General features: G+C 57.4%; 49 protein-coding genes and 1 pseudogene (1 of these 50 running past the window's edge). 27 read left to right on the top strand and 23 right to left on the bottom strand.

The window, feature by feature from the left end; all coding sequences use genetic code 11:
- The 5 genes from HMPREF1628_RS06880 to HMPREF1628_RS06865 form a co-directional block, all read left to right on the top strand.
- A protein-coding gene (locus HMPREF1628_RS06880) for a sensor histidine kinase (protein ID WP_156956933.1) crosses the window boundary here: on the top strand, positions 1-496 show its end. The gene continues 1,394 nt to the left of window position 1, outside the view; the window shows 496 of its 1,890 coding nt (coding positions 1,395-1,890); its start codon lies off the left edge, out of view; it ends in the stop codon at positions 494-496.
- A complete protein-coding gene (locus HMPREF1628_RS09025; protein ID WP_156956931.1) occupies positions 497-670 on the top strand; it encodes an ATP-binding protein in 174 nt (57 codons plus the stop codon).
- Positions 670-1,140 (top strand): response regulator, encoded by a 471-nt coding sequence (locus tag HMPREF1628_RS06875; protein WP_034509978.1) that lies wholly within the window; start codon positions 670-672, stop codon positions 1,138-1,140. The genes HMPREF1628_RS09025 and HMPREF1628_RS06875 overlap by 1 nt, the downstream gene beginning before the upstream one ends.
- Positions 1,127-2,194 (top strand): pseudouridine synthase, encoded by a 1,068-nt coding sequence (locus tag HMPREF1628_RS06870; RefSeq protein WP_084703305.1) that lies wholly within the window; start codon positions 1,127-1,129, stop codon positions 2,192-2,194. Before HMPREF1628_RS06875 ends, HMPREF1628_RS06870 begins: the two co-directional genes overlap by 14 nt.
- A 168-nt stretch (positions 2,195-2,362) precedes the next feature.
- On the top strand, positions 2,363-3,094 hold the full coding sequence (locus HMPREF1628_RS06865) for an aldo/keto reductase (protein WP_034509833.1): 732 nt from the start codon (positions 2,363-2,365) through the stop codon (positions 3,092-3,094).
- Positions 3,095-3,232: 138 nt separating this feature from the next.
- Here HMPREF1628_RS06865 and HMPREF1628_RS06860 read toward each other — a convergent pair whose 3' ends face one another.
- Positions 3,233-4,723 (bottom strand): amino acid permease, encoded by a 1,491-nt coding sequence (locus HMPREF1628_RS06860; RefSeq protein WP_034509831.1) that lies wholly within the window; start codon positions 4,721-4,723, stop codon positions 3,233-3,235.
- A gap of 220 nt (positions 4,724-4,943) precedes the next feature.
- Here HMPREF1628_RS06860 and HMPREF1628_RS06855 point away from each other — a divergent pair, with 220 nt between their 5' ends.
- Positions 4,944-5,402 carry a RidA family protein gene (locus HMPREF1628_RS06855; protein WP_034509829.1) on the top strand — a complete coding sequence of 153 codons (459 nt, stop codon included), beginning with the start codon at positions 4,944-4,946 and terminating at the stop codon, positions 5,400-5,402.
- Positions 5,403-5,443: 41 nt separating this feature from the next.
- On the opposite strand, the gene HMPREF1628_RS06850 is transcribed toward HMPREF1628_RS06855, so the two are convergent.
- Positions 5,444-6,142: an N-acetylmannosamine-6-phosphate 2-epimerase gene (locus HMPREF1628_RS06850; RefSeq protein ID WP_034509827.1), complete on the bottom strand. Its 699-nt coding sequence runs from the start codon at positions 6,140-6,142 to the stop codon at positions 5,444-5,446.
- Positions 6,132-7,112 (bottom strand): ROK family protein, encoded by a 981-nt coding sequence (locus tag HMPREF1628_RS06845; RefSeq protein ID WP_052038966.1) that lies wholly within the window; start codon positions 7,110-7,112, stop codon positions 6,132-6,134. The genes HMPREF1628_RS06850 and HMPREF1628_RS06845 overlap by 11 nt, the downstream gene beginning before the upstream one ends.
- 120 nt (positions 7,113-7,232) lie before the next feature.
- Between HMPREF1628_RS06845 and HMPREF1628_RS06840 the strand changes: the two genes are divergently transcribed.
- Positions 7,233-8,216: an acetylxylan esterase gene (locus HMPREF1628_RS06840; RefSeq protein WP_084703301.1), complete on the top strand. Its 984-nt coding sequence runs from the start codon at positions 7,233-7,235 to the stop codon at positions 8,214-8,216.
- 79 nt (positions 8,217-8,295) lie between these two features.
- On the opposite strand, the gene HMPREF1628_RS06835 is transcribed toward HMPREF1628_RS06840, so the two are convergent.
- The 5 genes from HMPREF1628_RS06835 to HMPREF1628_RS06815 form a co-directional block, all read right to left on the bottom strand.
- A complete protein-coding gene (locus HMPREF1628_RS06835; protein ID WP_034509825.1) occupies positions 8,296-9,675 on the bottom strand; it encodes an ABC transporter permease in 1,380 nt (459 codons plus the stop codon).
- A complete protein-coding gene (locus tag HMPREF1628_RS06830; RefSeq protein ID WP_034509824.1) occupies positions 9,672-10,406 on the bottom strand; it encodes an ABC transporter ATP-binding protein in 735 nt (244 codons plus the stop codon). The genes HMPREF1628_RS06835 and HMPREF1628_RS06830 overlap by 4 nt, the downstream gene beginning before the upstream one ends.
- A 3-nt stretch (positions 10,407-10,409) precedes the next feature.
- Positions 10,410-11,384, bottom strand: a complete 975-nt coding sequence (locus HMPREF1628_RS06825) for a hypothetical protein (RefSeq protein ID WP_052038965.1) — start codon at positions 11,382-11,384, stop codon at positions 10,410-10,412.
- A gap of 143 nt (positions 11,385-11,527) precedes the next feature.
- On the bottom strand, positions 11,528-13,654 hold the full coding sequence (locus HMPREF1628_RS06820) for a sialidase family protein (RefSeq protein ID WP_034509820.1): 2,127 nt from the start codon (positions 13,652-13,654) through the stop codon (positions 11,528-11,530).
- A 24-nt stretch (positions 13,655-13,678) separates the two neighbouring features.
- Positions 13,679-14,428: a FadR/GntR family transcriptional regulator gene (locus HMPREF1628_RS06815; protein WP_269493624.1), complete on the bottom strand. Its 750-nt coding sequence runs from the start codon at positions 14,426-14,428 to the stop codon at positions 13,679-13,681.
- A gap of 111 nt (positions 14,429-14,539) precedes the next feature.
- On the opposite strand from HMPREF1628_RS06815, the gene HMPREF1628_RS06810 reads away from it, so the two are divergent.
- From HMPREF1628_RS06810 to HMPREF1628_RS06790, 5 genes are all read left to right on the top strand, one after another.
- Entirely contained in the window at positions 14,540-16,108 is a 1,569-nt protein-coding gene (locus HMPREF1628_RS06810) for an ABC transporter substrate-binding protein (protein ID WP_034509816.1), read from the top strand.
- A 116-nt stretch (positions 16,109-16,224) separates the two neighbouring features.
- Positions 16,225-17,178, top strand: coding sequence for an ABC transporter permease (locus tag HMPREF1628_RS06805; RefSeq protein ID WP_034509814.1), 954 nt, complete (start codon positions 16,225-16,227; stop codon positions 17,176-17,178).
- Positions 17,179-17,184: 6 nt separating this feature from the next.
- Positions 17,185-19,260: a dipeptide/oligopeptide/nickel ABC transporter permease/ATP-binding protein gene (locus tag HMPREF1628_RS06800; RefSeq protein ID WP_034509811.1), complete on the top strand. Its 2,076-nt coding sequence runs from the start codon at positions 17,185-17,187 to the stop codon at positions 19,258-19,260.
- Positions 19,260-20,111, top strand: coding sequence for an ABC transporter ATP-binding protein (locus HMPREF1628_RS06795; RefSeq protein WP_084703299.1), 852 nt, complete (start codon positions 19,260-19,262; stop codon positions 20,109-20,111). The genes HMPREF1628_RS06800 and HMPREF1628_RS06795 overlap by 1 nt, the downstream gene beginning before the upstream one ends.
- A gap of 8 nt (positions 20,112-20,119) precedes the next feature.
- Complete coding sequence (locus tag HMPREF1628_RS06790) at positions 20,120-21,031, top strand: dihydrodipicolinate synthase family protein (protein ID WP_034509809.1); 912 nt, start codon at positions 20,120-20,122, stop codon at positions 21,029-21,031.
- 312 nt (positions 21,032-21,343) lie between these two features.
- Here the strand turns inward: HMPREF1628_RS06790 and HMPREF1628_RS06785 are convergent, their stop codons facing one another.
- The 4 genes from HMPREF1628_RS06785 to HMPREF1628_RS06770 all read right to left on the bottom strand — a co-directional run bounded on the left by HMPREF1628_RS06785 (position 21,344) and on the right by HMPREF1628_RS06770 (position 26,356).
- The gene (locus tag HMPREF1628_RS06785; RefSeq protein ID WP_148130880.1) at positions 21,344-21,532 is read right to left on the bottom strand and encodes a hypothetical protein; all 189 of its coding nucleotides are present in this window, start codon (positions 21,530-21,532) and stop codon (positions 21,344-21,346) included.
- A 5-nt stretch (positions 21,533-21,537) separates the two neighbouring features.
- Positions 21,538-22,998, bottom strand: a complete 1,461-nt coding sequence (locus tag HMPREF1628_RS06780; protein ID WP_034509806.1) for an NAD(P)/FAD-dependent oxidoreductase — start codon at positions 22,996-22,998, stop codon at positions 21,538-21,540.
- A gap of 323 nt (positions 22,999-23,321) precedes the next feature.
- Positions 23,322-24,800, bottom strand: a complete 1,479-nt coding sequence (gene pntB / locus HMPREF1628_RS06775) for a Re/Si-specific NAD(P)(+) transhydrogenase subunit beta (protein ID WP_034509804.1) — start codon at positions 24,798-24,800, stop codon at positions 23,322-23,324.
- A gap of 5 nt (positions 24,801-24,805) precedes the next feature.
- Positions 24,806-26,356 carry a Re/Si-specific NAD(P)(+) transhydrogenase subunit alpha gene (locus HMPREF1628_RS06770; protein WP_034509802.1) on the bottom strand — a complete coding sequence of 517 codons (1,551 nt, stop codon included), beginning with the start codon at positions 26,354-26,356 and terminating at the stop codon, positions 24,806-24,808.
- Between the two features lie 218 nt (positions 26,357-26,574).
- Here HMPREF1628_RS06770 and HMPREF1628_RS06765 point away from each other — a divergent pair, with 218 nt between their 5' ends.
- The 5 genes from HMPREF1628_RS06765 (at position 26,575) to HMPREF1628_RS08705 (ending at position 31,901) form a co-directional block, all read left to right on the top strand.
- Positions 26,575-27,360, top strand: a complete 786-nt coding sequence (locus tag HMPREF1628_RS06765; RefSeq protein WP_034509800.1) for a class I SAM-dependent methyltransferase — start codon at positions 26,575-26,577, stop codon at positions 27,358-27,360.
- Positions 27,361-27,470: 110 nt separating this feature from the next.
- A complete protein-coding gene (brnQ, locus tag HMPREF1628_RS06760; protein ID WP_034509965.1) occupies positions 27,471-28,823 on the top strand; it encodes a branched-chain amino acid transport system II carrier protein in 1,353 nt (450 codons plus the stop codon).
- 28 nt (positions 28,824-28,851) lie between these two features.
- The gene (locus HMPREF1628_RS06755) at positions 28,852-30,651 is read left to right on the top strand and encodes an alpha/beta hydrolase (RefSeq protein WP_156956929.1); all 1,800 of its coding nucleotides are present in this window, start codon (positions 28,852-28,854) and stop codon (positions 30,649-30,651) included.
- 26 nt (positions 30,652-30,677) lie between these two features.
- Entirely contained in the window at positions 30,678-31,526 is an 849-nt protein-coding gene (locus HMPREF1628_RS06750) for a CapA family protein (protein ID WP_156956927.1), read from the top strand.
- Between the two features lie 30 nt (positions 31,527-31,556).
- A complete protein-coding gene (locus tag HMPREF1628_RS08705; RefSeq protein WP_052038962.1) occupies positions 31,557-31,901 on the top strand; it encodes a hypothetical protein in 345 nt (114 codons plus the stop codon).
- Here the strand turns inward: HMPREF1628_RS08705 and HMPREF1628_RS06745 are convergent, their stop codons facing one another.
- The 4 genes from HMPREF1628_RS06745 to HMPREF1628_RS06730 all read right to left on the bottom strand — a co-directional run bounded on the left by HMPREF1628_RS06745 (position 31,902) and on the right by HMPREF1628_RS06730 (position 36,990).
- Positions 31,902-32,708 carry a hypothetical protein gene (locus HMPREF1628_RS06745; protein ID WP_034509798.1) on the bottom strand — a complete coding sequence of 269 codons (807 nt, stop codon included), beginning with the start codon at positions 32,706-32,708 and terminating at the stop codon, positions 31,902-31,904.
- Entirely contained in the window at positions 32,698-33,552 is an 855-nt protein-coding gene (locus HMPREF1628_RS06740) for a cytochrome c biogenesis CcdA family protein (RefSeq protein WP_034509796.1), read from the bottom strand. The genes HMPREF1628_RS06745 and HMPREF1628_RS06740 overlap by 11 nt, the downstream gene beginning before the upstream one ends.
- 3 nt (positions 33,553-33,555) lie before the next feature.
- Complete coding sequence (locus HMPREF1628_RS06735; RefSeq protein WP_034509794.1) at positions 33,556-34,341, bottom strand: DsbA family protein; 786 nt, start codon at positions 34,339-34,341, stop codon at positions 33,556-33,558.
- A gap of 96 nt (positions 34,342-34,437) precedes the next feature.
- On the bottom strand, positions 34,438-36,990 hold the full coding sequence (locus HMPREF1628_RS06730; RefSeq protein WP_052038961.1) for a lysylphosphatidylglycerol synthase transmembrane domain-containing protein: 2,553 nt from the start codon (positions 36,988-36,990) through the stop codon (positions 34,438-34,440).
- A 127-nt stretch (positions 36,991-37,117) separates the two neighbouring features.
- On the opposite strand from HMPREF1628_RS06730, the gene HMPREF1628_RS06725 reads away from it, so the two are divergent.
- The 3 genes from HMPREF1628_RS06725 (at position 37,118) to HMPREF1628_RS06715 (ending at position 41,263) form a co-directional block, all read left to right on the top strand.
- A complete protein-coding gene (locus HMPREF1628_RS06725; RefSeq protein ID WP_070665019.1) occupies positions 37,118-37,906 on the top strand; it encodes a DedA family protein in 789 nt (262 codons plus the stop codon).
- Positions 37,907-37,926: 20 nt separating this feature from the next.
- Positions 37,927-39,891 (top strand): DUF6541 family protein, encoded by a 1,965-nt coding sequence (locus HMPREF1628_RS06720; RefSeq protein ID WP_034509792.1) that lies wholly within the window; start codon positions 37,927-37,929, stop codon positions 39,889-39,891.
- A 109-nt stretch (positions 39,892-40,000) separates the two neighbouring features.
- Positions 40,001-41,263 (top strand): ATP-binding protein, encoded by a 1,263-nt coding sequence (locus tag HMPREF1628_RS06715; RefSeq protein WP_034509791.1) that lies wholly within the window; start codon positions 40,001-40,003, stop codon positions 41,261-41,263.
- 1 nt (position 41,264) lies between these two features.
- On the opposite strand, the gene HMPREF1628_RS06710 is transcribed toward HMPREF1628_RS06715, so the two are convergent.
- Together HMPREF1628_RS06710 and HMPREF1628_RS06705 are read right to left on the bottom strand one after the other, a co-directional pair.
- Positions 41,265-43,634 carry a heavy metal translocating P-type ATPase gene (locus tag HMPREF1628_RS06710; protein ID WP_034509789.1) on the bottom strand — a complete coding sequence of 790 codons (2,370 nt, stop codon included), beginning with the start codon at positions 43,632-43,634 and terminating at the stop codon, positions 41,265-41,267.
- Positions 43,631-43,861 carry a heavy-metal-associated domain-containing protein gene (locus HMPREF1628_RS06705; protein ID WP_034509787.1) on the bottom strand — a complete coding sequence of 77 codons (231 nt, stop codon included), beginning with the start codon at positions 43,859-43,861 and terminating at the stop codon, positions 43,631-43,633. Before HMPREF1628_RS06705 ends, HMPREF1628_RS06710 begins: the two co-directional genes overlap by 4 nt.
- 154 nt (positions 43,862-44,015) lie before the next feature.
- On the opposite strand from HMPREF1628_RS06705, the gene HMPREF1628_RS06700 reads away from it, so the two are divergent.
- Together HMPREF1628_RS06700 and HMPREF1628_RS06695 are read left to right on the top strand one after the other, a co-directional pair.
- Entirely contained in the window at positions 44,016-45,575 is a 1,560-nt protein-coding gene (locus HMPREF1628_RS06700) for an alpha/beta fold hydrolase (RefSeq protein ID WP_052038960.1), read from the top strand.
- A complete protein-coding gene (locus HMPREF1628_RS06695) occupies positions 45,568-46,128 on the top strand; it encodes a hypothetical protein (protein WP_034509785.1) in 561 nt (186 codons plus the stop codon). Before HMPREF1628_RS06700 ends, HMPREF1628_RS06695 begins: the two co-directional genes overlap by 8 nt.
- Positions 46,129-46,225: 97 nt before the next feature.
- Here the strand turns inward: HMPREF1628_RS06695 and purB are convergent, their stop codons facing one another.
- Complete coding sequence (gene purB / locus HMPREF1628_RS06690; protein WP_034509948.1) at positions 46,226-47,647, bottom strand: adenylosuccinate lyase; 1,422 nt, start codon at positions 47,645-47,647, stop codon at positions 46,226-46,228.
- 167 nt (positions 47,648-47,814) lie between these two features.
- On the opposite strand from purB, the gene HMPREF1628_RS06685 reads away from it, so the two are divergent.
- Both HMPREF1628_RS06685 and HMPREF1628_RS06680 read left to right on the top strand, forming a co-directional pair.
- Complete coding sequence (locus HMPREF1628_RS06685; protein WP_034499716.1) at positions 47,815-48,057, top strand: hypothetical protein; 243 nt, start codon at positions 47,815-47,817, stop codon at positions 48,055-48,057.
- Positions 48,054-49,625 (top strand): hypothetical protein, encoded by a 1,572-nt coding sequence (locus HMPREF1628_RS06680; RefSeq protein WP_156956925.1) that lies wholly within the window; start codon positions 48,054-48,056, stop codon positions 49,623-49,625. Before HMPREF1628_RS06685 ends, HMPREF1628_RS06680 begins: the two co-directional genes overlap by 4 nt.
- A gap of 22 nt (positions 49,626-49,647) precedes the next feature.
- Here HMPREF1628_RS06680 and HMPREF1628_RS06675 read toward each other — a convergent pair whose 3' ends face one another.
- The 3 genes from HMPREF1628_RS06675 to HMPREF1628_RS06665 form a co-directional block, all read right to left on the bottom strand.
- Positions 49,648-50,037: a phage holin family protein gene (locus tag HMPREF1628_RS06675; RefSeq protein WP_034500340.1), complete on the bottom strand. Its 390-nt coding sequence runs from the start codon at positions 50,035-50,037 to the stop codon at positions 49,648-49,650.
- A 56-nt stretch (positions 50,038-50,093) separates the two neighbouring features.
- Positions 50,094-50,900, bottom strand: coding sequence for a YwiC-like family protein (locus HMPREF1628_RS06670; protein ID WP_034509944.1), 807 nt, complete (start codon positions 50,898-50,900; stop codon positions 50,094-50,096).
- A gap of 179 nt (positions 50,901-51,079) precedes the next feature.
- A complete protein-coding gene (locus HMPREF1628_RS06665) occupies positions 51,080-52,444 on the bottom strand; it encodes a DUF5692 family protein (protein WP_034509781.1) in 1,365 nt (454 codons plus the stop codon).
- A gap of 320 nt (positions 52,445-52,764) precedes the next feature.
- Between HMPREF1628_RS06665 and HMPREF1628_RS06660 the strand changes: the two genes are divergently transcribed.
- Together HMPREF1628_RS06660 and HMPREF1628_RS06655 are read left to right on the top strand one after the other, a co-directional pair.
- Entirely contained in the window at positions 52,765-53,730 is a 966-nt protein-coding gene (locus HMPREF1628_RS06660) for a hypothetical protein (protein WP_232219412.1), read from the top strand.
- Positions 53,731-53,732: 2 nt separating this feature from the next.
- Positions 53,733-54,743 carry a DUF5692 family protein gene (locus HMPREF1628_RS06655; protein WP_034509778.1) on the top strand — a complete coding sequence of 337 codons (1,011 nt, stop codon included), beginning with the start codon at positions 53,733-53,735 and terminating at the stop codon, positions 54,741-54,743.
- Positions 54,744-54,841: 98 nt separating this feature from the next.
- Here HMPREF1628_RS06655 and mgtE read toward each other — a convergent pair whose 3' ends face one another.
- Positions 54,842-56,191, bottom strand: coding sequence for a magnesium transporter (gene mgtE / locus HMPREF1628_RS06650; protein WP_034509775.1), 1,350 nt, complete (start codon positions 56,189-56,191; stop codon positions 54,842-54,844).
- Between the two features lie 209 nt (positions 56,192-56,400).
- Between mgtE and HMPREF1628_RS08885 the strand changes: the two are divergent.
- Positions 56,401-57,075: pseudogene (locus tag HMPREF1628_RS08885) on the top strand (transposase).
- Positions 57,076-57,671: the final 596 nt, after the last annotated feature.

The raw sequence follows: 57,671 nt of genomic DNA, 5'->3' as shown, positions 1-57,671 counted from the left end.
GGAGGCTATTGAGGCCGCGGCTGGAATCGGACGTTCGGTGCGAAACTCCACGGTTGCCGCGGGACGGATTACGGATTTGGTGTCTTCTTTGAAGGCGTATGCGCGTCCGGATACGTCCCCTGTGGAGGGCGTGGATCTGGATGAGAATATCGAGGATGTGCTACGCCTAACCGCGCATCGCATGCGCGGGGTGGAAGTGGAGAGCCACTTCGCGGATTTGCCACCGATCCGCGCATATCCGGCGCGGTTGGAGCAGGTGTGGACCAATCTACTCATTAATGCAGCAGAGGCTATCCAGGACGAAGCTGGAGAGGTGGCGCAGGCGCCCACCCCCTCGCTTCCGGCGCGCGGTGAGGAAGCGGCGAAGATTGTGGTGGAAACGTCGGCTCCGGATGAAGCGCACGTGCGGGTTGCCATTACCGATAACGGCCCGGGCATCCCCCAAGAGCTTGTGCATCGCATTTTGGAGCCTCATTTCACTACGAAGGGCGGCTAGGTGCGGTTTGGGCTGGGTATGGGAATGTCGATTTCGAAGTCGATTGTGGATGATCACGACGGCTCGCTTTCGATCGCGTCCGTGCCAGGGCGCACGACGATTTCTGTGGTTCTACCCGTTGCGGGGCCAGATGTGGAAAAGTTGTTGTTAGAAAATAGTGGAAACGAGGAATGATGAAGCTTGCGATCTTGATTGTGGAGGACGAGCCGGAGGTTCGCGACGCGCTTGAGCGTGACCTCGAGTCGTTTCAGGGTGTATGTCGCATTGAGGTGGCTGATTCGGCGGAGGACGCGCGCCTTGCGATTGATGAGCTTGACGAGGACGGCGACGTGCTTGCGCTGGTTCTGGCCGATCACAGGTTGCCGGGAGAGTCTGGCGTTGACTTCTTGATTGCGTTGGCCTCCGATGAGCAGACGGCAGATACGCGCAAGGTGCTGGTGACGGGCCAGGCGGATCAGGAAGACACGATTCGGGCACTGAATGAGGCGAGCTTGGATCACTATTTCACAAAGCCGTGGAACGCGCAGGAACTTGTAGACGAGGTGCGCGAACAGTTGACGGACTACGTGATCTCGATGGGCGTTGACCCGCTGCCGCATATGCGGGCGTTGGATGCTGTGCGCGTGATGGATGCGATCCGTTAGGCACGTGCCTCCCGCTCGTGGGGGAGTGCGCCCGATTCGCGTGGGCGTTTCGGATTTTTCGACGCTTCACGACGCCCTGGTGAATCGGTTTCCAACCCTGGATGAGGCCGTGATTGAAGCAATTTTTGCGGCTGGGGATGTGGTTGATTCACGAGGGAGGAGCTTGGATGCGGATGCTTCTACGGTAAGTCTTTCGCAGGGCGTGTGGATTTATAGGCCAATCCCGGACGAGCCTTCGAGCGCGATTGAGGTGGAGGTGCTGGCTCGCGGTGAGGGATGGCTGATTGCGGATAAGCCGCATGATTTAGCCACAATGCCGCGAGGAAGGTTTGTGGCGCGCACGTTAACGGTGGCGCTTCGCCGGCAGGAGGGCAATGACGACATCGTGTTTGCGCACCGTTTGGACCGAGCCACGGCCGGGGTGATTTTAGCGACTTCGGATCCCGCTAAGCGCGGCATGTATCAGCAGATGTTTTCGCGCGGCGAGGTGAAGAAGAGCTACCTTGCGGTCACGGGTCTCCCAGCGGAGGATGCTGCGGGGTTGCCGGGCCGGGAGTCCTCTGGCGTGGATAGTGCGGGCGCATTGGACGTGAGCTGGTTTGCGGCTCGGGCGCACGAGAATGTTGCAGTGTCAGGCGGCGTGGATGAGCGCGGCCCCTACCTGTGCGTTACTTCGCGTATTGAAAAGTGCGGAATGAGGGTTTTTAACGAGGAGGGTGAGCCTAACTCGCAGACGATAATTCGCCCCGCTACCGGTTTTCTTCCCGAGGCTTCCGGGCCGGTGCGTGGAGCGGGCTTGCAGGTGTGGGACGTTGAGCCGGTGACTGGGCGCACGCATCAGATTCGCGCACACTTTTTTGGGGTGGGTATTCCGATTGTGGGTGACCCGCTGTATGGAGGGCAGTTTGCGGCACGCTACGGGCTGGACGAGACCCCGCCGGGATTCGCGCAGCTACAGTTGCTGGCGAAGAATCTCGAGTTCACTGATCCCCAAACGGGTGAGCTGGTCAGTGTGTCTAGCCGGCGAGGGTTGGAGTTTGCAAAGCCGGGCTGAGGTTAAACCTTGAGACGGCGTTGAAGTCGCTAATGATTTAAGAAAAGGCTCGCTCGAAAGGGCGAGCCTTCTGCGATCAATTAGACAATTTGCAAACTGAGGCAAAGAAATAAGTCAATAGATGGTAAAGTAGATTTACCTAATCGTAAAAGAGGATAGGGGGTTGCGATGTTTGAGATGAATGCGGCATTCGATTCACAATCGGTGAGCCTGGACGCTCCAGTTGGTGTTAGCTTGACCAATGCGTTCGCTCGTTGCGCACAGCGCGCCGGCGTGGAACAGATTGATCTTTCCGGCCTGCGTTTTGTTGAGGCCACGGACTCCTCTTCGCAATCCCTTCTTGCAGATGCTCCCGCTCAGTCCGCGTTGAGTATCCACCTTGGTAACCCAAGCGAACCCGCGGCGCTGCCCGATCTTGGTATGGACCCGCAGCTGCTTGAAGTTAGCGTCTTGGCTGCGCTCCAACGCACGGGCAGAGAAAACCTGGACATCGTGCAGCTAACCGGACAGTGCGCCGACCATTTGCTCTCGCGCAGGCAGGTGCAGACGCTTCGCTCCTTGAAGGATGAGGGTCTGGTTCGCAATTGGGGTGTGCGTGTGCGCACGGTCCGTCAGGCAATGCGCGCAATGTCGATAGTGGGTCTTAGCTACGTCTCGTTTAACGCATCTGACTTTGGGGCCGAGGCCACCGCAGGCATTCTCGCGGCGGCGCGCCGGGCGGGAACCACCGTGATCGTTTCGGTAAATGCTGATACGCCCGCCCAGACCATCTCTGGCTTGCGCCACAATCCGAGTGTTCTTGGTGTGTTGATTGAGGTTAATTCCCTGGAAGGTCTGGCAAAATCAGCTTCCACTATCGAGGAGCTACGCCGCTTCAGCAACGTTTTGCGCATCGCTTAACAAGAGCCCCTGCTCTCACGAGTTTTGCTTGGAGTGCAGCACGGTTTGCCGCGGGGACATCTGCAGCTGATGGTTTACGCAGAGGGCGCCTGCCGATTTTTACCGGTAGGCGCCCTCTAAAATATGAAGACGAATGCTTTAGTGGTCTACGCGTGAAAGATCGGCGGTTGCGGGATCTACCATTTTTGAGCGGGTAACTATCTTGTGGCCGATCCACAGCAACAGGAACGCGATCAGACCAACGTAGGTTGAGAAGATTGCGCCAACATTGAACTGGCCTGAGAATATCTCCATGTTCTGCCCGAAGATAATGACCAGAACCATGATGAGGGCAACGATGGGGCCGAGTGGGAACAGCTTGGAGCGGAAGGGAAGCTCGGCCGGATCGTGACCCTGGGCCTTCATGGCCTTGCGGAAGCGGTAGTGGCTCCACGCGATGCCCGCCCACACGATGAAGCCGGACAGGCCGGAGACGGTGATGAGCCACAGGTAAGCCGCTCCATCGCCAATCAGTGACGTGATGAAGGCGAATGCGCCTACCGTGGTGGTGGCCAGGAGGGCGGGCATGGGGACCCCGCGCTTGTTTACCTTGGTGAAAATCTTGGGGGCCTTGCCCGACAGAGCTAACGAATACAGCATCCGGGATGAGGCGTACATGCCGGAGTTTCCTGCTGACAAGATCGCGGTTAGCACCACTGCGTTCATTATGGTTGCCGTAGCCAGAATGCCCGCGCGCTCAAAAATGAGGGTGAAGGGCGAGATGGAAATGTCGCCAATATCTGCCGCTAGTAGGTGCGGGTCAGAGTAGTGCAACAGGAAACCGATGACAGCAATCGCACCAATGTAGAACAAGGTGATGCGGAAGAATACGGTGCGCACAGCCTTAGGGATGGTGCGCTCAGGGTTCTCGGCCTCGCCCGCGGCAACCGCAATTAGCTCGGTGCCTTGGAATGAGAAGCCCGCGATCATCATAATTGAGAACCATCCCAACCATCCGTTAACAAACGGGGCATCACCAGAAGTCCAGTTTTGGGTGCCGGGGGACGGGCCGCCCAAAATGCCAAAAATCATGGCTACGCCAACAATTAGGAACACGATCACCGTAACGACTTTGATGAGGGCGAGGTAAAACTCGGTTTCCCCAAATCCCTTAACGGTGAATGCGTTGATAAGGAATAGGACGGTGAGGAACACGGCTGACCACACCCAGGAGGGCACGTCTGGGAACCAGTACCGCATGACTAGCGCAACGGCCACGATCTCTGCGGCCAGGGTGATAGCCCAGTTGAACCAGTAGTTCCATCCGGTTGCAAAGCCAAATGAGGGTGAGATCCAGCGGGTTGCCCAGTTCTCGAACGAACCAGCGGTGGGTAGCCACGTGGACATTTCCCCCAGCGATTGCATCAGCAGGTAGACCATGAAACCGATGGCTGCGTAGGCGGCTAGGGCGCCACCCGGTCCCGCTTGAGAGATGGAACCACCAGACGCAACGAGGAGGCCGGTGCCGATAGCGCCGCCCATAGCGATCATGTTCAGGTGGCGAGCCCCAAGCTTTCGCTGCAACTTCTCCGGGTTTGACCCAGACTCACCAGCCTGTGGTCCCGATGGGGTATTTTGAAGAGCGCTCATCACGGTTCCAATCTCGAATGCTATTTTCTATTGGGAAACTTACAGCAAAACGCTTCGCGCTCCGAAGGGCGCTCGTTTTCTGCCCGAATTGTGGACGATACCCGCAAGTAAGGGCGCGTTCAATTCTTTGTGCCGAGTGCCGCAAATCCAGGCGTGTGTGCGCGTGGTTTGAGTTTTGGCTCGGGCCTTGCTTGATAAATTTGGGACGGAAGGAGCTGCTATGAGTGTTAGTGAGCGTTTGGAAGAACTTGGTATCGAGTTGCCGAAGGTGGTGGCTCCTGTAGCCGCGTACACGCCGGCCCTCGTTTTTGAAAATACGGTGCGCACGTCCGGTCAGTTGCCGATGGCGGACGGGCGGGTGACGTGTCAGGGCCGCGTTGGGCCGAACCGGACCAGTCCAGTGGAGGCGTACGAGGCTGCGCGCCTATGTGCTTTGAACGCGCTGGCTGCCGCAGCTGAAGCCGCCGGAGGAGTGGATCGCATTAAGCGAGTGTTGAAGGTGACGGGTTTTGTGGCTTCCTCGCGCGCATTCCACGCCCAACCGGCCGTGATTAACGGGGCGTCGGAGCTGTACCAGGAGATTTTTGGTAGCCAGCACGTGCGCTCCGCGCTTGGAGTGAACGCACTCCCGCTCGACGCTTCCGTTGAGGTTGAAGTCGAGTTCGAACTGCAAGATTAGGCAAAAGCCGGTAGCGGGATTTTGCTACCGGCTCTTGTTAGCTACTTAGCTACGCCCTCTTTTACTGCGGCGGCGAACCACCTGGTGATTGACGTGGGGTGCGTGATTGCGGTGCCAACCACGGCTGCCCAGGCGCCCGCCTCCATTACTTGACGGGCTTGATCAACCGTGTGGATGCGGCCTTCGCACAGCACGGGATGGTCGGGGAATTCCTCGACGATGCGGTGGAGCACTTCAAAGTCGGGGCCATCGGTTTTGGGTCGTTCACCGGTGTAGCCCGAAAGGGTGGTGGAGAGAATGTCACTGCCGGCCTCGGCGGCCATAACAGCATCCTCAAAAGACCCGCAATCAGCCATCACAACGGCGCCTTCATCGTGCAGGACCGCCACGGTTTGTGCGTAGGTTAGGCCATCTGGGCGGGGACGGCGCGTGGCATCAAGAGCAACAATGTCGGCTCCGGCCATCATGCACGCACGCGCGTGGCGCAACGTGGGGGTAATGAATACGCCGTCGTGGCCGTCTTTCCACAGGCCGATAACGGGTACGTCCACCTGACCGCGAATCGCAGAGATATCGGCTAGGCCCTGGCAGCGAATAGCCACCGCTCCGCCCTGCTGCGCGGCGAGCGCAATCTGCGCCATCGTTTCGGGGTGGCGCATTGGCTCGCCCGGGTAGGCCTGGACCGAGACTACAAGGCCGCCTTTGATCTGCTGTAGAAGGGTGTTTGCTCTATCGTTCATTTTTTACTCCTTCAAGTTTGGAAGCGGCCCAGGTGGTGGCGCCAAGTAGGGGAGCGTCAGATCCGAGCGTGCCTTCAAGTATTTCGATTTCTTTAAGAATGGGCAGGGCTCCGGCTTGGAAGGCATTCTTGAGCGCGGACCACCAGATCTCGCCCGACCTTGTGACCGAACCCGATAGAACCACCGCCTGAGGGTCAACACAGTTCGCGATCCCCGCAATCGCATCGCCCAGCCCGGCGCCCGAATCTGCCAGAACCTGAGTGGCAAGGGCCTCGCCAGCCTGCGCGCGCTGAGTGATTTCTCGCCCGCTCTTGGCCTCGTCCTCATTCGCACTTGTGCGCGCATTGTAAAGATCAACCTGGCCGGTGCCGGACGCAACCGACTCGATGTGTCCACTAGCGCCGCACGAGCAGGGGAAACCGGCCGCGAGCGGGTGGGGAACGTGGCCAACGTGTCCGGCGGCGAAATGCGCACCCATGTGGAGCTTGCCGTCTGCAACGATAGCCCCGCCAATGCCTGTGCCAACCGCCACCGCGAGTACAGAGCCGTATTCCTTCCCCGCCCCGAACGTACATTCGCCAAGCGCGTGAGCGTGCACGTCGTTCAAGGTGGCCACGGGCAAGCCAAATTCTTCTTCCACCAGCTTTGCCAGGGGCGTTCCCGCCCAGCCTTTGATCAAATCCGTTGCGGAAATGATCGCCCCGGTTTCAGTGTTCACAACGCCTGCAGATGCAATGCCGATAGCCGCAGGGGCTTCATTTTCGAGGGCGAGGCAGCGGTGAACTGATTCAAACACGGCCTCAACTACGGCCTTGGATCCGGATAGGGCGGGGGTGGGAACCTCGGACTTGTTGCTAACGAGGGGGAGGGGGTTGGCAAGCTCCACGGTAGCTGACGCTATTTTGGTGCCGCCAATGTCGATGGCGATAAAACGTCGGGGACTGTTTGTTGCTGAGGAGGATGGTGCCACTGCTGGCTCCTTTGCGTGAACAAATGTTTCTCTCAAATCCTAACAAATAAGACATCAGACGAAAGGGGTGTTGGTATTGAAAATAGAATCGCGCTCGCGGGCGAGCGTTAATCTGGTGGGGTGGCACTTACAGATCTAACTTTGACCGAGATGCGCACGTTCCAACCCGACGTGCACATGCCCTCTGACTTCACTTCGTTTTGGGAAAATACGCTGGCACAAACCCGCCAGAAGATCGCTCGAAGCGGCCTTGTTTATTCGCTCACCCCACTTGACACCCCGTATAAGCAGGTAGAGTATTACGACCTCGAATTTCCCGGTTTTATGGGGGACCCAATCCGGGGGTGGCTGTCCGGGCCGGCCGGTTTTATGCAACAAAGCGATCTGCCAATCATGGTGCAGTATCACGGCTATGGAGGAGGGCGAGGAATCCCCGGTGCCTACCCACACTGGCCGATGGCCGGCTACGTGCACCTGTCGATGGACTCGCGCGGGCAGGGCGGTGATTTTGGAGGATACGCTGCTACGCCGGATCCGCATTCAGCTTCTCCTCACGCTCGCGGTTTCATGTCCAACGGGATTGAAAGCAAGGAAGACTACTACTTCCGCAGGCTGGTAACCGACGCCGTAATGGCTGTGGATACTGCGTTGGAGCTTCCGTTTGTGGATAAGTCGCGGGTGTTCGTTACGGGCGCCTCCCAGGGCGGCTACCTGTCCATCGCGGCGGGTGCCTTCCACGATTGCGTGCGCGCCTCCATGCCAGATGTGGCGGGCTTTTGCTACCTGATGCGCGGAGTGGACCTCACTGATGACAATCCGTACCGCGAACTCGCGCGTTTCTTTAACACCCACCCCACGCGCGTAGATCACTACGTGAAAGTGTTGAACTATTTTGACGGCGTGAACTTTGCGCGCATCACCCAGGCTCCGGCGCTATTCAGCCTGGGCATGATGGATGTGACGGTGCCTCCATCCACCACGTACGCCGCATACAACGTTTACAACGCTCCGGCTGAAATCGAGGTTTACCCCTACGCCGGGCACGATGGCGGAGGCCTGCATCACTTCCTCAAGCAGGCCGAATGGGTCAGCCAGTTCCTCTAGCGCATCGCTTGAAAGAGTGAAAGGGCCCGCTTACGTGCCAGTAGATATCGGAGGTAAGCGGGCCGGATGCTAGTGGATGCTAGTACCTGATCGCGTCGATCGGTTTTACCTTCACCGCGATGGCTGCGGGGATGATACCGGCGAGGGCACCCACACCCGCTGCGATGAGGACGCCCAGAAGCGCGGCGGTCATCGGGTAGGGGATGGATGAGACCGGGATCGGGAAGTCCAACCAGTCACTCGGCGCAAACCGGATGGTGAGGATCGAGAGCAAAACGCCCGTAAAGCCGGCGGCAGTAGTGGCCACCACGGATTCAAGGAATACGGAGAAGAACACGCGCCGAGCGGAGGCGCCCATTGCTCGCCTAATGCCGATCTCGCGGATACGCTGGCGAACCGTCACAATCGAAACGGTCAGCAAACCAAACGCGCCCAGCATGATCACAATGCCACCGATGATGGAGACGATGGTCGTAATGATCGCCCGCTGATCCTCGCCAACATCGGACTGTTCCCCAGACCAATAGCTGTTCACCTGCCAATCGGGTTCAAGCTGCGACTTCAGCGTGGCCAGCACAACCTCGTTCGCATCTTTTTCTTGCCCAACTGGAACCAGCGCGCGCAACTCGCCCGCCTCAAGATTTACCGGGCCGCTTTTCCCCGCACTAAGACGAGGTTGCGAACCAATCAGGCCGTCGTAGTGCATGAAAATCTCGTTTTGATCCCACCTCGTCTGAGTCTTAACAACACCCACCACGGTAAGGGTCAAACCCGGATCGCCCTCAACGATGATTCGCGGATAGTTCAGCGGATTGGGCCTGCCCATGTTGTCCCACAGCTTTTCGTTGATCACAACGGGATTCATCTGAAGCATCGCGTCAGCGTCATTAATGAAGCGCCCCACCAGAAGCTGGCGCGCAAAAAACTTGAAATAAATGGGGTCAACGCCGCTTAGCTCCACCTGGTTATCAAAGCAGTCTTCCTTGTTGTAATCGCATTTAGACACCCACGAAGAGGTGCGCACGTTCGGTGATGTTTTCACCGAACGCGACCAGTTGGTGATCTTGAGATCCTCCATCGTTGCGCGGGCCGCTGCCCCGAACTTGCTTGTGCGCATACCCGTGGAATCTTCCACGAGGTCGGCGCTCTTGCCCAGCTGCGACTGGCTAGACCTACTGCCGTAACCCTCGGGGCCGTACGGGTCGGAGGGGCCAAACTTGGTTTCCGGATTACCTTCGCCACCACTGGAAGGGCTGGCTTGGAAGGTGAGAATACCGGGCCGGTTGCCAGAGATGGTTTGGAAATACTCATCGGTTGCAATCGCCATCGAACCCAGTGCGAGCACAGTAGCCATAGCCCACACGGCCACGGCCACACCCGTTAGGGACAGAACAAACCGGCCCTTGTTGATCTTGATCTCGCCCCAGGCCTCAATGAGGGCGCTCAGAATCTTATTCACTGCGCCTCCACCTCTAAAGACCGAGTAGCTAAAGCATCGTGTACCTGTTCGTGACTGCGCTCAACCAGCACGCCCTGACAAATCTGATAAATCTGCTTCGCACGGGCCGCCACCTGCATGTCGTGCGAAATGATGATGAGGGCGGAGTTCATTTCTGCTGCCACTTTTTCCAACAACTCCATCACCATGTTGCCGGTTTGCAGGTCAAGGGCGCCCGTGGGCTCATCCGCGAGGATCACTTTGGGCCGGCGCACGAGGGCGCGAGCAATTGCAACGCGCTGCTGCTCACCGCCCGACAGTTGGCTAGGCATCGCCTCCAGACGATCTCCCAGACCCACAAGCTCAAGCATTTCTGCAGCCAAACTAGAGCGGCGAAACAGCGTTCTTGTAGAGGACGAATACAGTAGCGGCACCTCCACGTTCTCCAGTGCCGTGCGCGCGTTAAACAGGTTGAACTGTTGGAACACGAAACCAAACGAGCTGCCGCGCAGAGCCGCACGCTTGCTTTCAGAGAGTTTAGCTACGTCCTCGCCCGCAAAAATGTACGTGCCCGAATCGGGTAGATCCAACATGCCGATGATATTCAGTAGCGTTGATTTACCCGTTCCGGACTGGCCCACAATCGAAATGTGATCGCGCGCGGACACGGTTAGGTCAACCCCGCGCAAAATCGGGAGGGGATTGCCGTTTTGAAGAGTGACCGTTCTGGTTACGCCGGTAAGTTCTAACACGGTTTAACCGACTCTACCCGCGCCCATGTCGTCACCTGCCGGATCATTATTCTGGTTGTCCTGGCGCGGAACGAACTCCAAAATCTCCTGGCCTTCGGCCAAGCCCTCTTTGATTTCAATGAGGTAGCCATCCGAAATGCCGAGTTTAACCTCAACCTTTTCCGGCTTTTGCGTGATGTCGTCCGTGGGGAGATAGACCATACCCCGCTGGTAGCGTCCCTCCACAGCCGTGACGGGCACGACGAGGGCATTTTTAGCCTCGCCACCGTGGATGATTAACTTGGCTTTCACACCGTCAAACACGAGCTCGGAATCAGGAATGTCGCAGCGCAACTGAGGGCCAGAATTGCTTTGTCCTTCGCCCTCTTTTTGTACCGGGGAGCCGGTCACGGTCTTTAGGCCCGTGCACTTAAACGGCGCGGGACCGCCGGTAACCGCCAGTTCGGCTTCCTCGGGAACGCCCTGCAGTGAATACAACTGATCGGGCGTAACGGGGACTTCCGCGTGGAACGTGTCGGGCACGATCGTGGCAACTTGGGTGCCCACGTCAACCTGCTGGTCGATGAGAGCGTCCAAAGAAACCGTGCCGGGTGAGGCCGCAACTACGTTGTGGTAAGTCTCAACCGCAGGAGCAGGAGGTGCCACTTCACCATCCGGGCCAGGATCGGGAGTTTCTGGAACCTCCTTGTGCATGATCTGCATGATGCGATCACCCGCGTTCACCTTCGCGCCTTCCTCCACGAACAGCCACACCACGGTGCCCTGCGCCGTTGCCTTCACCGTTTCAGACTTGTTTCGCACAACCGACGCATCCAGCGTGACCTCGTGCGAAATATCGGAGCGCGTCACCTGCGTGGTGGGGAACGTGAAGTCCCCATCTCCCACCAAATCCGGCGCCTTTTGTTGGTTTGGAAAGAACGCGAACTTAACTAGCGCAACGGCAATGACCACCCAGATCAGCATTCGCAGGATCTGCATTATGAAAGTTCTAGTGGGGTGTGCGTTCATTGGGCGCCCTCTTTGGCTTCGCTTTAGTTAGGTATTTATGAGCATATTACTTTGTGGGTGGCCGAAATTTTCAATTCCGCACCAGTTAAATCTGCGCGTGTCGCTGTGCATCCTCATTCAGCGGCCGGAAAAAGGGAAAAGGGAATGAAACTGAACCATACGCCCGCGGTTTCTCGCTCCCACACCATTCCGATCCCATTTTCTAGGGCAACGATGCTCTGGTAGCCGTGGTGGCGCGGATTGATCGCTAGGCTAACCCAGTTTGGTTTCGCATCCGGGCGCGTCAGGCTTTGCGCGTCGGTTCGATACAACGTTCCGCACCCACGGTACGGCAACATTCGGGAGGCGTTAGCAAAATATATGAAGCCTTCGTGGGCTGTGGCTGCCGGTTGGCAAAAAATCTCCGAAATCTGTGTCTCCTCCGTGACCTCGCCCCAAGTTAGACCCCCATCTCGTGAAACCGCGCGCTGGACGAACGGGCGTTGCGACCTCGAAAACATCACAACGTCTCCATCGGGTAGTTCAACTACCGCGGACTCTGACATCGTTGCCGCGGGAGTAGTGAAGCGGCGCGGATCCACCTGCTTCCCCTCAACCGCGCGTGCGTCATTAGTGGAACCGGAACGTTGCCACGTTTTGCCGTCGTCATCGGAGTAGATTACCGCGGCCGAGAACTGCGAAGCGTCCTCGTTTGAAAAATATACGGGCACCAGCAGCCGGTCCGCGTTATCCCCATGGCGCAAGCGGATCCCCGCGCCCGGTCCGATTCCCAGAAACGTCATCCACTCGTCTTTAACATCGGCAGTTAATAGACGAGGACTTGACCAGGTTTCTCCTCTATCCGAAGACGTCACGATAGCGATGTGCCCCGTTGGGACTACCGTTAGCGGGCCATCCCCCAGAATCTGCGGGCTGGCTTGGGCCACAAACTCCGTGGACTCACCACTGCGAGTCACCACAGGTGTGGGCCGCTGCGGCCAGCCTCCGGGTACTAAAAACTCCTGCCCGTCTTTTGCCTGTAGTAGCAGATCTTGTCCGTCATGGCCGTGGCCCGGCTGCGAGTTCAGCAGACCAATGCCAGCTGGATACAGGTCAAAAAGCAGGTGGATGTGGCCCTGGGCATCCTCCACGCACGCCGGGTCCGTAACCGAAATCGGCTGGCTTGGGCTTGACGGGTAGCCCGCAATCACTCGCGGAGCAGACCAGGTGGCGCCCTCATCATCTGAAACAGACACAACAATCTCGGTTACATTCGGAGAATCATTTGGCAGGCCGTGGCGCGCATCCGCAAACGCTACCAGGCGCCCACTACTATGATGTAAAAGGCTGGGAATCCGATGAAAAACACCGTTCGGGAACCGGTCAAACACCGGGGTTTGCGCCACGGACCGTCGCCCACTCAGAGCCGCAATCTGTTGATCGTTCAACGCCGGGTAGATGCCGCCGCGACTAACCTCGCCCATCAGACGCTCGCCGTGCAGCGATTGCCCAACCACGAAGCGATCAAGGTGCGGCGCAGAACCAGGAACATGGCCCGTCAGCCAGCCGTCCAAAAACACCTCGATTGCTCCGCCTCCAAATGCGATTACGAGGTCGTGCCAGCGCCCATCAGACCAAGGGCCAGCGCACTCAATCCGGGTAGCTGCCGCGGGTAGCTCCACCTCAATACCGCCCTCATCAATAAAAGCAGTGAGCGTGGGTTTGCCTTGGCTTTGGGCAGCAAACACGGTGCCGTACTGGTCTTTCCCGCGCACCCGGAAGCGCGCGTGTACCGCCCATTCGCGTAAGTCACCAATGCGTGCGGCATCGCGTTCATTGAGCTCCATTGCCGCGAACTCAACCAGTGCCTTTGGTAGCTCGCTACCTTGCTTTGCCAGGCGTGCAATGTCCTCATAAGCGTTAGTGGGCACCTCTATCGAAGAATCCGCATCCACCGGGTCGCCAACGGTTACCGGCGCAGACCACACCTCGTATCCGTCCAAGAAAATGCGGGTAGGCCCGCCCGTATAAACCGCAACCGTATGCTCGCCTCTTAGGCGCGTGTCCTCTATCGTGTAGTGAAAGGGTCCCGGTTTGTCTCCCGAGAATACCAGGCAGTCACCATCCACCTCGAGGGTCCAGCCAGGGCCGCTCATAACCGTGGCCGCACCGCCAATCCACTTCGAAAACCAAACGTTACCGGGCATAATCATCGTCGTCCCCAAAATAAACGTGGCGCTACCCCAAGCGAGGTGCGCCACGATGAAATGTTCATTGCTCTAAAATCAGCTGAGATCAAGAATGTTTGCAAGCGGCTCATAATGAGCGTAAACGGCAGCGCGATACGCATCCGCGTCACCAGCCTGCGCAGTTTCCAACATGAGGGCGTGCGCCTTCGCGGTCGACACCAAGTCCGGCCGGATCGTTTCCTCCATGTCTGGAATGAAAGACTGGTGCACCATCCACATTGCCGCAACCAGCTGATTCAGCAGGCTGTTATCCAAATAGGAAGAAAGCCCATTGTGGAAAGCAATGTCCTCCTCCAGGTAGGTCTGCCCGGCCTCGGCCTTCTTAATCATCACCTGAACTAGCTCTTCCAGCTGCGGATTAGAAGTTCCCTTCATCTCCCGCGCCAAGCTGTCACTCATCCCTAGATCAATGTACCTGCGAATAGCTACAACGTGTCGCAGCGATTCCGATCCTTCAAAATGGTCCAGGGCGTAGCGCAAAACCAGCGTTTCAACCATCGGTTGAAGCGACATTTCGCCAACGAACGAACCGCGTCCTTGCTGGACGCGCACAATATCTAAAGCTTCGAGCTTACGAATCGCCTCGCGCACAGAGGAACGGGAAACGCCAAGATCTTCGCACAGCTGGATTTCCGTAGGAAGAGGATCGCCAGGTTTTAGCTGATGGTCGAGTATGTACGCCTTCACCGCATCCATCGTGGCTTTGGATCTGTGAACAGACGCAATTCGGCCGGATTCAGCCTTTTTCGGCAAGTTTTTTGAAGTAGTCCCTAAAAACACTTGCATCAGGTTGTCTGTCATCATACGATTATCCTAACTGATACGTAGCAACGATGCTTATTGTTTCAGAAGTGAAGCGAATCCGTTTCATTCCCATCTCAATGGAGAGGAAAAGTTATGAGTTCTTCGAAACGCTGGGCCAAAGTAGCCGCAGTTGCGGCAGCCGCGGCACTCGCGCTCTCGGCTTGTGGCGGAGGGGCAGACAAAGGCACCACAGAAACTACAGGTGCGGCCGGTGATGGTGCACCCACCGGCACCCTGAACCTGGGTGTAGCCTACGAAACCACCAACTACGATCCTTCCACCACGTCCTCAGCCCTCGCAATGGGCTCGAACTGGCACGTAATGGAAGGCCTGTACGAGTTCGACATGGCAACCTACGAGGTTTACCCCGCACTTGCTGACGGGGAACTCAAGCAGGTTTCCGACACCGAATACGAAGCCACGCTCCGTGCGGACGCCAAGTTCTCCGATGGCACTCCCGTCACCACAAAGGACTACCTCGAGTCCTGGGCACGCACCACGGACGCGACCTCCATCTACCAGCAGTTCTTCGCAATGGTGGACTCGGTAGAGGCCAAGGACGACTCCACCCTCGTGTTCAAGCTGAAGTACCCGTTCGCCAACCTGGCACAGCGCCTCGTGAATGTTAAGGTAATTCCCGCATCCTCCACGCAGGAAGAGATGACGGCATTCCCCGTTGGTACCGGCCCGTACAAGTACGAATCCATCACCGACACCGCCATTGAGGCCGTTCCGAACGAGTTCTACAACGGCTCCAAGCCCGCAACGGTTGAGAAGATGCACTGGGACATCCTGAAGGATGAGTCGGCCCGCCTCTCCGCAGCACTGGGCGGCACCATCGACATCATGGAAACCGTTCCCTCGGCGCTGAAGTCGCAGGTTGAGGGTGCCGGCTGGACCATCCAGGAAACTCCGGGCTACAACAACGCGTTCCTCATGTTCAACACCTCGAAGGCTCCCTTCGACAAGCCGGAGGTGCGTCGGGCATTCCACCAAGCCATCGACCGCCAGAAGCTGGTTGAGCAGGGTCTATCAGGAGACGCAGTAGCATCCACCTCGTTCCTGCCCGAAGTTAATCCGGCATACAAGAAGGCCGCCACGCAGCTCGACTTCAACACCGAAGCCGCGAAGGCAGCATTCGCAGACGCTGGCCTCACCGAAATCACGCTGATCACCACCGACCACGCGTGGATCGCAAACCTTATCCCGCAAGTTAAGCAGGACCTCGAGGCAGCCGGCCTGAAGGTAAACGTACAGTCCATGGCATCCTCGGACCTGTACGCAAACTACGCGGACGTTGACGCCGCAACCTACGACGTTGCAATGGCACCCGGCGACCCGTCAGTATTCGGACAGGATCCAGGCATCATCATCGACTGGTGGTACGGAGACAACGTATGGACTCAGAAGCGCACCTTCTGGCAGACCTCAGATCCGGAGAACTACAAGAAGCTCCGCGACCTCGTAGCCGAAGCCTCCCAGCTTGAAGGTGATGCAGCCAAGGCCAAGTGGGGCGAAGCTCAGGATCTAATCGCGGAGAACGCACCCCTCTTCCCGCTCTTCCACCGCACCATGATCACCGGTGTGAACGAGAACAGGGTCTCCGGCTTCCAGGGCATCGGCACTACCGGCCTTGAAGCACTTGGTGTAACTGTCAAGTAACACGTAGCTAACCAAGGGAGGGGCGGGATTACGTCCCGCCCCTCCCTTCAGCTTTACAATAAATCCCATCAAAAATCTGCGTCAGTTCTTAGCGAAGATAGAACAGGAAATGGGTTGTGAACAATCTTCTTAGACTACTCGGACGGCGCCTCGTCGCCCTCCCGATCATGGTGATTGGAGTGACCTTACTGGTCTTCTTCATCATGTACCTGTCGCCTATTGATCCGGCCTACTCGGCCCTAGGCGAATTTGCCACGCCAGAGGCGTTAGAAAAATACCGGATCGACAACGGCCTAAACGATCCGTTCCTAGTTCAATACCTCAACTACCTGGCAGGCATGATCCAAGGCGACCTCGGATCCTACGGTGTTGGTAGCGCAAACCGCGTCTCCGACCTCGTTGGCACAGCACTGCCAATCACACTACAACTAACCTTCTTCGGCCTCATAATCGCGATCATTTTCGCATTCCCCCTCGGTATCATCGCCGCCATCTACCGCGGCCAGTGGCCAGACCAGGTAATCCGCGTACTGTCAGTCATCTTCCTTGGAACCCCGTCATTCTGGTTGGCCAGCCTCCTCGTGCTCGGCTTCGTAGGATCATCCCTACCCGTGTCGGGTGCCCTGCCCTCAATCACCGGCGACTTCTCCGGCTGGTTCCTCCGAATGCTCCTCCCCGCCATCGCCCTCGCCACCCCCGTCGTTGGGCAAATGACCCGCGTGGTTAGGACATCAATGGTTGAAGAACTAGACTCCGATTACGTTCGCACCGCACTCGGCGCCGGCATCCCCCGCGCCGTCGTCATCTCACGCAACGTTCTGCGCAACGCACTCATCACGCCCGTAACCGTACTCGGTCTGCGCGTCGGCTACCTGATCGGTGGCGCAGTAGTTATCGAAATCATCTTCAACCTGCAGGGCATGGGACGTGTGCTCGTCACCGGCATCCAAGCGAACTACGTGACCCTGGTGCAAGGCGGCGTGCTCGTTGTGGCAATCGCATTCATCATCGTCAACATCATCGTCGACTTGCTCTACCTGCTAATCAACCCGCGCATAAGGTCGGTGTAAACAGTGATGACTTCAAAAAAGAAAAAGCTAGAAAAAGTCACTCAGCCGGGCGTTAAATTCACGCGCTTCAAGAATATGTCGATCGGTTCGCGCATCTCTGTTTTCGTGATCGCGTTCGTCGTCATCCTCTCACTACTTGCGCCCCTAATCGCGCCCTACAGCCCATCCCAAACCTTCGCCAACTGGGTAGCCCCCAGCGGTGAGCACCTGTTCGGAACCGACCACGTCGGCCGAGACATCCTCTCCCGCCTCCTATACGGTGGCCGCTACTCGATTGCCATCGGGCTGTTCGCAGCCCTCGGTGCCCTCCTCGTCGGATCAATCATCGGCGCCATCGCCGCAGTCTCACGCAAGTGGGTTAACGAAGTCATCATGCGCATCATGGACGTCATCATGGCGGTTCCTGGCATTGCAATGGCTGCCGTCATGGTCCTCGTGTTCAGTAAACGCCTGGACGTAGACAACGTAGGTGGCATCGTCGCTGTCATCGTTATCGCAATTGGTTTCGTCTACACGCCCCAAATTGCACGCATCGTCCGCGCAAACGTCATGAGCGCCTACGGAGAAGACTATGTGCGCGCAGTTATCGTTTCCGGTGCGAGGGCCCCATGGATCGTGACCAAACACGTTGTGCGCAACACTGCGGCACCCGTCCTCGTGTTCGCAACCGTCCTTGTCGCCGACGCGATCATTCTAGAAGCCTCTCTTACCTTCATCGGTTCGGGCTTGCAGCCAACCATGGTCCCCACCTGGGGTAACGTGCTTTCCGAAGCCTCATCGTCCGGCTCAATCCTGGCGGGCATGTGGTGGACTGCAACATTCCCCGGCATCATGATCATGCTAACCGTCCTTTGCCTCAACATCCTGTCCGAAGGCATCACGGACGCAATGGTTGCCGCCCCCGCATCCAGTCAGAAAGTTCAGGCGGTTTCCGGTGAGCGAAAGGAAGACCGTCTACTCCTTGATCCGCGCCTCGCGTACGCCGAACAGGCCGAATCGCTACAACAGCGCATCAACCAACTAGCTGTCGTTGAACGCGAACGCACCGACCGGTTTGCCCCCGTAGAAAACGGCAAGGTGCTACTCGAAGTCAAGAATCTATCGATCAAGTTCCCTCGCCACGGCGACGTGAACGTGGTGGACGGCGTTTCATTCTCGGTTCGCGAGAACGAAACCATGGGCCTCGTAGGCGAATCCGGATGCGGTAAGTCGATCACTGCTCTCACCATCATGGGACTGATTGACCCGAAGGCGCAGATCACCGGCGAAATCCTCTACCAGGGTCGCGATCTGTTGAAGATGACGCCCAAGGAACGTCAGAAGCTCCTCGGTCACGAGCTTGCAATGATTTACCAAGACGCCCTGTCTTCCCTGAACCCCGCCATGCTGATTCGCTCCCAAATGAAGCAGCTGACCAAGCGCGGGGGAACCCGCACCGCGGAAGAGCTACTCGAGCTCGTTGGCCTGGACCCTAAGCGCACGCTCGAGTCCTACCCGCACGAACTCTCCGGCGGTCAACGCCAGCGCGTCCTGATTGCAATGGCGTTAACCCGCGACCCGAAGCTCATCATCGCAGACGAACCCACCACGGCACTCGACGTCACCGTCCAACGCCAAGTGATCGATCTGCTCAACGAGCTTAGAGAAAAGCTCGGCTTCGCCATGGTGTTCGTATCACACGACCTCGCCCTCGTGGCCGAAGTCGCCCACAAGATCACCGTCATGTATGCCGGTCAAGTTGTAGAGCAGGCAACCACCTCGGAACTGCTCACCAACCCGGTACACGAGTACACGCGCGGCCTCCTCGGCTCCGTGCTTTCAATCGAAGCCGGATCGGGACGCCTCCACCAGGTTCCCGGCACCGTGCCGTCACCGCGAGACTTCCCCGACGGAGACCGCTTCGCGCCCCGCTCATCACACCCGGACGTCGGCCTGCACACCAAGCCGATCACCATGAGTATTCCGGGCGTCAGCCACAGGTACGCAGCTGAGCCAGACAGCGCTTGGATTGAGGCCGGCTACGAGCCGCCCAAACAGCCAGGCAAGCCAGTTGAAACCGAGTTGAATGAGGAGGCAAAATAATGGCTAGCAAAGCTTCAATGCCAGAACTCGCCCCTTACGATGGGCCCATCATTGAGCTACAGGACGTCAACGTAACGTTCAAAACCCGAACCGGCTCGGTTTTTAGCCCACACAAGGTTCACGCCGTGCAAGACGTCAGCATGAAACTTATGCCCGGCAAGGTCCTCGGCCTCGTGGGTGAATCCGGCTCCGGAAAGTCCACTACCGCCAACGTTATGTGCGGCCTGCAGTCCGCAACGTCGGGCAAAGTGTTCTTTCGCGGTGAAGAAGTCACCAAACGGTCAGCCGCTGACAGGCGCAAAATCGGGCGCGTAGTATCCGTAGTATTCCAAGATCCCGCAACCGCATTGAACGCCCGCATGGCTGTACGCGACCAGCTGAAGGACCCTCTTCGCGTCCACAGAATCGGTAGTGAAGCTGACCGGGAAGCCAGAGTGGAAGAACTCATCCAGATGGTGGGACTACCTCATTCGGCTCTAGATGCGCTTCCCGGACAACTTTCTGGTGGCCAGCGTCAGCGCGTCGCTATTGCGCGCGCCCTCTCGCTCAGCCCAGACGCGATCATCGCAGACGAGCCCACGTCTGCACTAGACGTGTCGGTGCGCGCCCAGATCTTGAACTTGCTGATGGATTTGAAGAACCAACTCGGCCTCGCAATGGTCTTTATTTCCCACGACATTCAGACCGTCCGCTACATTTCAGACACTATTGCTGTGATGAACTCCGGCAAAGTTGTGGAACAAGGCCCTGCGAAGCAGCTGCTCGAAAACCCACAGCATCCATACACAAAGACTCTTCTCGGTGCGGCGCCATCACTGCTACACCCGGATCTAGGAACCACTAAGGCTTGAGGAAAATAATGAAATTCCACGGAATCATTCCCCCTGTTGTAACCCCACTTACCGACGATCACGAACTTGATGTCGTTTCTTACGAGCGGTCTTTGAATCGTATGATCGAGGCCGGTGTAGACGGGTTATTCGTACTGGGATCGTCCTCCGAAGTTGTGTTCTGCACGGACGAGCGGAGGCGCCAAATTGTCGAAACGGCACTGCGCGTTGCCGATGGCCGAGTGCCCGTCATGGTTGGCGTTATTGACACGTCCACTCCTCGCGTCCTCGAACACGTGCGCGTAGCGGAAGAAATGGGTGCCGACGCGATCGTTGCCACCGCCCCGTTCTACGCAATCGTTGGGCAAAAAGAGGTTGAACGCCACTTCCGCCTCATTCACGAGGCCACCGACCTGCCCATCTTCGCCTACGATCTGCCGCAGTGTGTCCACATCAAACTACAGGGCGACATGCTCGTGCGACTCGGCGTTGACGGCGTACTAGCCGGCGTCAAGGACTCCTCGGGAGACGACGTAAGCTTCCGCTACCTGACCATGGCTAACGACCTTGCAGGCCACCCGCTACAGGTATTCACCGGACATGAAGTTGTAGTTGACGGCGCATACCTGTCCGGCGCGGACGGCTCCGTTCCCGGCCTCGCCAACGTTAACCCGGATCTGTACGTAGACCAGTGGAAGGCATACCAGGCCGGTGACTGGGATAGAGTTCGCGAACTCCAAACCCAGGCTGCGCGTCTTATGCGCATCACTTCGGTGACTCGCGGCGAGTTCGGCTTTGCTGCCGGCGTAGGAGCCTTCAAAACCGCACTTAACCTGATGGGCGTCTTTGACTCCGCGCAAATGCCAGAACCAGTACTGCCTCTGGAGGGCGAGAACCGGGTAGCAATCGCCCAGGTTCTCAAGCAGGAAGGCTTGCTGTAAAACTGCAGGAAGACCTACTGTAAAACCGTTCAGGCCCAAGAAATAACACTTCGGACCCGAACGTAATACATGGGGGCGGCCCGAGCTTTTACTCGGGCCGCCCCCATGTCATCCCATCAACACAATGCAAGGTTTTCAGTCTCGAGGAAACTAAATCTGAAAACAGCGCCTCGCCGATCTCCTCAGCGATTAATTAAAATGTAAGCCCCTATTCTGGGTAGGGCTTAAAACTAACCTGGAAGTTTCTTGGGAAAAATTTTGGTGGACCACTTTCGTGGCCCACCAAAATCAGTATTCAACTATGTAGCGCTGTTACATGCTTCGACGCACGATGTCGAGCGTGCGAATGTTAAACAATGCGAAGCGCACAAGCTGGTAGGGAATGAAGTTCCGCTTGAAAGTCGTGTACTTGGTTGGAAGCGGTGCACGTGAAAGACGTGCAGCCGTTCGCGGGTCAAGCTGTTCGACAGTCTTCATTGCTTCCGCAGTTTTTTCTGACATGTTGATCACTCCGGCAGTAGGTTCCAGCCCGGAAGAGCCTTCGCCTTGTAGATGAACAGGTAGTGGTACAGGATCTTGACCCAGTGGCCGAACAGGCCGAGCTCACCCTGCGTGAGGGTGGGGTGACGACCCGTTTCGGGGTACACGGTGTTATCCGGAACAACCGGGTACATGACCATCGCGGCAGCGGAGCCGGAAAGCATGTTACGACCGGTAGAAGCATCACAAATCGCGCCGAGATCACCCAGGGATGCCTCGCGAAGCGGAGCATTGGGATCGTTTAGGCGATCGAGGATGGACTCAGCAACCTTAGCTGCCATCGTGCCCGAAGGTTGGCCGGTGCGCGGAGGCGCCGGAGCAATCATCGTGCCGTTCGGCGTCTTGGTAGGCTCAGAAATTGCGTGCGGCGGAGCGAACGCAATACCAACAGCAAACATGTTGCCGTAGGTCGGGTTCTGGTAGGTGCGCGGCCAGTCCTTTGCACGCCACTCCTCGTAAGGCTTCGGCGTGTAGTCCGCGTCAACCTTCATGAAGCCCGCCGGGTTGAAGACAACGTCAGAAATGTCATTGCCCTCGCGGTCGAATGCCTTCATCGGAATACCCGTGAACGGAGGTAGAAGCATAGCGAAATCGTAGTCGAGATCGTACTCTTCACCGTCAGCGTTCTCGTACGTCAGCTTGTCGGCCTCGATATTCTTGACCGCAACCTGAGCAATAGCCTTAACGCCACGCTCGCGGAAAATGGACTCGGTCCACAGCTGCGAGGTGGTGTAGTAGCCGTCCTGCTTGAACGTCATGCCGCCAACGCCGAGGTCACCGAGCTTGGGCTCGTTCGTGATGTAAACGATTTCAGCCTTGTCGCGCACGCCGTGCTGACGAAGCTCGAAGTCGGTGTTGAAGGTGTATTCGAAAGCAGCGCCCTGGCAGGTGCAGTTACCGGCGCCGGTGCCAATAACGAAGCGGAGGCGCTCGCCATTCTTCATGCGGTTAACGGCGCGAAGGAACTCTTCGCCACAAACCTCAGCGTGAGCGTCGGTGCACACGGACTGCGTGTAGCCGCCGTCTGGGCCAAGACCCGGGGTTGCCGCGAAGTTCAGCTTCGGGCCGGTTGCGTTAATCAAGTAGTCAAACTCAACGCGATCCGTCTGGCCTTTATGAGCCGGATCGGTGTATTCGAACTCTACTTGCGGACGCGGGTTATCTTCCGTGCCCTCCGGGTAGATGTTGTGAGCGGCCGCCTGGCGGAAATCGATGCCGTACTTTTCGTAAAGCGGGCGAAGTTCGAAGACCACTTTTTCACGAGGCATTGAGCCCGTGCCAACCCAAATGTTGGACGGAACCCAGTTCCAGGTTGGTTTTGGCGAGACGACCACGACTTGATGTTCTGTGTTCTTTAGCTCTCTTGCGAGGATCATCGAGGCCGTGTGACCAGCGATGCCTGCACCAAGAACGACAATTTGAGCCACGGTGTTTCCAATCGTCGGAATTGAAATATGACAACAATAAATTAAGCTCATCTGACACAACTTTGTGCTCTTAATTCACTGCGCTGTGTGGTTGAGCTACATCCTCAATGCTAACAGGATGCCTGCGTGTTAGCCACGTCACCGAGTCGAAAAACAGCTCAAAATATGTGACTTCGTATACGACGCCTCGAAAATATGTGATTAGCGTCTTATGTTTGCGTGGGTAAAGTGAGCAGTGAATCCCCTCTGAAAGCGCCTTGATCCAATCCAAGAAAAGACGAAGGGCGCGAGCCGAAGCCCGCGCCCTTCCGCCCAGCACTGGTCTATAGCGCTGCGATGATGTTTTCTACCGAAGCCTTTGCGTCTCCGAACAGCATCTTTGTGTTCTCCTTGAAGAACAGCGGATTCTGTACGCCCGCGTAGCCGGTGGCCATGGAACGCTTAAACACGATCACATCGTGGGCGTTCCACACCTTCAAGACCGGCATGCCGGCAATCGGCGAACCCGGCTGCTCAGCTGCAGGATTCACCGTGTCATTAGCGCCGATGACGAGGACGACGTCTACATCACCGAAATCGTCATTCACCTCGTCCAGCTCCTTAACAATGTCGTAAGGGACCTTCGCTTCAGCCAGTAACACGTTCATGTGGCCGGGTAGGCGGCCTGCAACCGGGTGGATGCCGAACTCGACCTCGACGCCCGCGTCGCGGAGCTTGCGAGTCAGATCCGCAACCGGGTACTGCGCTTGCGCAACAGCCATGCCGTAGCCCGGGGTGATCATGACGCGCTTGGCGTCCTTCAGCAGCTCGGCAACCTCTGATGCTTGGATCTCCTGGTGCGTGCCCTGCTCTTCGTCGCCGGAAGCTACCGCGCCATCCGAGCCGAATCCGCCCAGGATTACCGAAATGAACGAGCGGTTCATGGCCTTACTCATGATGTAAGAGAGGAAGGCACCGGAAGAACCAACGAGGGCGCCCGTAATAATCAGCAGGTCGTTGTTCAACATGAAGCCGGCGGCAGCCGCAGCCCAACCGGAGTAGGAGTTCAACATCGACACAACCACAGGCATATCGCCGCCGCCAATGGCTGCCACAAGGTGGAGGCCAAACGCCAGAGCGATAAAGGTCATCAGGATCAGCATCGCTGTTGCGAGCGGCGTGACACCACCCTCGCGAATAAATACCACCATGATGATCAGTGTCACCACGAGGGCTGCCAGGTTGATCCAGTTGCGGCCGGGTATCATCAGCGGGGCGCCCTTGATCTTGGCCGACAGCTTCAGGTAGGCGATGATCGAGCCCGTGAACGTGACCGCGCCAATAAAGACACCCAGGTAAACCTCACCCAGGTGGAAACCGCCGAGTAGCTCCGCCTGCGCATCTGGCGCCAGGTATGAGTTGTAACCCACCAGCACAGCAGCAAGGCCAACAAACGAGTGGAGTAGCGCGATGAGCTCGGGCATGCCCGTCATCTCGACGTTGCGAGCCTTCCAAATTCCGATCATTGCGCCAATTAGCATCGCTACCGCGATCAACAGTGCGGTTACTGCCACACCGCGATCAGGGTTGGAAGATATCGCTAGCGCAATCGTGGCGATGAGCGCAATGGTCATACCAATGATGCCCGCATTGTTGCCTTTTTGCGCGGTTTCGTGCTTAGAAAGGCCTGCGAGGGCGCGAATAAATAGCAGTGCCGCGATGATGTATGCCAACGACACGAACGTTTGGACGCTCGATGCGGAGGCGGCTTCAACGGGAGCGGCGGGAAGCAGAGTGCTCGCTTTAATGAGAGAAGTAAACATCTGTATCAGTCCTTCTTGAACATGGCGAGCATGCGGTGAGTGACCGTGAAGCCACCAAAAATGTTGATGGAAGCCACGACAATCGCAATGAACGACAGGGTTGAGACGAGGAGGTTGCCGGAGCCAACCTGCAAGATTGCGCCCACCAGGATGATGCCGGAAATCGCGTTGGTTACAGACATGAGGGGCGTGTGCAGTGAGTGGGTGACCGAGGTGATCACGTAGAACCCGAGGATAATGGCCAGCGCAAGAACCATATAGTGACCGAGCACGGGCGCGGGTGAAACCCATACCAGGGCAAGGCCCAGAACTGCCGCTACCAGAGTCCAGATGAACTGGTTGCGCTTCTTAGCGGCCTCCTTCCGGGCCTCTTCTGCAGCTTGAGCGGCTTCGAGTGCCGGGTCTGGCTTGGGGGTAGCAGCGGCGGGGGCCGCCGACACCTTTACCGGAGGGGGTGGCCACATCACATCACGCAGATGCGTGATGGTAATGCCGCGCACAATCTCGTCCTCGAGGTCGAAAACGATCTGCCCGTCCTTTTCCGGTGTCATGAGCTTTAGCAGGTTCACAATGTTTTGGCCGTAAAGCTGCGATGATTGAGCGGGTAGCCTGCCCGCAAGGTCGGTAATGCCCAGAATGATCACGCCATTTTCGGTGACTATCCGCTCGCCAGGAACCGTGAGTTCACAGTTGCCGCCATTTGCGGCGGCCATATCGACGATGACCGAACCGGGCTTCATACCGGCAACGGCCTGGGCGGTGAGCAAAAGCGGCGACTTTCGGCCCGGCACGTTCGCCGTGGTGATGACGATATCGGAGGCCGCGGCTTGCTCGGTGTATAGCGTAAGTGCGGCGTCACGCTGGGCGTCGGTCATCTCCTTAGCGTAACCGTCGGAGGAAACCTCGCTGGCTGCTGGAATGGCAACAAAGTTGGCGCCCATGGATTCGACTTGCTCGCCAACTTCTGGGCGAACGTCGGTAGCGTATACCTGTGCACCCATCGAGTTTGCGGTGCCGATTGCGGCCAGTCCGGCAACGCCCGCTCCAATCACGTAAACGCGTGCGGGTGGCATCTTGCCAGCGGCCGTGACCTGTCCGGTGAAAAGACGGCCGTATTCGGCAGCGGCTTCAATGATGGCGCGGTAGCCGGCTACGTTTGCCATTGACGAGAGCACGTCCATGGATTGCGCGCGAGAAATGCGTGGAACGGTGTCCATGGCGAGGGCGGTTATGCCCCTGCTAGAGAGCGCTTCGATAAGCTCCGGGTTACGTGCGGGAGCTAGGCGTGCGATGAGGGTCGCGCCCTCGTGCATCATGTCTAGCTGACTCGTGGTGGGCGCATCGAGCGCTAGCACGATGTCGGAATCCCAAACGGTCTCTGACGTGGCGATGCGCGCGCCGGCTTCTTGATACTGCGCATCAGGGTAGCTGGCTAACTCTCCGGCGCGTTCTTCGAGGGCAACTTCGTAGCCCAGTGCTATAAGTTTTTTGACTGTATCGGGAGTGGCCGCCACAAGTGGTTGCCCGTTCCCTTCTTTTGGAACCCCTATGCGCAAAACTGCTCCTTTGTGTTCGAGGTTAAGGCGGCTTTACCGGTTCTTTAGTCCAAGAGGCCGCAACTACTTACGAGAATAGCGGGAAGGCAAGACGATGCAAACGCCGCGTTGGGATTTCCCATAATTCAAAATGGCATGTCGTAAACGTAGTGATTTGCGCGACTTTTCGCCCTGTTTTGCCGCGTGGTACGTTGTGCGAAGGAGTTGAAGGAGGATGTGTGGGCGCTTGTGATCCGTGGGATGAGAGCGCGCCGGCTAACGCATTTGAGCGTGCCGGTAGTGAGTATCAGGATTATCGTCCTTCGTATCCGCCCCAGTCAGTGAGGGCAGCCTTAGGCGTTGAGGATGCACGTGGCTTGCGGGTTGTGGATGTGGGCGCAGGCACGGGTAAGTTTTCACGCCGGGCGCTGGAGGCCGGGGCGCGCGTGTGGGCGGTGGAGCCCGCGTTGGCGATGAGGCGCCAGCTGGCTACGGCACAGAAGAATTATTCGGACGATCTGCAGGTCGTTGAGGGAGTGGCCGAGGCTACGGGTCTGCCACAAGGGTTTGCTGATGTGGTGGTGTTTGCGCAGAGCTGGCATTGGGTTGATCCCGGCGCGGCACTGGTAGAGGCGGCAAGGCTTCTGCGCCGAAATGGGCATGTTGCGATTGTGTTTAACCAGATGGATGTGTCGATTCCGTGGGTGCATCGCCTGACTCGAATCATGCGTTCGGGAGATGTTCACACTCCCTCCCGGCCCCCGATACTTGGCGGAGGATGGACAGTGCCCTCGTTGCATAAAACTGATTTTGTATCCGGCCTCGATATTGAAGGGGTGAAGGCGCTGGCGCGCACACGCTCGTCTTACTTGAAGTCCACGCCGGCGAACAGGCAGAAGATGCAGGAAAACTTGCAATGGTACCTGGCGGAGCATCTTGGCTATGGCAAAACGGACGTTATCGAGATCCCGTATTACACACTTGTGTGGAAAACGACGCTGAAATCTGGAGCATCTGATATCTAACAGCTCACAAAATGGCTAATTTCTCCAGAGAATGGACGGATTAGCGGAGATTTCAGCAATCTTGATAATAATGTGACCGTCCGATTTTCGTTTGAAAGATGGTGCGCAAAATGCGTAACAGTCGCACTTACGTGCTTGTAGTAACCGGTATGGCTTTGTTCGCAATGTTTTTTGGCGCGGGCAACCTTATTTTCCCCGTCATGATTGGCGTGGACGCTGGCGTTTCGTTCACGCCCGCGATTCTAGGATTCCTAGGAACCGGTGTGCTACTACCTGTTCTAGGCATTGTTGCGGCCGCTACGTCGCAGGAGGGCGTGACGGGCATTTCGTCTCGCATTGGTAAGTGTCCAGGCTTGGTGTTCACGATTGTGATCTTCCTGTCCACGGGCATGCTGTATGCGATTCCGCGCGTTGGCACGGTTAGCTACGAGATGGCGGCGGTACCGCTGATTGGCGCTGAGCGTGCGGGCTCGGGAGCGCTAATGATTTACACGGCAGTGTTCTTCACGGTCACATTCTTCTTGGCGCTCAATCCGAAGGGATTCTTGGATCGCATTGGTGCGTGGCTGACACCACTGCTCCTCGTTTTGCTGGTGGTATTGATCGTGGCTGCGATGGTCAAACTTCCTGTAGCGATGGGAGAGCCCACCGCAGAGTACGCCCAGACCCCCTTTGCTGAAGGCCTGTTGAAGGGTTACTTCACGATGGACGCGATCGCCTCCCTGGTGTTTGGCATTGTCATCATCTCCTCGCTTCAGCACTCTGGCTTGTTCAAGACGAAGAACCAGGTTTTTGCTGGCACCGCCACGGCAGGCGTAATCGCGGGTGCGCTCTTGGCCGTGTTTTATCTTGGTCTTGGCCAGATCGGTATTCGCATGAGTCCGTTTAACCCGGATAACGGTGCCGAGGCCTTGGCCATCGCTTCCGTGGAACTGTTTGGGTCAGGACGTCAGGCACTGTTCGGCCTGATCGTTGTGCTCGCTTGCCTCACTACCGCGGTTGGCCTGGTTGGAGCGTCATCGCAATACTTTATGACGCTGTTCCCGCGTATCTCGCGCATCCAGATGGTTTCTATCCACGTGCTGGTTTCATTCGCCCTCGCAAATCTCGGTTTGCAAACAATCCTTAACGTGGTGGCTCCAATCAACCAGCTGATCTACCCGATTGTTATCTGCATCGTCTTCATCGCCCTGTTCGATATTTTTGTACCCGGCGAACTCTACTGGACGTACCGACTAGCGGCTTGGTTTGGCGCATGCTTTGGCGTGTTGGAAGCACTGCGTTCGATCGGTGATTCGTTCAACTGGCTACTGCCGTTCCTGGATTCGTTCCCGCTGGGGTCGGTCAACATGTCGTGGGTTACTCCCGCGTTGCTGGGCTTTGCTATCGGCTTGATTATCGACACTGTTAAGGGAGATCAGATCTGGACTAAGCGTCCGAACCAACAGTCTGTTCAGGCCTAACTCGCACTTGTCCCATAAGATCGAGAGCGTGGATACAGCTCGTCAAACAAACGTGGAAATTGCACGCCAAAGCACGTCGCGTCTCAAGCGATTTGTATCCACGCTCTCAGATTTTTCGCCATCGTCGAGGGCCGGAATGGCGCTTGCGGCGATAATGTTCGTAATCTCGATGTCGCCGTCTTTGTTGCCACGTATGTGGTGGTGGCAGGGCGTGGTTTCCGGCATTGTGATCGAGGTTAGCTACGCGGTTGGTGCGCTGGCTGGCTGGTTACTGAATCGTATTTGGCGCGGCGCTGACGTGCGGATCAGCGCGAACCCGAAGTGGGTGAGGGCCGGCAAATGGTTGCTCTCGTTGTCCATCGGCGCGTGGGCGGTGTGGATGCTGGTGAGATCGTTCATCTCAAACAATCGCGCTGCCAAGCTCATGGGTTTCACCCCTCTGAGTGTTATTGACTATCTGGCTGCAACCGCGATGGCCGTATTAACCGCCGCGGTAATCGCAGGGCTCGCGATTTTGATTGTCGGACTGTGGCGCTGGGTTGCGAAATGGGCGTCACGCCTGCTTCCCAAGTGGGGTGCGGGCATTGTAGCTACGGTGATTCTGGCTGTGCTGTCCACTTTCTTGATCTCAGACGTGTTGTTCACGCGCGGCATGGAGTACACCTATCGCACGTTCGCGGCAGTGGATCAGGCGGAAGAGTCGGGTGTGACTCGTCCGGTTTTACCGCAGCGGTCGGGCTCGATCTACTCGTATGAGAATTGGGACAACATTGGCAAGCAGGGCAAAAGATTCCTGTCTAAAGGGCCGCGAGCGCAACAGATCGAGGAGGTGACGGGCCGCGAGGCGATAGAGCCGATCCGTATTTACGCGGGTTTGGCCGAGCATCGCAGTTTGGAAGAGAGCGCCCGCGTGGTGGCTGCCGAGATGCAGCGTACGGGCGCCCTGTCGCGTTCGGCGCTCATGATTGTGACCACTACGGGCACCGGTTGGGTAGAGGAATGGTCTGTTCAGCCGTTCGAGTATTTGACCGGCGGAGATTGCGCGATTGTCGCAACCCAGTATTCGTACGTGCCTTCTGCCATCGCGTTCTTGCGTGAGTTCGACCAGCCGGTTACCGCCTCGAAAATCTTGTTTAAGGCTGTGATTGATGAAGTGAATAAGCTTCCCGAGGATGAGCGTCCCGCGGTTTATCTTCAGGGCGTGTCTTTGGGCGCGTTTGGGTCGGAGTCGATTTTCGAGGATGAAGCTAGCCTGCTCGAAAATGTGGATGGCGCGGTGTGGGCGGGAACGCCTAATGTGACGCGGCTGTGGCAGAAGCTGACGCACGAGCGCAATGGGGGCAGCCCGATGATCGCGCCGGTGGTGAGTAGCGGGCATAATATTCGTTTCGCTACGAAGCCGGAGGATTTGCGGGCCGATATTTATGGGCGAGACCTGCCCCAGTGGCAGTATCCGCGTGTCGCAGTGTTGCAGCATGCTACGGACCCGGTGGTGTGGTGGAACACGAACATTATCCGTCGCGAGCCAGATTGGCTTAAGGAGCGCCCGCCTTCGGATTTGAATCCGGACATGCAGTGGACGCGACTAGCCACGTTCATTCAGATGAGTGCGGATCTTCCCGTTGCCGGTTTGGCGGCGGACGGGCATGGCCACGTTTATCACCGCGAGTTCATTCCTGCGTGGGCCGAGGTGCTTGGCCTCGTGAATAATGGGGAGTCGCAGCGCTATACGGGGGTAAATCCGTATCGTGGAGCAGATATTTCGTGGTTTGACTCGAATGTAGAGAGTGCCATTTCTACGGCAATTAGTAGTGATTTGTACGACTAGCAGATAGTGAGGGGCGGGTGGTTTTGGTGAGGTCCTTTAGGCCACTGATTGGTTTAGCGTTGGCCGCCGCGTTGGGGTTGGCCGCTTGTTCGCCTTCGCACGAGGCCGAGCCGGTTGTCGAAACGCAGCCCACACTTGCGGCTACGCAGCCCACTGAGCCTGAGGTGCAGCCGGTGACTTTCACGGTTGTGGGTACGGGTGATGTGCTGTCGCACATGCCGGTGGTGGAGCATTCGATTCAGGCTGATGGTTCTTATGATTACGCGCCGTTGGTAGCGGATATAAGGCCGTTCATAGAGGGTGCAGATTTGGCGCTTTGTCACCAGGAGGTTCCGCTGACGCGAGATGAGGCTTCTGCGCACGGGTACCCGGTTTTTGCCGCGCCGGCTGGGTGGGCTAAGTCAACGGTTGATTTGGGGTATGACGGTTGTTCAACCGCTTCGAATCATTCGTGGGATAGCGGCTGGGATGGCCTAGTTGAGACGGTGGAGATTCTGCAGGAGAACGGTCTGGGAGCTGTGGGCACGTCGGTGTCTGCCGAGCAGTCTCCCATCCAGTATTACGAGCTTGAACGCGCGGGCCGCAAGATTTTGGTTGCCCACCTCGCATATACGTACGGGTTGAACTATGAGTATGTTCCCGAGGTCGAGCAAAACCCCTGGCTGGTGAACATCGACAACCCGGACCGCATGATCCAATTGGCAAAGCAGGCACGAAGCGAGGGAGCTGATGTAGTAATCGTCTCCGCGCACGGCGGCATTGAGTATCAGACGGAACCATCGCAGCAGCAGGTGGAATGGGCGCAAACGCTTGCAGATTCTGGCGTGGTTGATCTTTACCTAGGCCACCATGTGCACGTGCCGCAACCGATCTAGCAGTTTGAAGGCGGAGTTGAAGGCCAGGGAATGTGGGCGTTCTTCGGTACGGGCAACCTCGTGTCAAACATGGGGCCGCACATGGGCTGGGGAACGCAGAACGGTTACATTGCCCAAGCAACCATCACGGTTCCCGCTAAGGGAGCTACCACTGTGGATGAGGTGGGCTATACCGGCCTCGTGTTGGATACGGACACGAACCACGTGTATGTTGCCGCGAATTACAATCAGGCGGATCACCCTGAATCACTTCTATCGAATGAGGTAAATGCCGCGTATTACGGGTATTTGAAAGACGTGATGGAGGATGCAAAGGAGGTCACGCAAGCGCCTGCGAATCCGGCTATTCCTGCAAGGGTGGTTGCGCGCCGCTAGCTAGATCAGCACGTAGAACGCGCTGATGAATAGGAATTGAGCTGCGATTGAGGCCCATAGCGTAGTGAACATGCGACGCAGCGCGAAAGTGCAGGCGCCAAGAACTGGCCCGAGGACTACGAGAATCACGCCGTTAGTGAGGGTGAGTGCAGTGGCGGCGATCGGAATCATCCACAGGATTGAAAGCAGTAGAGAGGCAAGCAAAGGTTTCGCGTCGTTGCGGGCAAGTCTGCGAGCCTGAGCAATCACGAGGCCGCGCAGCAGGTATTCTTGCGTGAATGCCCAGCAGAATGCGGCGAACAGGCCGGTTATGGCGCCCGTGGGGGTGACTTCGCTATCGGCAAGGCCGAACGTAATGACGATGAGGGCGCCCAGTGTTGCGAGTGTTCCAGCCAGCCACCACAGGCGTGAAATGCGTGGTTGCACGTTGATTTCGTAGAGCGGTTCGGGTTCTGACGATAGCGCGGTGCCCAGCAGAAGATCATCGGAGGTGTCGAGGGGCGGGGCATACGTGGGAGCCTTGCCTCCATTCTTGGGGAGCACGTATTCGGGCTCGCGCCAGATGACGTGAGTGAGGTGGGCGCGTACCGCGAAGTATTTGATAAGCACTGCCCCGAGGATCATAGGGATTGCAACCTCGTATATGGCGAACATGGGTTCGCGCAGACGCAGCAGGGCGGGAAGGGGCTCGTAGCCGTTGGAAACCACCCAAATATGGCCGGCAAGAGTGGTTACGAAAACGAGGGCATATACGGCGAAGTACTGGAGCAGCAGGCTGATCCAGCGCCTTCGCGTTTCACTTGCCACGGTTTCGCCTTTCTTTCACGGTTAGGACGATGAGGGCGATGAGGACGGCTGCAAATGCGAAGAAGAGCCATCCGGGCACGCCGGCAACGCTGTTTATGATCTTTGATTCTAGTTCGACTTGTTGCGTTGCGGTGAGGATGGAGGGCAGCCCGGATTGTCCGCCAAAGAATACAAGCAGACCGCCAAGAATGACGAAGATGGTGCCGGAAATGATGTTCATGCGAGTGGTCCACCGGCCAAGTAGTTTGGTGGGTTTGGGTTTGAGCCAGCTCTTTTCACTGAGGTTGAACAGTTCCCACAGGAGGGCGAGGAGGGCAACGGGCAGGACCATGCCTATCGCGAAGGTGGCCATGAGCAGGGCGCCGGTCAGAGTGGACCCGCCAAGGGTGGCGAAGGAGAGAACCGCGCCGAGGATCGGTCCGGAGCACCCCACGCCGGCGATGGCATAGCCGATGCCCAGTAGGAACACTGCCAGGTTGGTGGGCGCCCCCGCACCGCCTTCTTTATTGCCTGCTGATCTAGGAGTCATGAGGGAGGATGCCCAGCGCGGCATGGGTATGGAAATGGCGAACATTTGGATGATGCCAAGCGCCATGATGAGTAGACCCGCTACCAGGGTCACTGTTTGCGAGTAGCTGCGGATCAGGGCGCCGAGGCTACCCGCGAAAGCTCCGAGAGGGACCAGCACGATGATGACGCCGAGGGCGAATACGAGGGTTCGGGCAAGCAGTGTTTTTCGCGAGGTGAAGGCGTACGCGAAGAACGCGGGGAGGAGCATGGCGGCGCAGGGCGCGAAGATCATGAGGGCGCCGCCAAGGAAGGCAGCCAGGTAGCTGATTTCCATGAGTTAGCCTGCTAGTTCTAGCTGACGCTGGATGGTGTTGATGAAGTAGTCGACGGGTTGGGCACCTGAGATCACCGCGTCATTGATGATGAAGAATGGCGTGCCGGTGATGCCGATGTTCATCATGGCGTGGTCGGTTTCTTCCTTGACGGAGGCCGCAGTTTCGGGTGCTTTGTAGTCGGTTTCGAATTTGTCTAGGTCGGTAATGCCAATGGCCTGGGCAATTTCGAGGACTTTTGCGTCATCGTAGGTGGGGTGATTGCCGGCTCCAGCCATGTCGTAGGCGGTTTCGGTGTATTCCCAGAACTTGTCTTGGTTCGCGGCGGCTCTTGCGCCGTGTGCGGCTTTGTCGGACCCGTAGTTCGGGAAGATGGTGAGGTCGTGGAACTCGATGCGCAGTTTGCCTTCGTCAACGAGGGCTTTGAGTTGTGGGTAGACGTTGGTGAAGAAGACGGTGCACATGGGGCAGGAGAAGTCTTCGTAGGCCACCATAACGACGGGCGCATCCACTTTGCCCATTGCGCGCGGGTCCCCGTCTTCGCGCCGCGGTTGGGCGCGAAGTAGTTCCAGAATTTCAGGCTTTTCCTGCGAGTCGGAGTATTGGGGGCGCTCATCCTGCGATTGCGCTGCTTCGGGTTCCGTCGCGGCCGTTGTCTGCTCGTTAGGTAAGGGCTGTGCTTCTGGCGTGCTTACGCTTGCGCGACCAAGGAAGAACGAGATCACCATGGCGAGGATTATCGCGATGACGATCAGGATGTTCTTGAGAGTGGTGGTTGAAGTCTTTTCCATGTCTAAACACTCACATAAGTTGCGGGGCTTGTCATCTTCGGCGGGGATTATTAGTTGTTTCGTGGGTTGGTGAGCCCGCGTCACGGATTTTGGGGGCTAGATGAGGTTGCGGCGTTGCAGGATGCGCAGGGCTATCCAGCCTAGTGGCGCCCTGGCGTAGAAGGTTACGAGGCGGTAGACGAGGGCGGTGGAGATGGCGATACCGGAGGGGATACCCGCGACGGTGAGGCCGGCGGTGAGTGCGGCTTCGACGGGGCCGATGCCGCCTGGTGAGGGGATGACGGAGCCGAGGGAGGTGGAGGCAAGGAATGTGATGGCCAGTGTGGTGGCGTCAAGGCTGTAGCCGAATGCGGCAAGGGATGCGCCGAATGCGGCGACGTAGGAGACGGTCATGATGAGGTTGCCGAGTACGCCGATAGCTAGACGTTTGGGTTGGCTGGCTACCCACACGAGGCGTTCCCAGATTTGGTTCCAGCTGGGCTGGATTTTCTCCCAGATCATGTTGCGCAGTTTGGGGATGACGAGGATGATCGCCACGATTGTGACTACTGTGCCTATCACGTAGACAAGGGTGCCGGATGGAATTTCAAGGGTTGTGGAGCGTCCGGTTACAAGGATTACGAGCAGTAGCGTGATGACGGTTGTGGCGAACTGGGTGAATTGGATGAGGGCAACCGTGGCTAGACCAACGGGCGTGGAGACGCCGCGTTTATTTAGGTAGCGCAGGTTGAGGGCAGCGGGTCCAATACCGGCGGGGGCAACGAGAGATACGACGGATGCACCAATTTGAACGAGTGTAGTTTCACGCAGGTGGAGTTTTTCGGGTACGAACCAGGACAGTGGCATGGCGGCGCCCACGTATGTGAGTAGGCCGAGCGCGAAGGCGCCGAGAATCCACCAGGGGTTGGCGGTTTGTACGGCCTCGTATACGGCTTCAAAGTTGAGGGAGCCGAGGATGACCCACAGGGCGATGACGCCAATGATGGCGAGGATGACGGTTTTGAGCGAGAAGCGAGTGAGCGGTGTTTCGGGCACCTGCTGGGGAGGAATCTCGCCAATCATGTTTTGCCGCAGTTCGTTCAGAAGGCCGGAGCGTCGTAGCTTCGCGCGCGTGGGGGCGGGTAGCGCAACTTTTTGAAGTACGGGCGCGGTGAGTTGCAGGGTGCGTTGGCCGAATACGCGGTTCGCGGAGGCGAGGGCACGTTCAGGTGTGGTGATGAGGGCGAGGACGGTGAGCATTTGTGCAATGTCAATGTGGCGGTTGACGTTGGAGGTGGCAACTTGGCCTTCGTCCCAGCCGAGTATCCACGTGCGGTCGCCTTCATCTACGGCTAGTGAGGTGGCGGTGATGGAGCGGTGGGCGATGCCGCGGTGGTGGGCTCGTTTTAGTTCGGTGTAGAAGCGGTCGAGGATTTGGTCGGTGATGCGTTCGGGGGGAAGTTCGGTTAGGGGGGTGGCGTCGAAGACGGGTTCTTGGACGGTGAATACGGAGCTGCCGGCGGAGGTGACGGCGATGGGCTTGGGCGTCATAACGCCGGCGTTGTGTGCGGAGATTTTGACGAGGAGGCCGCGTTCGGCCATGGCTTGTAGGGATGGCGCGATCCATCGACTGAGGTTCTTCAGCCGGATGTTGCTCCACAGGTCGTGGATGAGGGAGGTGTATTCGGTGTCGGGATCGAGCACGATGAGGTCGTATTGGGTGCCGGTTGTGTCCCAGCAGACGTAGTGGCGGTCGGATTCGGCGGCGAGGCTTTTCAGAGTGCTGAATTCGAGGGTGCCTAGGTCGTGTTCTGCGGCAGCTTCGGGGCTTTCGATGAGGGGAAGGTAGGCGGAGCTCCAGCTGTTTTGGTCGCCGGTTTTTTCGGTGACGATGGTGGTTTCGAGGGGGTGCTGCTCGGTGTCAAGGTCGGCGCGAACAATGCGCGTGGGCGTGATGCCGATTTGGAGGAGTCCGTCAACGAGGTCGGTGGGGCCGCCGCGTTCTTCGCGGTAGCCGAGGACGTAGCGTGAAAGTAGTCCGATGGCTCGCCCGATAAGGAGGGTGACAAGGGCGGAGGGAAGGGTGAGGGTGCCGCGGAGCACGTAGATGAACGCCATGGCGTAGAGGAATATCCACGTGTAGCGTACGGCTTTGGATTCGGAGGCTTCGGATGCGCTGGTGAGGAATGCGGCCAGGACGGCGATGAGCGTATCGAGGGCCAGGTATGTGCTGGTGATGGTTAGGGGGCCGGTGATTTCGGAGGGGAGGTGGGGGCCGGCGGAGATCAGCGCGGTCATGAGTAGCGCGGTGACGGTTGTGGTGATGATGGTTTCAACGATTTGGCGCAGCCGTCCGCGGATGGCTAGTTGAACGATGATGAATATGGGGGCGGCCAGGACCACGACGGATTCGACGAGGGTGAGGGGCAGGAGCAGGATTTGGCGGAGTACACCGGATAGAGCGCTACGGACGTCTTCGGTGACGGCGATGGTAGTGGATTGAGCGAAGGCGCCGATGAAGATGATGAGCGCGATGGCAAGGAGTGCCAGGGTAGTGTCAATGAGGTCGCGGGTGCGACGTACGCGAGTGCTGCGCCGGTCGGCAACGAGCACGGGGCCGCGTAGGCGCGATACTGGCGTGGGCTCGTAGCTTACTGGGGTTGCGCTCATGGTTATAGCTTACGTTGAGTTGGCCAGATAGTGGTTTTTGGTGAACCTAACAACACTTGTGTTTTGCGTTAAGGCTTTGTTTGCGGGCGCGGTTAGGCTGTTGTCGAACTGTTGTTAGGGGGATTCCTTGTCGCTTACTTTTGCTTTTGCTGATGCGATTTCGGATTTGGTTTTGCAGGTGGTGCCGGGTGCGCCGTCTTGGTTGGAGACGGTGATTGAGTGGTTTAAAGATCCGGAGACGCTGCTGGTGGCGATGGGGCCGTGGGTTTTGGCTGGCGTTGCGCTGATTGTGTTTATTGAGTCGGGCGTGTTGTTTCCAGTTTTGCCGGGCGATTCTTTGGTGTTTTCCGCGGGTTTGTTGCATTCTCAGCTGGGGTTGTCCCTGTTTGTGTTGGTGGCGACGATTACGGTGTGCGCGGTAGCGGGCTCGCAGGTGGGTTATTACATTGGTCATCACTGGGGTAGGCGCCTGTTTAAGGATGATGCGCGGGTTTTGAAAACCGAGTATTTGGTGCAGGCGGAGAACTTTTTTGTGCGCTACGGGGGACGCTCATTGGTGATCGGCCGTTTTGTGCCGTTTGTACGTACGTTCGTGCCGATTGCGGCAGGTATAGCGCGGTATAACCACATGCGGTTCACGCTGTGGAATCTGCTGGGCGCACTGCTGTGGGGTACGGGCCTCACGCTGGTGGGAGCGGCGCTGGGCGGCGTGGCGTTTATTCATGACAATTTGACGGTGATCATTTTCGTGATCATTTTCGTGTCGCTCTTGCCGATGGTGTTCGAGTACGTGTTGCACCGTATTCGTAGCAAGAATGAGTTTGATGTGGCGGAGCAGATTGCCGAGGCGGTTGTTGGCGATGACGAGGAGGCACCGTCCTCATCTGCTTCTAGCTCTTTTTCTGATTCGGAGTAAAACCGGCGTTAGGTTAGCGGATGGACTGGGTTTTACAGCTGCCAATTTTGGTGGCAATGCTGCTGGTTGTGGCGCTTCCAGGTTGGATGTGGTTGCGCGTTTTTAGCTTCCGTTTTGCGGATCGGCGAGTGGGTACACTGGTGCAGCTGGCCACGGCTCCGCTCCTCGCATTTGGCTTGCTTGCGGTTTTAGCTAATCTGGCGCCCCGTTTGGGTATCCGCTGGTCGGCGGGCTTCGCGGTGACTACGCTCATGGTGGTTGCGGCCGCTGGATTTGTGGTTGATTTGATTGTTCGTCGAGGACGCCGCGCGGTGGCTGCCGGGACTTCGCCTGCGAGGTGGGATTGGCCCCTGATTGGCGCTATCGCGGGTGCTGTCACGATTGCGGCGCTACCGCTGCTGGTGTTTGCTGATCCGCGTAATCCACTGCAACAGTGGGATCCGTCGTTCCATTACAACGGCGTGTGGCAGATGGTGCATTCGGGCGACGGTTCGCTGTTTGGTTTGTCTCCGATGTTCTCCCTGATGGGCGAGGCGCGCACTTACTATCCGTCTATGTGGCACGCGTTCGCAGCTTTGTTTGCAACGCCTTCAACTGTTGTGCAGACGGTGAACACGTCTTCCTTGGCGCTTTTAGTTTGGTGGATTGTGGGGATGGCGGCCTTCGCTCACTATCTGTGGGACAATCGCGTGGCAACTCTTACTGCGCCGGTGCTCGCGTCGCTTACTTTGAGTTTCCCAGCTGACTTCGTGTCGATGTACGCGCAGTGGCCTAACGCGGTTTCAATGGCACTACTGCCTGGCCTGTTGACTCTGGCGTGGGTGCTTGGAAACGCATGGGTGCGAGCCCTGTTTTCTTCCAATCAGTGGCGCACCACCACGCTTTGGACCGCGCTGTTCCTGCTCGCTGCGCTGGGTGCGGTTGCGATCCACCCGATTTCTTTCTTCAACGCGCTAGTGTTCGTGCTGGTTCCCCTGGTGGCTGCGATGGTTCGCCTGATGCGGGGTGCGCGTAAGGCTGGTCGCCGCGGCCTGGTCACATTTCTGGGTGTATCCATGGGCGGGGCCCTCTTGCTAACGGCGCTCGCGGTGTTTAATCCGCGGACTCTCGCCACGGCTACTTTTGAACGTGGGCGCTCACTTATAGACGCGCTGGTACGCCCGTTTATGCCGGTTCCGCCGTTCCCGTTGGCACCGGGTTTTGTACTTGCGATGGCAGTGTTTGCCGGGTTGTTGGTGCTTGGTTTGATGCGTGCGCGAAAGCTCTCGAAGTCCCGCTGGCTGATTGGCACGTGGGCGATGTTCGCGGTTCTTGTTTTCTTGGCGTACGCGCCAAACTTCGGCCTGCAGATATTGACCGGTCCGTGGTATTCAGATCCGCGCCGCTTGATGGGTGCAATGCAGGTTGTGATGGTGCTTTTGTTCACGCTGGGCGCTATGCGCTTTTCGGCGTGGTTGCGGCAAAAGAAGTCAATGCATAGGGCTCTTCCGGTGCTGCTGATAGTCGTATTGAGTGGCGTTGGCGCTATTGATTCAAGGTCGTTGGCAGTGCGTTCGGTTTATGACCCGCAGAATCTGGGCCCGGCAGGTATGGCGTCTAGTGAGCAGCTCGATTTGTTCCGCACGACCGGATCTGTGCTGCCCGGTGACGCGTTGGTGCTGGGTGATCCGTCGGTAGGAACGGTATATTTCCAGTCGCTGGGAGGCGTGCGCGTGGTGTTTCCGGGCTTGTCTAACGCGGATGTAGATGCGGACGTACGCGGTTTGCAGTGGAATTTCAATCAGCTACACACAGATCCATCGGTGTGTGAAACTCTTAACCGGATTAGCGTAACCCACTTTTACGAGGGTGCGGACAGGCCGTACTATCGCACGCTGCGCTCAGAGGTTCGCCCGGGCTTTTACGGGGTGGATACGTCTCACGGTTTTGAAGTTGTGAAGAGTGTTGACGGGGGAACGCTGTACGAGCTGACGGCCTGCAGGTAGTTAAATTCTGCAAACCTCCGGTTAGAATGTCTGCAAATATCCGGCTAGACCGCCTGCAAACCTCCGGTTAGGACATCTGCAAACCTCGGCTTAGTGGTATAGTTTTCCTATGAACACAGGGAAAAAGCAGCGCGCTCCGTACATGCCTAGAACGGTGGATTCTTTGATTGAAGAGCGATTGAAAATTGCTGGCGCGATCGTTCTTGAAGGGCCGCGAGCGTGTGGGAAGACCCGTACGGGCTTGGAGAGTTCAAATACTGCCTATTTCCTAGATACTCGCCAAACACGAGCGCTTATTGAGGTGGCGCCTGATTTGGTTCTTCAAGGCGATTCGCCTATCTTGCTTGACGAGTGGCAGTTGGATCCGCAGCTGTGGAACGAGGTTAGACGAGCTGTCGATGCTACTCCTGATACTGGTCGGTTCATTTTGACGGGATCTTCTGTTCCAAACGATGACATTACACGTCATACAGGGGCGGGCAGGTTCGTCCGGATCCGCATGCGTACAATGACTTGGCATGAAAAGGGAGTCAGTGATGGACACGTATCTTTGTCTCATTTACTTGCGGGAGCTAGCGTCGATCCAGCTCCTGCCGTAATGGAATACCCTGATCTTATCGAGGCCATTCTAAAGTCCGGCTTTCCAGCTCAAACGGAGTTTTCAGGGAAGTCTGTGAGGCCTTTGCTGGACGCGTATCTTAATGAGGTCACCCATACGGATGTTTTTCGTATAGCTGATCTTCGGACGGAGCCTAGTGCCATTGCGCAGCTAGTTAGATCGCTGGCAAGAAATACTGCCACTGAAGTTTCCTACGCTACGTTAGCCAAAGATGTTCGCTCGGTTTCGCCTTCTTTTTCTCCCGAGACGGCAGCGAATGTGGTTTCTTTACTTGAACGGTTGTTTGTAGTTGAGAAGGTTCCCGCATTTGCTCCGAAGCTTCGTTCAAAGGCTCGGCTACGGACTTCGCCAAAGTATCATCTGGCGGATCCTGCATTGGCAGCTGCAGCCCTTGATGCAACTGAGCAGAATTTGTATAAGGATCCGCAAACGACGGGTTTCTTGTTTGAGTCTGCAGTGGTACATGACCTTCTGGTCTGTATGGAATCAATTGGCGGAAAGGTGCGGCACTACCGCAATTCGAACGGTCAGGAGATTGACGCGATTTTGACGTTCCCAGACGGGAGCTGGGCCGGTGTTGAAGTTAAGTTAGGGGCCTCTCAGATTCAGGAGGGGGCGCAGTCGTTACTTGATGCTGCATCGGTCATTGATGCGGGTGAGCCGCGTTTCCTTGCTGTAATAACCGGCACGGGCCCAAGTGCAACATTGAAAAACGGGGTGTTTACGTTCCCCCTGGCTGCTTTGCGGCCTTAACCTATTTTTCCGCGCTGCGCAGTCTTAGTGAGTTGCTTACGACGATGACGGAAGAGGCAGCCATGGCGGCTCCTGCGATCATGGGGTTGAGGAGTCCGGCGATGGCTAGGGGAATGGCCGCAACATTGTAGGCAAACGCCCAAAACAGGTTCTGTTTGATTATGCGCAGGGTCTTGCGAGAGATTTTGATAGCCGTTGCCGCCGAGCGCAGGTCGGAGCCGGTAAGTGTGATGTCAGCTGCCTCGATTGCTACTTCGGTACCCGAACCCATGGCCATGCCCAGGCCTTGAACACCAGCTTGGGCAAGAGCGGCAGCATCGTTCACGCCGTCGCCAACCATTGCGACGTTGCGTCCTTGAGCTTGTAGACGGGCTACGATGTCGCGCTTTTCATCTGGCAAAACGTTCGCGTAAACCCGGTCGATGCCTACTTCTTTGGCAACCTGGTTGGCAGCATTTTCGTTGTCGCCGGTAAGTAGTGCAGGTTCAATGTTCAGCTCCCGCAGCTGCGAGATAGCCTCGGCGGAGGTTTCTTTGACTTCGTCCGCAACAGCAATAACAGCGGCTGCAAATCCTCCACTAACCCGGGCTTTTTGCCAGCCCGTAGTGGTCACCGATGTGTGTGTCGCCCCGCCTTCGCGTATTTGGGTCCGGCCCGTCAAAGAGGCTGTGTATCCGGCTTTTTCAATGGTTTCAATCAGTTGCTCATTGGTAATCGCCGCGTCGTCAAGAACAACGTGAGCTGCTTCGGTGGCCAGGTTTACCTGCGCACTAACTCCTGGAATTTTGCCGAGTTTGCGTTCCACTCGGTTCACGCATGACGCGCAGGTCATCCCTCCAACACTAAGGTCCACGGTCCATTTGCCGGCCGCAGAATCGTTATCTTCCACCGCTACTACTTGGTGTTCCTCCCCCAAAATCACATTGGCTAGGTCGGTGGTTGCAACTACCGAGACCGTGGCGCCGCCGCGCCGAGCATCTGAAATAGCTTCCTGGACTTTTTCCAAGGAGAAGCCAACGTCTTGGATCCACGCGGGGTTTCCCACAAACACGCGCTGGTTACCAACTGTTGCGGAGACGCCAGAGCCGGCATGGTTTACGAATCTTTCGGCTTTGACGTCGGCCTCGAATGCGTTTGTGATTGCGGTGGCAACGGGATGGGATGAACCGGCTTCCAAGCTCGCAGCCATGCGCAGAGCCTCGTCTGGCCCAAAGTGGGATGCTACGTGCATTTGCGCTTTGGTTACAGTTCCCGTCTTGTCCAAAACCATGGTGTCGATTTCGCGCGTGGATTCGAGAATTTCGGGGCCTTTAATGACGATTCCGAGCTGAGCGGCCCGGCCGGATCCAACTAGCAGTGCGGTTGGGGTTGCCAAGCCAAGGGCGCAAGGGCATGCGATAACGAGTACAGCTACCGCTGCGGTAAATGCGGGTTGCACGCCGGGGCCGAAAACCAGCCACCCGATTAGGGTCAGGATGGAGATGGCAATAACGACGGGTACAAATACTGCACTGACGCGGTCGGCGAGGCGTTGTACGGGGGCTTTGCCAGCTTGCGCTGCGGTAACCATCTGGCCGATGCGAGCCAGTGTGGTTTCGGCTCCAACGCGCGTAGCGGTAATGGTCAGCTGGCCGTCGGTGTTGATCGTGGCACCGGTTACCGGGTCTCCTGGACCAACATGGACGGGAATGGACTCGCCGGTAAGCAAAGAAGTGTCGAGGGCGGCGTGGCCTGTGTCGATAGTGCCGTCAACGGGAATCTTCTCGCCGGGTTTAACCACAATCTTGTCGCCAACTTGGAGGGCGTCAACGGGTACAACCTCTATTCCTCCCTCTGGCTTAACGCGGTTGGCGGATTTAGCGCCAAGTTCCAAGAGGGAGCGCAGGGCATCTCCTGCACGGTAGCGCGAGCGGGCTTCCGCGTAGCGTCCGGCCAGCAGGAAGGTGACCACCATCGTGGCGGCCTCAAAATAGATTTCTGCGTGGTCAGTGGAGGCGTGGCGGGGCATGAAACTCATGTTCATGGTCATACCAATATGTCCGGCTCCGCCAAAGAACAGGGCCCAAATAGACCATAGCGTAGAGGCAATCACGCCCATGGAGACTAGCGTGTCCATGGTGGAAGAGCCGTGTCTTGCCGCTCTGAATGCTGCAACGTGGAAAGGCCACGCCGCCCACACCACGACGGGTGCGGACATTGCGGCCACCGCCCACTGCCAGCCAGGGAATTGGAGTGCGGCAACCATAGAAAGGGCCATCACAGGAGTCGCAAAAACTGCGGCTACAATCAACCTCTTCTTTAGGTCCTGGGCGCGCTCGCGGGTTGCTTCACCAATTTGTGGAGCTCGGGCTGGCAGCGGGCTTGAGGTCATCGGTTGATGCCTGCGAGTTCGAATCCGGCCTCGGCAATAGCGTCGCGCAGCTCATCGTCGCTGACAGTGCCGGTGGTGCTTACGTGCACCTTGGATGCTACGTCGGCGCTACCGGAAAGGTCTACGTTTACAGATTCGACGGCTCCGATTTCAGATAGCTCTTCGGTTACGGACATGACGCAGTGTCCACAGGTCATGCCTTTGACGTCAAGATCAATGTTCGCCATTTGCTTCTCCTAGATGTAATTTTGCGCGAATATTCGCACAAAACGCGTATTCCGCATTCAAGAATAGTCCGCAAAATTTGCAGTGTCGACAGGTAGAGTGGGGCGCTAAAGTGGTGTTGGTAAGCAGGTGTTTTCGTCCCGGAAGGATGGTGTTATGGCCAGCAGGTCGCGGCTTTCTCGACTTCTCGCGCGCCGTGAAGCACTGTTTTCTGGGCGTTTTTGGCAGCGTTCGCCGATAGCGGAAGACGCGGATGTGACGCCGCGCAGGCACCGGCAGACGCCCAGGTATTACGGGGCGCGCAGGGTTCCCGAGACGATGTGGCTGGGTGATGCTCTAGACGTGTTGGGGCCACTGGTTGCACAGGTGGGGGCGCATTTTGCACTCTCAATGATTGCCGAGGCCGCCCCGCTACCTCCTGCGGCAAAGGCCGTAATGAGGGAGTTCTCTGCTCGCCAGGGCGAGGAGTTGTTGGAGGACGCGCAGCGTCGGTTCTTTGATAATCCGGGTTTGGACACGCTGGTGGTGCAGGCTTTTGCGCGGGCGTGGCGCGTGCCTGTAAAGGCTGGCAGGGGCTACCTGCGCGCGAAGATCGCGCTTGGTTTGGATAGGGACGGCAGGGCGGCAAGAATGCTCCCGCTAGTACCAAAGCGCGATTTTGAAGCGCTGATGGTTAGCTATCTGACCATTGGCACGGCCGTGGGCTGGTTCCGTGGCGGAACGGTAACAGCGAATTTGTGGTACCGAGATGGCGAGTTCTTGGATCTGCCCACGGGCACCCCTAACGTGCGTCCGCGCAGGTTGGAGGCGCCGCGAACGCTCACGGACATGGCGGCCGATATTGACGACATGTATTGGATTGAGGGCACGGGCCAGCCGGTGAAGATCACAAGTGTGGGCGAGGGCCAGCTTCGCAGGTGGTTGATTTCGCTTCCTGGAACGGATCACATGGATCCCGCGTCTACGCTGAATCCCGCGGATTCGGAGACGAATACGCGCGAGGTTTTGGGCCTCACGTCGGCAATGCAGTCGGGTGTGGTGGCGGCGCTTCGCCACGCGATGGCACTGGAGAGCGTGAGTGAGCGTGACATGGTGCGCGAGCCGGTGGTGATAATGGGCCACTCGCAAGGTGGCATGGTGGCGCTTTCTTTGGCGGATAGGCATCCGCGGAAGGTGAACGTGCGCGCAGTGGTCACTTTGGGAACGCCGGGCCGCAGGCTTCGTGTGTCTCGTGATGTTGCGGCTTTGACGTTGGAGCATGATCAGGACGTCGTTCCCTCGCTTGATGGTCGCCCGCGTCGCCGGGTGGACGATCGCGTGGTTGTGGGCCGGCATTTGATTCGCCCCCGCACGGGCGCCCTCTTTTATGCGCATGCGTCGTCGACCTATACGGAAACAGTTCATTTGATGGAGCGCCGCGCAAGAGTGTCACCGCAATCGCGGATTGGCCGAATGGTGGCGCGCATTGAGCCATTTTTGCCACGCGAGGACGAGGCCTGCCGTGTGTATGTGTATGAGGTGGTTCAAGAGCTACTGAGCGGTTCGGCTCCTGATTTAGAGGAGGCGATCGAGGTGTTTGCGGCAATGCCGGAGGGTGTTTATCCTCCCTCGCTGGTTGGTAGTGAGGTTAGTGACCGCCGGGTTACCGCTTTGGTGCGGCCGGCGCTGGCACAATGGAAGGAGCGCAGAATGGGTAAAGGGAGGCGCAATGACTGATCCACGGCCGCTGCCTGGCATTGATAGGTGGCGCAGGGTTGTGCGCAGCATGGGTGAGAGCTTGCCGGTGAACAAGTTTGAGGCGGGTGCGCGTCGCTCGCGCAGAATGCCAACTATTAGTAATCCGGTGCTGATTGGCAGCCTGGGGGTGGCGGCTGTAGGTGCGGGGGCAGCGGTGAAGTATTTGAAGCCGATGGCCGCGTCGAGGCAGGATCAGCAGCTGTTGAAGTCGTTGCACGCCAAGTTGGAGCGCGTGCCGGGACTGGCAGATATTGGTGTTGAGACAAAGCAGTCGTTTGGCAAACCGTTGCTTGTACGCACGTCTGTTGAGCTCTTGCAAATGCCGGTTTCGCCCGCGGATTTGCTGGAGCGCGTGGCTCGCTACGTATGGGATGGGGCGCCCAAGAGTCCGGTTGCGCTACAGGTGACGCTGTCGAGTCCGGGCGAGCAGTGGACTTTAAAAGACTTGGATTTCCCAGATGAGGTTGCGCGCCCCTACGAGCTGTATGAGAGGTTTGGAGCCCCTGCCTCAGATCCAACGTGGAAGCCGTGAGTATTTCTAAGAAGCCGTTAACTGAGCCCAGCCCGACGTGGTCAGAATTGTTAAGAGGAGCGGACCCTTGCGGTGTCCGCGCCTTCTCGTTCAAGCGCTAGTCCACGTAGTTGATGACGTCTGCGGCGAGCCCAACGTAGGTTGCTGGAGTGAGCGCAAGCAGGCGTTCCTCGACGTCGCTGGGCATGTTCAGGCCCTTGATGAACTCACGCATTTGGTTGCCGGTTACCCGGTTGCCGCGAGTGAGTTCCTTAAGGCGCTCGTACGGATCTTCCATGCCGCTGGCTCCCGCGATGGACGCCGCGCGCATGGCCTGCTGGACGGCTTCGCCCAGCACCTCCCAGTTACCGTCAAGGTCGGCGGCCATCTTTTCAACATTAATGTCAATGCCGGCAAGGCCTCGTTGGAGGTTGTCGAGGGCAAGTAGCGAGTGCCCGATGGCAACGCCGATGTTGCGCTGCGTGGTGGAGTCGGTGAGGTCGCGCTGCATCCGCGAGGTCACCAGGGTGGCACCGAGGGTGTCAAGGAGGGCGCTGGAAATCTCTAGGTTCGCTTCGGCGTTTTCAAAGCGAATGGGGTTCACCTTGTGCGGCATCGTGGAGGATCCGGTGGATCCTTGTGCCGCGAGGTTTTGGTGGAAGTAGTCCAGCGAAATGTAGGTCCACGCATCGGTTGCGAAGTTGTGCGCGATGCGGTTGTAGCGCGCAATGTCGGCGTACAGTTCGGCCTGCCAGTCGTGGCTTTCAATCTGCGTGGTGACGGGGTTCCAGGTGAGTCCCAGGTGCTCTACGAATCCGCGCGAGATCTCAAACCAGTTGGCGTTTGGTACGGCAATGATGTGAGCGCCAAAGGTGCCGGTAGCGCCGTTGATTTTGCCCAGGTATTCGGTGTTTTCTACGCGTTTGATCTGCCTGCCCAGGCGGTAGGCGAATACGGCGAGTTCTTTCCCGATTGTCGAGGGGGTGGCCGGCTGTCCGTGCGTGCGTGAAAGCATAGGCACGTCCGCATTCTCGCGGGCACGGGTGAGTAGATCATCTTTGAGGGCGCGGGCGGCGGGTAGCCAAACGTTTTGGATGCCGGCTTGAATGACGAGGGCGTAGGCCAGGTTGTTGATGTCTTCGGAGGTGCAGAAGATGTGCACTACCTCGTGCAGGCTCGGCAGGCTGGTTTCGCCAAGTTCGGAAGGGGCGGCTTCGAGTCGGTTCTTGATGTAGTACTCGACGGCTTTGACGTCGTGGCGCGTGACGGCCTCGGTTTTAGCAAGTTCCGCGATGGTGCCTGAGTTGAAATCGCGGGTGAGTGCGCGCAGATAGTCGCGCTCGGGGTCGGTGAGGTTGGGCGCCCCAGGTAGGACGTTGTTGTCCAGCAGGTAGATGAGCCATTCCACCTCTACGTATACGCGCGCGCGGTTTAGGCCGGCTTCGGAGAAGTAGTTGGTAAGTGGCGCCACCGCGCCGCGGTAGCGTCCATCTAGTGCGCCAAGTGCGATTGGGGGCTGCATTTGAGCCATGTCTTGCATTGTTTCGTTTGTGTACGCCATGTCTTCATCGTGGCATAAAGCGGGCAGGTTTTGGACGCCGGTCCGGCTTTTGGCTACTCGTCCACAACACTTGCGTGTGCGAGCTTGTCCACGACCTCAAATATTGATTGTGCTACGGGCTCGAGAAGGCTCTTAGGTTTGGCGCTATGGATGCAATTTTGGAGGCCGAGGCCGGCCTACAGGCTTTAGATTTAGCGATCTCGTACGCGGCGGGCGTGCGCATGGACTGGGACGGCGAGGCGGCGAGAGCAGCAAATGCGCAACTGAGCGCTCAAATAGGGCAACTGGTGGAGTTGCGCCACCGCCTGTTTGACGCGCGAGAGGCCGTCGTTGCGGCTCGGGTGAACTACTACGCGCAGATGAGCGCCGCGTGTTTGGGGGCACTGTGAGCAGTGCAGTGTTTATCGACTCGGGGCCGGTGCGCGTGAATGCGGAAAGTGTGCGGGATGGGGCGCGCTTAGTGGGGCTTGCGACCGGGGCACTAGATTCAGCTCGGGCCCGGGTGGCGGCAAGCGCAGGAGCCCTCCAGTTTGAACCGTTGTTTTCCGGCGGGTTCAGCGGCGCGCTTGATATGGGAGGAGCAGGCTACCTGCACGCAAGCACGCAGCTGTCGGACGTGGTCGGACTGCTGGAGGTAGCGCGGGAAAACATGAGCTGTTTAGCGGCGAGTTTAAGTCTTGGAGCCGACGTGTATGAGGGGGCGGAGGCAGCTACAACCCTGACATTTGCACAGATGCTCGGCCTGCAGCCAACCAACCTGGGTATAGCTGAGCGCGCACAGGCAGGTATGGGCCTTTTAGGCGAGCACCTAAGTCCCCTCATTTCGAAGGCTGATTGGTATGCGCGTGCCCTGACCGCAGCCGCGTGGGGCTTTTCTGACGTCACGAACTATCGGGTAAGTGCGGCCACGTCGTTCGCTGCGCTCGTGGCGCAGCGCGGGCGGTTGCAGCGAGGTACGGACACTCCACTGGAGCGTTCAGCGGCAATACTCACGCAGGTTTACCCCACGCTTGAGAAGCTAACGGGAACATACAAAGGTAACCTGGTCATGCATCGATCTGAATCAGCTACTCCGGCCCTCGTGTGGAGCCGCGAATCGTACAAATACGGCCTCGAGGGGTTTAACTTGCGCCGGGGCGCAAAGCTTTCTTCCAACGCCCAGCAGGTGCTATACCCGCCGTTAACTGCAACGATCCTGCCGGTGAGGGCGCTCGGTGGCGGCACTTCAGGCCCGCCCTCTAGGGTGGCTACCCCGCGCAAGGCCAGCGATTTGGTGGAACGTGTGCGAGAAATGCGCATGAATCCAACTGCTGAAGGCGCAAAGGGTGATGACTCTACGCACGGCGAGTTTGAGATTTTGCGTCACAACAATGGGGAGGACAGGCCATCTTGGTCGGTAATCGTGCGGGGCACGCAGCAGTGGGTGCCGGGCACGCCTAACCCGAAGGATCTGCAGGCGAATCTGCAGCTCTTGGCTGCGGTTCCGGCGGATGAACAGTCGGCGATAATGGCGGCGCTGGAATTGGAGGGTGCGCAGCCCGGCGATGTGGTGGAGCTTGCCGGTCATTCGCAGGGTGGCATGGTGGCAGGCGCGATGGCAGCAAACCCGGTGTTCAATACTCGCTTCCAGGTGGCCAGTGTGGTGGCAGCTGGATCTCCCATTTCAACGATGCCGATTCCAAACTCAACGCTCGTGCTTTCATATGAGAATGCCGATGATTTTGTGGCGTCTTTAGATGGGGCGAGGCAGCAAACCTCACCTTCGAAAATCGCGGTCTATTCGCCCGGGAGGGCGAAAGATGCACATTCGTTAACCCAGTATGCGCTAGATGCGAGAAGCGCGGAGGGGCAGGGGAACGCGGATTTGCAGGCGTGGAATGAGAAGCGTGAGCGTGCCCTTGGGCTCACCGCAAATAGTGAAACTACCGGCCAGCGTTACACGTTTACAAGGCGGTGACGCTGGCCGGATTAGAGCAAGATTATTTCTTTGAACCCACTGTGGCGCCCAAAATAGCGCCGGCGATGGACGAGAAAATTGCTGTAACTACCGCGCCAAAGAGGGCCGCCCAGAATCCGGTGACCTCCATGCCGTAGCCAATCTGAGTGGTTACCCAGCCGGTCAGCATGAAGATGAGGGCGTTAACCACCAGGGAGAACAGGCCGAAGGTGAGGATGTAGATCGGGAATGTGAGCACCTTCAGCAAGGGACGCACAACCTGGTTCAGTGCGGTGAAGACCAGCGCAATGACGGCCAGAATCAAAATGGCCTGCAAGGCTCTCTCAGAAGAAGGTAGCGTAATGCCAGGAATTATGAGGCTGGCAAACCAAATGCCAACCATGTTTGCAATCAGTAAAAGTAAAAAGCTCATGCTTCCAGTCTAGGCACGTAGCGCCACAGCCGCGCCTTGACAGTAGATGCTTGGGTTTAGGTCCACGGTAAAGTGGCGAACACCAGCAGCGAAAGAGCTGTCTCCAAGACACCCACCACGGCCGGCCTCCACGGTTTGTTGCGAGTTTTGGCAAGCCAGGGCATTAGCGCCGCGCGCACGCACACCACCACCCATGCCAGGCCGTGCCAAAGCGAAATCCAGCCCGATAGTGCAAGCGCGAGTGCCATCGAGGTTGCCACTACGTGTCCGATTATCGATCCCCACAGCCAACTGGCACGTCCTCGCTCTCGAATTAGGGTCTTCACATACGGCACCGTCAAACCAAAATAGGTGCCAAGCAGGCCCGCCATTAGCCACGCCTGCGTGTCCAAGTGAGTGAACCACGGCCGCAGCAATGGCACATTGACGGCCACGGGGAGCACCAGGGCCGCGGCTGCGATCGTAGAAAAACGGGAAGCAAGCTCGCGTTCCTTTCGGTTGCGCACACTGAAAAACCAGTAGCCAACCAGAGGGGCAAATAGGATGCTCCACCAAAGTAAGTGAGGCGAGGTTGCAAGCAGAGCGGTAGTGAATGCTGCGGTTACCACCCCGTAAGTGATTACTGCCGCGCGATAGCGAGGGCGGAAGCGGGACTTAATGTACTTCTCGCTGACGCTAAACAGCAGGAACCCGCTGATCCAAGCGAGCGCAAGAAAAATGTGCGAGGGCGTTTTGGGCGTAGCAATTATGAGGCCGCCGGCAAGTGGCATAAGCGCCATGGGCCAGGATCCGTGCTGGTCTGGAATCCATCCATTTTGGAGGAGGGAAGACCTCTTTCTTCTTGCTGAGTTAACGCTACCCATGCCCCAATTAAACGCGAGCAGAGCGGCAAGCAAACGGGGCGCGTGCCCTTCGGCAACTACTAATGCGCGTGATATGGGCTATTGCGAGTGGCGTTATGAGATTCAGACAGGGCGTCACAAAAGCGGGACGCACGTCTTGCGCGTCCCGCTTAGGTGATGAAACTATCTAGCTGAATCGGTTACGGTTCAACTTGTTTATCGCTTGGCTTCACGTCCCACCGGGGGTCGGACTGAACGCCCTTTTCAACCAGCTTCGGATCGGCAGAAAGCGGTGTGCGTAGCTTAGGCCAACGCTTGTCTACCTTCTTCCACCACGGCATGTAGCTTACGTAACCGTCAACCGGGGGCGTGTCAGATTCGGGTTCAAATCCGAGCTCGCGCGGGGTTTCAGGGATCATGTCGGTGAGGAAGTACTTGTCCTTGTCGTCGCAGTGTTCCTTAACGAGGTTCCGGAAAGCACCCATCTCAAAGAACAGCGCGTTGGTAATCGGGTTGCGACGGTGCTTGACCACCTTGTAGAGCCAGTAGATGAATACGCCAATGTTGAACGCGAGCGCTAGGCCGGAGCTGAAAATGTTCGCATTCGGATCCATGGTTGCGAAGTTGTGCATCGCTCCTGGTGGCGTTGATAAGTAGGGGAACCAGTTGTAGAAGCTGATCCAGAACACCAGGGTGAAGCATCGGAACCAGATCCATTGCCCCTTAGCCCATGTGAATGCCGGGATGGTGCAGGCCAGTAGTAGCGCGAGCGTGCAGTACCACGTGTAGTCCGCCAGGGAGTTGTACAAGAAGGCGTGGTTCCATAGGTCGTAGGCGATGATCCAGGGCCATACCTGGTCAACCCAGAGCAGGCCTTGAACCTTCTGCTTACCCCTGGACGAGACGATGATCTTGCCCAGGCCGGTTACGGTGATGCAGTTGAGCAGGCCGGCAGCCGCGCTCATCAGGTTCCAGTATCCACCGATGGTGCGGAAGCCGGTTGCGGGGTCGATGCCTACGTGGCCGGCTGCGAAGTTAGCGGCAAGAGCCTGGTACCAGGCGTCCGAGTGGAGGGGTTCGGTAACTCCGCGCGCCTCGGGTAGTCCAGCTAGCATGTCTGCCGCGTGGGTGTCGTTAATGCCCTTCAAGCACTGCCAGTCCGCTGCGCATTGGTAGTACGTGTCTGCTTGGAAGTAGATCACGACGTCACGGATGTTTGCTTCCATAATGTTGAAAACAAGACCGATCCACAGCGCTACACCAAACCAAATGGCGTACCTGCGTGCTAGTTCGGGGTTTCGTTTACCTATGACCAGGAGTGTTCCTGTCATAGTTGCGGTGAGGACCATGAGGACGTATTTGCCAAAGGGGAACCAGCCAAAAACTGGTTCACCGACGATTGCAGCGTAGGGCATCATAAGGACGCCGCCTACTGTCCACAGCGCAAAAATTGTCCAGTTCCATCGCCTGTTGATTTCGGCAATGGCGATTTGCGCGACAAAAACTACTATCCAGATGACCCAGACGCGAAGAGGTCCGACCTCCCATAGGAATAGGGAATCCATCTTTCTGACTTTCTTAATAACTGTGTTGGGATGATGTGGATCACATAAGTAAAATCCACTCAAAGTTTATCGCTGCGCCAGTTCTAAATTTTGAACTCAAAATTTGTTCAGCAAATCCGCATAAAGCTGAACGAAATTGCAGGTGATGTTGAGGTTTTGTAACGTAGCTCAATGCTAATTTGTAATACGACCCATCAAATCTTTGGCACAAATTTTGTCGAAGTTTACACAGTAAATAGCAGGTGATTAATTTGGCCTCTTCAAAGACGAAGAAGTTATTAAAAGCTGCCGGCGTTGCCGGCGCCGCAACATTGGGAGGAATGGTTTACTTCTCCCAGTTCAGCGGTAAGGCAACAAAAGCGGAACAAGAGTGGGTGTATCCCGCTGATGACATTATCGATGCGAACTACACCAACGGGCGCTCGTCGACTTATGCGATCGACATTGATGCGCCGGCCTACGCCGTGTACCGCATTTTCAAGCAGATTGGCGCACAGAAGGCAGGCTCGTACTCTTCGGAGTTCCTAGAAAGAGCGTTTGCGCGGCTACCGTTCTTCAACCAGTACGAGATTCAGGAAGAGTTCCAAAACGCAGACGCTATTGCTCCAGGCGATATTGCAGCGTTTGACTACCACGGCATGTCAATGGAGTGGGCAGACGTGGTTCCGGGCAAGTACCTGGTGCAGTGGGTTGACACTAAGAATCCGCCGGCTGCTCCCGGCTCGTACGCGTTCCGCTACCCAGGCATGAAACATTACGCTGCGGCCTGGTGCTTCTATGTGGTTCCGCTGGAGGGCGAGCGCACCCGCCTCATCAACCACTGGCGCATTGGTTTTGAGGACGACAACCTGTGGAACAACGCGATCAACTGGATCAACATCGAGCTGATCGGCGGTGTGATGGCGCACATGCAGAACATTTACGTGAAGCGCGTTGCTGAGTTCCGCAAGAAGGAACAGTGGCACTCGAAGTTCATGCGCGGCGTTTTGGGTGGCGAGTTCTTCAAGTCGGGTACCCCCGTAAGCCGTTGGTCTGGCACCCCGCTGTTTGAGGACACGCAAACCCAGTGGTTCCGTTACGGCAGGCAGGCCCCCGCGGTTGCGGAGATCAGGCCCCCGGTTACCGACAATCCGGATTGGCCGCCAACGGGCCCGGATTCGCCGTGGGCGGACCGTGTTGATAAGGAATACTTCGACGGCTGGTCCGAGCCGGAGTTCAGCTGGGACGAGCAGATTCGCCAGAAGATGGAGAAGACGTACCTTCCCGGATGGGGAAAGGATAATTAACCGTGTTACCTTTGCAGGCCAATCTCTTCTTTTTTGAAGTAGGTGAGTGGTGGGATTACGCGATGCTGGCCGTTGTGATCACCGCTTTGGCGTTCCTGGCTTGGATAGCGGTGCGTAGCAAGTGGGCGGCAATTGCTTTGTTCATTGTCATCCCCGTACTGCTAACCATTTTCTGGTGGCCCTACTCAACGCAGGGAACTCAGAGTGCAGGCTGGTTCGCGATTGTTAAGCAATACTCCGCTCTCCTCGGTTCACTGTCTCTTGTGGCGCTGCAGTACTTCCCGAAGTTGCGGCGTAACAACTACTATTTGTTGATTCCGCCGTTCATTCTGGCGGTCAACATTCTTGAGGCCGTGATTCGCGACTTCCAGTGTTATGGCATTCATGGTGCAGATCCGGTTAGCGGTATCTGGACGATGGGTGGCCCGTGGAACATCATGAATGCCATCGCAGGCATTTTGAACATGATCATGATTGCGGGCTGGGTTGGGATCTACGTTTCGAAGAAGGACAAGCACATTATTTGGGCTGACCTGACGATTTGGTGGATCATCGGCTACGACCTGTGGAACTTTGCATACGTGTACAACTGCCTGTCTGATCGCGCGTGGTATTCGGGCGTTGCTCTGCTTGCGGCATGTACCATTTCGGCGTTCATGAAGATGGGGCGAGGTGCTTGGATCCAGTACCGGGCTTACACCCTCACGTTCTGGTCCGCATTTGTGCTCACGTTCCCACGGTTTACCTATGAGACTCAGTTCGCGCACGAGCACAGCCAAAACCCGACGGCAATGTTCACCATCGCCTTCTTGGCGCTCGTGTTCAACGCGGGCTTGTTTGTCTACCACATCTGGTGGATCGTAAAGACGAAGCGTAATCCGCTAAAGGTTGAGCTTTACCCGGATGCCTTTGGCAACCCGAAGCTCATTAGCGAGACGGCTACCGATGAGGTCAAGCAGCGTATTGCAAACCGCATTGGCAAGACGGTTCAAGAGGCTGGTTTTAGCCGGTAGAGGTTGAAAAGAGCTGATATTGGTTGGAGGGCGCGGCGGCGCCCTCCAACTTTTTGTTACGAGGCTGTGGTCTGCCCTTCGCCTCAATAAAGAGGTTGTTAGATACCGAGTACCGCCTTGGCGACGAGGAAGTAGATGACCAGACCGGTGGCATCCACCAGCGTTGTAATGAATGGGTTTGCAAACACGGCCGGGTCCACGCCGATCTTGCGGGCGATGAGGGGCATGGTGCCGCCCACGGTTGCAGCTAGAGTGCAGATTGCCAAGAGGGTTAGGCCAATCACCATGCCGATCTGGGTGCTGTAGAAGACCGACGCGGCTAGGAATCCGATCGCTCCGAGCATGAAGCCGAGGAGTAGGCCGATGCGGATCTCACGGCCCATCACTTTTAATACGTCGCGCGGGCGCACATCACCGAGTGCCAGTGCGCGTGTAACGGTTGTTGCCGCCTGGTTGCCCGTGTTTCCGCCCGTTCCGATTAGGAGGGGAACGAAAACGGAGAGGACAACCATTTGCGTGATCGTGTCTTCGAAAACTTCGAGAACCTGAACGGTTAGTGTTGCACCGATTGCGAGGACGAGTAGCCAAACTATTCGCGAACGCACGATCGATAGGATTGGGGCTGCAAGGTAGGGGTGGCGCAAAGGTTCGGTACCTGCGATGCGCGCGTGGTCTTCGGAGTCTTCTTCTTCAAGAATTGCGAGCGCGTCGTCAACGGTGAAAATACCGACCAGCCGGGATTCGGCGTCAACAACTGCGAGGGCGAGGTGGCGTTGATCTGCGCACCTGCGCGCTGCGAGTTCCGCGGAGTCGGTAGCGCTCACGTATTCGGGGCGAGACATGATGGCACCCACTAGGGTGTCGTCGGTTGCGCGCATGAGGTCACGGAGCGAAACAATGCCCACGAGTTTTCGCTGGTCGCTGACAACGGGCAGGGTGTAAATGGTTTCTGCGTTGTCGAGTTCTCGGCGCGCGGTCGCGATGGCTTCACTAACGGTGAAGTTTGGGTGGAGCCGCACAAACTCGGGGCTCATGCGCCGCCCGATGGAGTCTTCTGGGTATCCGAGGACGATGCCGGTGAGTTCAAGCTCTTCAGGTGAAAGGCCGGCCATTAGGTTGCTGGCCACAACCGCTGGAACTTCGTCTAGTAGTTCGGCACGGTCATCTGGGTCCATCTGTTCAAAAAGCGCTGCAACTTCAGTGTCGCGCAGGCTTCCGATGAGGTCTGCCTGCATTGATGGCGGCAAGAGGTCGAACACTCGGATAGCAGTGTCTTTGTGTAGCATTCGGTAGATGACCGCGCGCTCCTTCTCACCAAAGCGCCCCATCAGTTCAAGAACTGTGCCGGCGGATAGGTCGGCAATAAGTTCAGATAGCTCCGGCAAATTTTCCGAGCCTAGTGCTCTAGAAATTTTTGTTTCGAGGTCATAGGTGAGCCGCGCAGACATGGTTACCTCATCTCGTCGGAGTTTTGCGGGAAACAAAAAAGCTAGGAGGTTCAAACTCCTAGCCTCGTGTGTCGGGGTGGCGGGATTTGAACCCACGACCTCTTCGTCCCGAATGATTTCGCTAGTTTCCGAACCGCTTGATTCCAAGTGTTCAGGACGGCTTGAGCTTATCAAAGTTAATCAGATGCGCGAAGTCAGGTGACACAGAAGTGTCTGGGGAGCGAAAGAATCATGGTGATGCTGAGCGTGTCGCCGATATCAGTCGCTGGTTGATGGAGAGCCCGGAAACCGTCAAGCTGTTCCAGGAGCTGGGTGGATCAACGGCCGATGCTAACGAGTTGGTGCGTGGTTTGTTGCAGGCCGCGATTAATAGTGGGCTCAACGCGCAAATGGATGCACACCTGGACTATGTCAATGGCGACCGAGCTGTTAAGGAAGCTGCCGGCCAAGCCAACGGCCGTAACGGCTCCTATCCCAAAACCGTGGACTCGGCATACGGGCCAGTTGATATCGGTGTCCCTCGAGATCTGGCAGGCGCCCATATGCTGCGTATGGTCTATACCTGCGTGGTGCATCTGATTCGTGCCGCTAATAGGCGGGTAGCCTAGGGCGATCGGAAAGAGGTCTCGAAGTATCTACGAGGTATCTATACCGCTGTCAACGAGGATGAAGCTAGAAGTGTACTCGATGAGTTTGGGGCCAGCGAGCTGCGCAAAGCAACACGAAACTGCGTTTAGTTCCCGTCAGATTCAGCGGCAGTGAAGAGGCTGTGGTTGATGATGTGTAACATCGAGGACTGTCGTGCTGCCCGCCGCGCTGTAGAAGGTGCCAGGGCTTCTGCTTGAGTCAAGCGACTTGTCGAAGATGGCAAGACCAGCAACTAGAAGCAGGCAATCAATCAGCTATCCGTGGTCTACCCCGACGGGTTCGCCGCATACTTGTAAATCAGTCCCCCTACACAAACGGACTGACACCCTCCCCTACGGGTCATCTTGATATTCAGAATGTCTAGCCGCGCTCGCCATTGCCAATGGGTGCAGGCTTTGTAGCAGGGGGGGCGCGGATTCCGCCAGTGTACATGGTGGGAGCACCCTGTGCTTTCACGATTGGGTCCGCGTTCGTGAAGCAACGTTCTGCGGGAGCGCGTTAAATGAGGTCGGCTCGGTCTTTTCGCTCAGACCCAGCCACGCGTTTACGAATGGCTTTAGCGAGCTGTTCACGAACTTGGGAGACAAACATAATTTCAGTATTTCAATCAGGTCGGGGCTTCACGACTTTTGGGAAAATCGTGAAGCCCCGTGACGAGAAGTTAGATCTCTAACCTTGCTGGTGGGACCTGGTTGTACTTCTAGGTTGGCTGTTCTGACTCTGCTGCAGTATTAGCAGTTGTCGGTGGTTGGACTAGCGCGTTTAGTTTGGCGAGTTCTTCGGGGTGGGAGTTGTAGTATTTGCGGTGGTTGTCATAGGCATTCCAGGCTAC

The organism is Actinomyces sp. S4-C9, assembly GCF_000758775.1.
GTDB lineage: Bacteria > Actinomycetota > Actinomycetes > Actinomycetales > Actinomycetaceae > Gleimia > Gleimia europaea.
Note: the sequence above shows the minus strand (reverse complement) of the source record. Positions and strands in the feature narration are given on the sequence as shown.

Bases quoted from the DNA above. Each gene is read 5' to 3' on its own strand.
- HMPREF1628_RS06715 (WP_034509791.1), top strand. From the start codon at position 40,001: ATGAACACAGGGAAAAAGCAGCGCGCTCCGTACATGCCTAGAACGGTG.
- HMPREF1628_RS06685 (WP_034499716.1), top strand. From the start codon at position 47,815: ATGGATGCAATTTTGGAGGCCGAGGCCGGCCTACAGGCTTTAGATTTA.
- HMPREF1628_RS06790 (WP_034509809.1), top strand. From the start codon at position 20,120: ATGAAATTCCACGGAATCATTCCCCCTGTTGTAACCCCACTTACCGAC.
- HMPREF1628_RS06795 (WP_084703299.1), top strand. From the start codon at position 19,260: ATGGCTAGCAAAGCTTCAATGCCAGAACTCGCCCCTTACGATGGGCCC.
- HMPREF1628_RS06670 (WP_034509944.1), bottom strand. From the start codon at position 50,900: ATGGGTAGCGTTAACTCAGCAAGAAGAAAGAGGTCTTCCCTCCTCCAA.
- HMPREF1628_RS08705 (WP_052038962.1), top strand. From the start codon at position 31,557: ATGTGGGCGTTCTTCGGTACGGGCAACCTCGTGTCAAACATGGGGCCG.
- HMPREF1628_RS06710 (WP_034509789.1), bottom strand. From the start codon at position 43,634: ATGACCTCAAGCCCGCTGCCAGCCCGAGCTCCACAAATTGGTGAAGCA.
- HMPREF1628_RS06665 (WP_034509781.1), bottom strand. From the start codon at position 52,444: ATGGATTCCCTATTCCTATGGGAGGTCGGACCTCTTCGCGTCTGGGTC.
- HMPREF1628_RS06855 (WP_034509829.1), top strand. From the start codon at position 4,944: ATGAGTGTTAGTGAGCGTTTGGAAGAACTTGGTATCGAGTTGCCGAAG.
- HMPREF1628_RS06740 (WP_034509796.1), bottom strand. From the start codon at position 33,552: ATGGAAATCAGCTACCTGGCTGCCTTCCTTGGCGGCGCCCTCATGATC.
- HMPREF1628_RS06875 (WP_034509978.1), top strand. From the start codon at position 670: ATGAAGCTTGCGATCTTGATTGTGGAGGACGAGCCGGAGGTTCGCGAC.
- pntB (WP_034509804.1), bottom strand. From the start codon at position 24,800: ATGTTTACTTCTCTCATTAAAGCGAGCACTCTGCTTCCCGCCGCTCCC.
- HMPREF1628_RS06660 (WP_232219412.1), top strand. From the start codon at position 52,765: ATGGTTTACTTCTCCCAGTTCAGCGGTAAGGCAACAAAAGCGGAACAA.
- HMPREF1628_RS06785 (WP_148130880.1), bottom strand. From the start codon at position 21,532: ATGTCAGAAAAAACTGCGGAAGCAATGAAGACTGTCGAACAGCTTGAC.
- HMPREF1628_RS06815 (WP_269493624.1), bottom strand. From the start codon at position 14,428: ATGCAAGTGTTTTTAGGGACTACTTCAAAAAACTTGCCGAAAAAGGCT.
- HMPREF1628_RS06700 (WP_052038960.1), top strand. From the start codon at position 44,016: ATGGCCAGCAGGTCGCGGCTTTCTCGACTTCTCGCGCGCCGTGAAGCA.
- HMPREF1628_RS06800 (WP_034509811.1), top strand. From the start codon at position 17,185: ATGACTTCAAAAAAGAAAAAGCTAGAAAAAGTCACTCAGCCGGGCGTT.
- HMPREF1628_RS06705 (WP_034509787.1), bottom strand. From the start codon at position 43,861: ATGGCGAACATTGATCTTGACGTCAAAGGCATGACCTGTGGACACTGC.
- HMPREF1628_RS06735 (WP_034509794.1), bottom strand. From the start codon at position 34,341: ATGGAAAAGACTTCAACCACCACTCTCAAGAACATCCTGATCGTCATC.
- HMPREF1628_RS06860 (WP_034509831.1), bottom strand. From the start codon at position 4,723: ATGAGCGCTCTTCAAAATACCCCATCGGGACCACAGGCTGGTGAGTCT.
- HMPREF1628_RS06850 (WP_034509827.1), bottom strand. From the start codon at position 6,142: ATGAACGATAGAGCAAACACCCTTCTACAGCAGATCAAAGGCGGCCTT.
- HMPREF1628_RS06865 (WP_034509833.1), top strand. From the start codon at position 2,363: ATGTTTGAGATGAATGCGGCATTCGATTCACAATCGGTGAGCCTGGAC.
- mgtE (WP_034509775.1), bottom strand. From the start codon at position 56,191: ATGTCTGCGCGGCTCACCTATGACCTCGAAACAAAAATTTCTAGAGCA.
- purB (WP_034509948.1), bottom strand. From the start codon at position 47,647: ATGCAAGACATGGCTCAAATGCAGCCCCCAATCGCACTTGGCGCACTA.
- brnQ (WP_034509965.1), top strand. From the start codon at position 27,471: ATGCGTAACAGTCGCACTTACGTGCTTGTAGTAACCGGTATGGCTTTG.
- HMPREF1628_RS06825 (WP_052038965.1), bottom strand. From the start codon at position 11,384: ATGCAGATCCTGCGAATGCTGATCTGGGTGGTCATTGCCGTTGCGCTA.
- HMPREF1628_RS06870 (WP_084703305.1), top strand. From the start codon at position 1,127: ATGCGATCCGTTAGGCACGTGCCTCCCGCTCGTGGGGGAGTGCGCCCG.
- HMPREF1628_RS06720 (WP_034509792.1), top strand. From the start codon at position 37,927: ATGGACTGGGTTTTACAGCTGCCAATTTTGGTGGCAATGCTGCTGGTT.
- HMPREF1628_RS06695 (WP_034509785.1), top strand. From the start codon at position 45,568: ATGACTGATCCACGGCCGCTGCCTGGCATTGATAGGTGGCGCAGGGTT.
- HMPREF1628_RS06675 (WP_034500340.1), bottom strand. From the start codon at position 50,037: ATGAGCTTTTTACTTTTACTGATTGCAAACATGGTTGGCATTTGGTTT.
- HMPREF1628_RS06810 (WP_034509816.1), top strand. From the start codon at position 14,540: ATGAGTTCTTCGAAACGCTGGGCCAAAGTAGCCGCAGTTGCGGCAGCC.
- HMPREF1628_RS06730 (WP_052038961.1), bottom strand. From the start codon at position 36,990: ATGAGCGCAACCCCAGTAAGCTACGAGCCCACGCCAGTATCGCGCCTA.